Origin of the sequence: Zwartia vadi (assembly GCF_030410375.1) — a bacterium.
Taxonomy (GTDB): Bacteria; Pseudomonadota; Gammaproteobacteria; order Burkholderiales; family Burkholderiaceae_B; genus Zwartia; species Zwartia vadi.
Window position 1 is genome coordinate 57,049 of record NZ_JAUHHE010000011.1, and the last position, 57,671, is coordinate 114,719.

Consider the following 57,671-nt stretch of genomic DNA (forward strand, 5'->3'; position numbering starts at 1 on the left):
AATTTTTATTCAATAAAATCAATCAAAGCATTGAAGCCGGGTAATGAGACAGAGATTCGATTATTTTGCTCACGAACAAGTACTTCGGGGTAGCGTTTTTTAGTCAGCGTGACGCGCGCTCTGACGCGATCGAGATCGTGCGTTTTCAAAGCAATCGCACCAAAAAAACTCTCTCGTTTTCCTTGTTTGGTCTCTTCATTTTTGCAGGCGAGTGCTCCGTAGCATTCGTGATAATCTGAAGGCGTCACAAAAACGAGCTCGTAATGTTGGCCTGCAATACGATACTCCCCACGTTGTCCAGTCTTCAAACGACCGCCAGATGCTGCAAGATACTTTTTTGCTTCTGCGTTTGGATTGTCGGCAACGATCAAAAAACCCGTTGTGCGTATCACGTTGTTTGGGTGTGATTGCCACTGCTTGCGCCAAACAAGCTCGGGTGTCAGGTGTTGGCAGAAATACACTCGACCAGCAGGATATGTCCCCGTAGCAAAACGTGTCGTACGAAAACTGGCAGAGTAGGTCGAGCCATCGAGTTCAACCGGTCGCGAAAAAGCCTGGACAGGCTGAACGGAGAGGTTTTCCTTTTGTAACTTTTTATAGGTTTGATCGGCGTCTTGCGTCTGAAAAACTAAACCATCGATACCGACCGGGCTCTCAAGCACCTCTTGGCGTAAGACCTTTGTGTCGGTTGGTAAGCCGACAATTTCCACATAGTCATCCTGAAGAACAATCAGATGATTGATGGAGCCTAGAGAATGACGTCCGCGGGGTGTGAGTTGAAAACCGAGGGACTCAAAAATGGCTTGGGCGTGATCCATGTCAAAGTGGACATTAATCACGGTATGGTCTAGCGCTAAGGCGAGGGAGGTCGTCATAATCGGTGCGTCTTGACAGTCAGTGGGTTCATATTTTCAAGGTTGCAATCACAGGAGCATGATCGGACGGCTGCTCAAGCGCACGCGGTGCTTTGTCGATGACGCAGGCGGTGCAATGCGGCACTAAAGAGCCTGAAAGCAAAACATGATCGATTCGTAAGCCCGCATTGCGCTTAAAACCATTCATTCTGTAGTCCCACCAACTAAAGGATTTTGGTGCTTGCTCAAAAAGCCTAAACGCATCGTGAAAATCCAGCTTAAACAGAGACTCAAGGGCGGCGCGCTCGGCAGGCGACACCAGAATTTGACCTTCCCATTTCGCCGGATCGTGAACATCTTCGTCCGCGGGAGCGATGTTGTAGTCGCCTAAAACAGTGACATATTCGTATTGCGTTTTTTCTTGCGCCAACCACTGCTCAAACGCTTTAAACCATGAGAGCTTATAGGCATATTTTTCACTCCCTACAGCCTGTCCATTTGGGCAGTAGGCACACACAACGCGGATATGCTTTTCACCAAAGGGTAAGGTGACAGCTACCACACGCTGTTGAGGATCCTCAAAACCAGGTATGTTGCGAATGACTTGATCGCCAGGTTGGCGAGAAATCACGGCCACACCGTTGTAGGTTTTTTGTCCGGCCCATGCGGCGTGGTAGCCAATCTCGGTAAAAGCATCTAGCGGAAACTTGTCGTGATCGAGTTTGAGTTCCTGCAAACAAAGCGCGTCGACTGGATTGCTGGATAGCCAGTCAAGTACGTGAGGCAAACGAACTTTAAGGGAATTAACGTTCCAGGTAGCGAGTTGCATGGCACAGTCTAGTAAGGCTAAAACCCGATGAGCCAGATTCTAAACTGCTATTGCCCCGTATAGACGCGTTGAACGCGTTTTACATTGCAGAGCAGTTCGTAAGCAATCGTATTCGCACGTTGAGCGACTTGATTGATGTCGACTTGTCTGCCCCAGAGTTCAACCGTGCTACCAATCCCACTTGTCGGGAGGTCTGTTAAATCGACCGTGAGCATATCCATGGAGACTCGACCAATGATTCTGGAGGCCTGACCGTCTACGGTGAGTGGCGTGCCGGTTGTTGCACCACGAGGATAGCCATCCGCATAGCCAATTGCCACAAGTCCAACGCGAGTGGGTCGATCAGCGACAAATGTGCCACCATAGCCCAGCGCCTCACCGGGCTGGATCATTCTGACCGCAAATACCTCGCTCTGTAGCGTCATGACTGGGGTGAGGTTTTGTTCCGGATGCTGTGCCACGTATGAGTCTGGTAAAGGATTGGCACCATACAAGAGCACACCGGGCCGGGACCAATCCCGCCAGGCAGTTGGCCATGCCAATACGCCCGCAGAGTTGCAGAGACTACGCTCGCCTGGCAGATGATGAGTGGCCTGTTCGAAAGCCTCTATTTGTTGGCGAGTCGCCTGTTCTGCAGGTTCGTCCGCACGGGCAAAATGCGACATCAATGTCACGGATGAAACAGCAGGGCATGCTGATAATCTTTTATGGGCCTCGGAGACATCACCCAGCGCGAATCCAGCGCGATGCATGCCTGAGTCCACTTTTAACCAAGCATGGATACTTGCCAAAGGTAGCTTGCAAGACATCAGCATGTCGATTTGGGAGGTTTGGTGCACGGCTACCCAAATTTGATGTGTTTGTGCATCGAGGAGTTCTTGCTCATCAAAACAGCCCTCCAGCACCAGGATAGGAAGTGTGATGCCTGCAAGTCTTAACTCAAGGGCTTCTTGCATGACGGCCACCGCAAAGCCATCCGCAGTGTTGGAAAGGGCTTGTGCGCAGGTCACTGCTCCGTGCCCATATGCATTTGCTTTAACGACAGCCAAAGCACGCCCTCCGTGAAGGTTGCGTGCTGTCAGGTAGTTTTGGCGTAACGCCGCGAGATCGATTAAAGCTTTTGAGGGTCTGGTCATGCGTCTGCCATATTTACGAAATAAGTGTGTGCGGCTCCTATGCGGGTAGTGCGATGGCGCGCGCAGCAAATCCAGAGTGTGCTGCAAGATAACGACTCACCGCAAGACCTTCGGTGCTGATTTCTGGACTTTTGCCAGTCATGATGTCCGCAATCAACTTGCCCGATCCACAGGCCATCGTCCAGCCGAGCGTGCCGTGTCCAGTGTTGATAAAGAGGTTGCGAAGGTGACTGCCGCCGATGATAGGCGTGCTGTCTGGCGTCATAGGGCGCAAGCCAGTCCAGAACGAGGCTTTCTTGACATCTCCGCCGGGGAACAGGTCGGTAACGACTTTTTCGAGTGTTGCACGTCGCTTTGGGTTGAGCCTGAGATCAAAGCCGCTTAATTCAGCCATGCCACCCACACGAATACGGTTATCAAAACGTGTCACGGCAACTTTGTAGGACTCGTCAAGCACCGTGGATTGAGGCGCAAGCGTTTCATCAACCAAGGGTACTGTAAGCGAATAGCCTTTGACAGGATAGACAGGAAGATCGATTTTCAGTGGGCTGAGCAAATCACGTGAATAGCTGCCCATGGCCACAACATATCGATCTGCGACAAGCGTTTCCTGGCCGACTCGCACACCTGAGACCTCGTCGTTCGTACTCAGCAGTTGATGAATATCTTTGCCGAAGCGGAATTTCACGCCCAAGGACTCTGCCATTGCAGCGAGTTGGGTTGTGAAAAGATTGCAGTCGCCTGTTTCGTCATTTGGGAGCCTTAAGCCGCCGACCAATAAATCTGTTGAATTTTTTAAGCCTGGTTCAACGGCAACGAGTTCGTGTTTTTTGAGTAGCTCGTACGGGACGCCACATTCTTTTAAAACCTCGATGTCGCGATCGGCCGCTTCAAATTGGGCCTGAGTTCGAAACAGTTGCAATGTGCCCGCGGTGCGCTGTTCATATTGGATGCCTGTTTCTGCACGCAGCGCATCCAGGCAGTGACGACTGTACTCTGCCACGCGCATCATGCGCTCTTTGTTGATGACATAGCGTTGAGCTGTGCATTGACGCAGCATGCTGGCCATCCACTTAAGTTGCCAAAGACTGCCATCCAGACGAATCGCCAGAGGTGCATGTTCCTCGAACATCCACTTGAGTGCTTTCAGAGGAATGCCTGGTGCGGCCCAGGGAGAGGAGTATCCAGGCGAAACCTGACCTGCATTGGCAAAGCTCGTTTCATTGGCGGGGCAGGGCTGGCGATCCACAACAGTCACCTCAGCACCCGCCTTAGCCAGGTAGTACGCAGTAGTTGTGCCGATAACACCAGCGCCTAAAACGATTACTTTCATGGTCAGGACCTCGTTGTTCAGTGAATAACGAAAGTTTAGTGATACCTTGGTAGTGTTTTTTTTTGATTTTTTTTAAAAAAATTAAATAAATCACTTTTTTTGTTGCTTTTTTTCCAATTGACTAGAGAAAAACGACAATTTGAGCGATTTGTTGTTCTGCTTACATGAAAAGTTTGACTAAGCCCTGTTTCGCACGTAAACTCAACTGGCAAGATTCTCAAGCGACGCGGTTTTTGTACCTAGGCTGTCGCCCTTAATGGTAAGCAGTGGTGTCTATCCCTTCCTTGATCATCTAGCACGTTGGGCGTTTTTGCCCGTTTTTATATTTATCAAGGAAGTTCGAAATGGCAACTGGTGTCGTGAAGTGGTTCAATGCCGAAAAGGGTTACGGTTTTATTATGCCTGACGGCGGCGGCAAAGATTTGTTCGCTCACTACTCTGAAATTCGCTCGAGCGGTTACAAGACCCTCGAAGAAAACCAGAAAGTCAGCTTTGAAATTGGTCAGGGCGCTAAAGGCCCAAGCGCGACTAACATTCAAGTGCTGTAATCTGTTCTGACCGCGTCTGTTGACTCAGACGCTTGTCTATAAGCCCTGTATCGCGAAAGTGGTGCAGGGTTTTTTTAAGAGTTAAAAAAATGTCTGTTGAAGCACTTCAATTCCTCACCTCGCGTCGCTCACAAAAACTCGTTCACGCACCTGGCCCAAGTCCTGAGCAGCTTCAACAACTGCTAGCGGCCGCTGTTTGTGCCCCAGATCACTCAGCTTTGCGAGCCTGGCGGTTTGCAGTGATCGAGCAAAAGAATATCCCCGCTTTCACTGATTTGGCCATCGATGCGACGCGTCGCTCAGGTCGCGAGATTACTGAGCAAAAAGAGCAAAACACCCGGAAGTGGTTGTCTTCTGTGCCTTTGCTGATTGGGTTGGCGTATAAAATTTCTCACGACAATGATAAGGTTCCTGAGATTGAGCAAACGCTCTCAATGGGTGCCGCTGTCATGAATATCCAAAATGCTGCGCATATGATGGGTTTTTCGACCTATTGGAGTACGGGCTTAGGTACCTATACAGACGAAGTACCCGAGGCGCTTGGTTTTGACGCGTTGGACTATCGTTTTGTTGGTTTTCTGGCAATCGGTACGCCAAGCGTGAAACTTCCCCCTGCGCAACGTCCAGATCCTGTCGCGTTCACGACAACCTGGCAACCTTGATCCTGTTGCGAGCAGGGGGCTTTTTTACCTAACTCGCTGCTTGAACGCGCTTAAGTCTGAGCGCGTTCATAACAACAAACACACTCGAACAGGCCATCGCGCCTGCAGCAAAAACCGGCGATAACAAAATACCGAATGCGGGATAGAGTACGCCTGCTGCCACAGGTACGAGTGCCACGTTGTAGGCGAAGGCCCAAAATAGGTTTTGATGAATGTTCTTAAGTGTGCTGCGCGAGATTTTGACTGCTGTGGCGACACCCATCAAATTATCTGACATCAAGACAACGGATGCGGCTTCTATCGCGACATCTGTACCCGTTCCAATCGCAATGCCGACATCCGCGGTGGCCAGAGCAGGTGCATCGTTGATGCCATCGCCCACAAATGCAATGATTTGTTTTTGAGCGCGCAGTTCAAGTAATTGATTAACTTTGCCCTCAGGCAAAACTTGAGCGTGCACTTCATCAATACCAAGCTGGTTTGCGACCGCCTGAGCCGTGCGTGGATGATCGCCTGTAATCATCACGGTACGCAGCCCAAGTGTTTTGAGCGCTTTGATGGCCAGGACAGCACTAGGTTTTATTGGGTCAGAAACGGCCATCATCGCGGTCAGTTTGCCATCGACTGCAAGGAAAATAGGGGTCTTGCCTTGCGCAGCCCATTGCTCGGTCAGCGCCACTTGCGACTCTGTGCTGATGCCATGTGCGTGCATGAAATGTTGCGCGCCTGACAAAAGCGCTTTGTTCGCGACGGTTGCAGCAACTCCAGCGCCGCTCGTAGCGATAAAGTCCCTTGCAGCTGGCAAGGGCAGTCTCTCTGTACTGGCCGCTGAAACTATCGCTTGCGCGATTGGATGCTCAGAATGAAGCTGCATCGCAGCGGTCCAAGCGAGCACGGAGGCTCTATCGTGATGCGGGTCGAGGACAACAAGGTCTGTCAAACTGGGTTTGCCTTGTGTCAAGGTCCCTGTTTTGTCAAAGGCGATGACTGTGACATCGCGCAGTCTTTGCAAGGCATCACCCTGACGAAATAAAACGCCCAACTCCGCCGCGCGTCCTGTGCCGACCATGATCGAAGTCGGTGTGGCCAGTCCCATCGCGCAAGGACAGGCGATGATGAGGACCGCTACAGCATTGACCAGAGCGTAGCCTAAGCTCGGGGTCGGGCCAAACATAAGCCAGACCAGAAAGGTGAGCAAGGCGCAAAGCATAATTGCAGGGACGAATCGCGCAGTGACGCGATCAACAACTGCCTGGATGGGAAGCTTCGCGCCTTGGGCGTTTTCTACCATCTTAATAATTCGCGCCAATACTGTTTGAGCGCCTGTGTGTGTGGTGCGATAGGTAAAACTGCTGCTTGTATTCAGTGTGCCGGCAGTGACTCGGTCGCCTACATGCTTGTTGACAGGAATGGGTTCGCCCGTGATCATGGACTCGTCGAGGTAAGGCTGTCCCTCGGTAATATCTCCGTCCGTGGCGACTTTTTCACCCGGCCGTACCAGTATTAAATCTCCGGGTTTGACTTGGTCGATGTCAACATCGGTCGCAACGCCATCGCGCATGACACGCGCTTGTCTGGGTTGTAAGCCAATCAAATGTTTGATGGCTGTGCCGGTTTTGCCCCGCGCACGCATTTCCAAGACGCGTCCTAACAAAATCAGAGTCACAATCACTGCGGCCGCTTCAAAATAAACGTGGCGGGTCCCCTCTGGTAGCCAGCTTGGTGTAAAAGTCGACACCATTGAGTACAGCCAGGCACTTGATGCTCCAAGAGCAACCAGTGAGTTCATATCAGGACCCAGCCGCCAAAGCGCAGGAAATCCTTTTGTAAAAAAACCTCGTCCAGGGCCAAGCAGAATCAGAGTCGTGAGCGCGGCTTGCAGCCACCAACTCATTTGCGTGCCAAGCGTGTCGTGGATCAAGTGGTGGATCCACGCTGACATGTGAGAGCCCATCTCCAGGATAAATACGGGCAGCGTCAGGATAAGCGCTAAAACAAATGACTGATTCAGGGAACTGGATTCAAGTTTTTGCTCTTCGGCAAGTGCTTGTTCGGTCGCTTGTCCCCCATCAATCAGGGTAGAGGTATAGCCGGCTTTTTCAGTTGCTAAAACAAGCGCCGGTACTAAAGCCTGCGGATCGCTGACAGATGGTGTAAAACTAAGGGATGCACGGTGCGTGGCGAGGTTGACACTGGCTTTTGCCACGCCTTGAACGCCAGCGAGCGCTTTTTCAACGCGGAGTACGCACGAAGCACAAGTCATGCCTTTAATCGAAAGCTCAATATTGCGATCGATCGTTCCAGTTGATTTTTGCTCTAGCATAGTGTGCGTACTGCTAGGCTTTCTAAGCGTCTTTGATAGTAATCTATTCTAAGGAAATTTATCATGACATCGTTCCAAGTTGTTGATATGACTTGCAATCATTGCGTTAAGAGTATTACCTCTAGTGTACACAGCGTGGCGCCTGACGCGGCTGTTTTATGCGAAGTCTCCACACATACTGTGACAGTAAGTGGTGATCATGATCCAAAGCGTGTTGAGCAGGCAATCAAAGAGGCGGGCTACACACCTATCAAACAATCATAGATTCAAATTTAAATCATAAACAATATCTAATGATTTATTTCTAACAATATTAAAAAACTATCAATAGTTTTAATAAATACAATTATACAAATCAATAGTAGATATTTATCATTTGCGCATGTCAACTCATCAACCGGTGAGGACGCAATTTTTAAAGGAAATTAGACATGTTGCAAAATCGTGAAGGCCAGAGAGTACCCGATGTGACTTTGCCTGTTCGTGTGGGCAATGAGTGGAAACAACTGACGACAGAGGATTTGTTCAAAGGAAAGACTGTCGTTGTTTTTTCTTTGCCAGGCGCATTTACACCTACTTGCTCTTCCACTCATTTGCCACGCTATAACGAATTAGCTCCAACCATGGCAACCTTGGGCGTGGACACAGTGATTTGTCTTTCGGTCAATGACACCTTTGTGATGAATGAATGGGCGCGTGATCAAGATGCGGACAATATCGTTCTGCTTCCTGATGGGAACGCTGAATTCACTCGGGGGATGGGCATGCTTGTTGATAAATCCAATCTTGGATTTGGACAACGCAGTTGGCGCTACTCGATGCTGGTGAAAGACGGTGTCATTGAAAAAATGTTTATCGAACCTGAAAAAGAGGGTGATCCCTTCGAAGTCTCAGACGCCGATACGATGTTGAAATATATTGATCCGAATGCCAAGGCTCCCGATCAAGTGGTTGTTTTTTCCAAGCCAGGCTGCCCGTTTTGTATTGAGGCAAAGGCATTATTGGTTGCGCGTGGTTACGACCCGGTCGAGATACCGCTTGAAAACAAGATTCGGGGTCGCGTGACTGGGGCATTGGCTGGTCAAGGCACTGTGCCGCAAATATTTATGAATGGCCAGCATGTTGGTGGACTTGAAGCCTTGAGAGAGCGCTTCAAAAAGGCGGCCTGAGTAATACTCGCTCTAAAAACAGTATGAAGTTAAGGAACAGAGATGCAAACGCTTAAGACAGATGTTGTGATTATTGGAGCTGGGACTGCCGGTTTGGCGGCTTACCGTGCAGCGGTCTCCGCTGGAAAAAAGGCGCTGCTCGTCGAGGGTGGTGCGTACGGCACCACCTGCGCCAGAGTGGGCTGTATGCCCTCCAAGCTATTGATCGCGGCAGCCGAAGCAGCCCACGCGGCTCAGCATACTGCAGCCTTTGGCGTGCATGTCGATGGAACCGTGCGAATCAACGGCCGAGAAGTCATGGATCGCGTCAAACGCGAACGCGATCGTTTTGTTGGGTTTGTGCTCGAGGGTGTGGAAAACATTCCTGCCGAGCACAAACTCAGAGGTTATGCGAAATTTATCGCTCCAGGCGTTTTGGCTGTTGATCAACATACTGAAGTTCATGCTGCGAGTGTCGTGATCGCGACGGGTTCAAGCCCCTCGATCCCACCACCTTTCAGAGGATTGGGGGATCGTCTGGTCATCAACGATGATGTATTTTCCTGGGATGATTTACCCAGGCGTGTGGCTGTCTTCGGTCCTGGTGTCATTGGTCTTGAACTGGGGCAGGCGCTCGCCCGCTTGGGCGTAGTCGTTCGCGTGTTTGGTGTCAGCGGCTCTCTGGCTGGCATTACGGATCCGGTTGTGCGCCAGACTGCAAAGAAGATCTTTCAACAGGAGTTTTATCTTGATCCTGATGCTCGCGTAATTGAAACCAAGCGAGTGGGTGATGAAGTTGAAATTCGCTATGTTGCTTTAGACAATACTGAGAAAACTGAGCGGTTTGATTTTGCGCTGATTGCAACTGGACGTAAACCAAACCTCGAATCTCTTGCCCTAGAACGGGCAGGTGTCAGCCTCGGTGCACACGGCATGCCTGTATTTGATCGTGAAACCATGCAAATCGGGAATCTGCCAATTTTCATCGCAGGTGATGTGAATGGTGATGTTCCGCTCTTGCATGAAGCCGCCGATGAAGGAAAAATTGCTGGGTCCAATGCAGCTCACTACCCCGAGGTCAAACCAGGCTTGCGCCGAGCAGGATTGGGTGTCGTATTTTCGGATCCACAAATTGCTTTGATCGGACAGTCTTACAGCAAGCTTGTCCCAGGATCTTTTGTGACAGGTCAGGTTGACTTTACGGGGCAAGGTCGATCGCGTGTCATGCTGAAAAACAAAGGGCTGCTGCATGTTTACGCAGATAAAGCCACGCGCCGGTTTATTGGAGCGGAAATGATTGGACCCAGTGCGGAGCACATTGGGCATTTGTTGGCTTGGGCAGTTCAACAATCATTGACAGTTGATCGAATGCTCGAGATGCCTTTTTACCATCCGGTTATTGAGGAAGGCTTACGTACCGCACTGCGAGATGCTAGTCATCAACTCGACTTGGCAAAACACGCAGCAGCTTGAGTGATTGAACATCAGGATTTTTTTGCCCGCGTCAGCTCGAGAAGCTGGCGTAAATCCTGAGTGACGACATCTACTTTTTCAGTGTCGGGGGCCAAGAGACGCGCGCGGCCCGTTTTGTCAAAAATGAATACACCACGACTGTGCGTTACATCGTATATTTTTGCGTCATCACCGGGCTTGGGTTTTTCGATCTGATAGGCGACGCGATAACGTCGAGCCAGATCAGCGACTTGTTTCTCATTTCCTGTTAGACCAATGGCATTTTTATTAAACGCATTCACATACGCTTGCAAAACGTCGGGTGTGTCACGATGCGGATCGACACTCACAAAGACTATTCGTACATCTTTGGCATCCTCTCCTAGATTTTCCAATACCTCGGTCAGTTGAGCCATGGTTGTTGGGCAAATATCCGGACAACTCGCATAGCCAAAAAACATCAGAACAGTTTTGTTTTTCAAATCATTCTGTGTGATGATTTTGTTTCCTTCCCCAAGTAAAGAAAAGCGCAAGTCAGGTAAATGGCCTGAAACATCATAGAGTGACCATTTTTGGGTTGGGTCTGAGCACGCCGTTAAAAAAACAACGCTTAGCATCACAAGACCTGTTGACGCGCGTGCCAGAAAAGAGTCGAAGTGTTGCTTGATCGTGTGAAACATGATGCTGCCTGAGAAAACGCTGTTGTCTAAGTCATTAAAACCAACGCGTTGAAGTCTGTAAAACATTAAGTCCGGAGGGGGACGGCCTCGTCCAGCATTCCACTGTGGCGCAGTAGAGCGTCCATTTTAGGCGGCCGTCCTCGGAATGCGCGAAACGAATCGGCTGCAGGTCGTATTCCCCCAACAGCCAATACCTCTTTACGAAATTTCATGCCTGTTTCAGCGTCTAGTGTGCCGAGAGTGCTTGCTGCTTGATGCGCGGAGATGGCGCTCCGAGCAGCAGCTTCTTCAAACGCCTCAAACGCATCTGCCGACAGAACTTCAGCCCATTTGTAACTGTAGTAACCAGCTCCATAGCCCCCAGCGAATAAATGAGAAAAGCTGTGTGGAAAACGATGCCAGCTAGGTGGTCGAATCACTGCCACCTCTTCGCGTACTTGATCAAGTTGCGTGAGGACTTCTGCGATAGAAAGACCTTGCGTGCGGTTATGGAGTTGAATATCAAACAAGGCAAACTCAATCTGTCGAACGGTTTGCATGCCGCTCTGAAAATTGCGCGCAGCTTTCATACGTTCGTACAGTTCTTTTGGTAGAGGCTCTTGCGTATCGATATGCGCAGTCAAACGCTGTAAGACTTGCCATTCCCAGCAAAAGTTTTCCATAAACTGAGAGGGGAGTTCGATCGCATCCCATTCAACTGCTGCAAAGGCTGAAACGCCGGGTTCATCCACTTCTGAGAGCAACGCATGGAGGGCATGCCCACTTTCGTGGAACAGCGTAATCACATCATCGTGTGTCAGCAAGGCAGGGCGGTCTCCCTGGGGGCGTGCGAAGTTACATGTCAAGTAGATGACAGGGGTTTGTATAGTTGATAACCGCTTGCGACGACTCCTTTCACTATCAACCCAGGCGCCACCTTGCTTGCCAGAGCGAGCATAGAGATCCAGGATCAAATACCCCAGAATTTCACCCGAGTGATTTTGAACCGCGGCAGCTCGTACATCTTGGTGCCAACCTTTTACCTCATAGGGTGTGAGACGAACGCCGAACAAGGTTTCAACGACTTCAAACAAACCGCTTAATACGCGTGGTTCTGTAAAGTACTGTTTAACCTCATCTTCAGAGTAAGCGTAGCGCATCTCGCGCAGGCGCTCAGAAGCATAAGGCACATCCCAGGGCTGTAGATCTGTTAATCCCAACTCGTTTTTAGCAAACTCTTTGAGTTCGGTCAGGTCGCGTTCAGCAAAGGGTTTGGCGCGTTTAGCCAACTGACGCAAAAAATCCAGAACCTCTTCGGCGCTATCTGCCATTCTTGTTTGCAAGCGCAAGTCCGCAAAATGCTGGAAGCCCAGAAGCTGGGATTCTTCGGCGCGCAGGGCGAGTGCTTCCTCAATGAGCGGAGAGTTATCGAGCGCGACGTCGCCCTGATCGGAGGCACGAGTAGCATAGGCGTGATAGATTGTTCGGCGCAGCTCTCTATCATGCGCATATTGAATGACGGGCAGATAGCAGGGCATCTTAAGATTGAGTGTCCATCGCTCTGCCGAAGGATCTTTCAAGGATGCGAGGGTATCTTCGGGAATGCCATCCAGGCGTTTGATGTCCTCAATGATCAACGACCATCGATCAGTAGCGTCCAGCACGTTTTCAGAAAATTTTTGGGAAACTTGCGACTGTCGATCAGAATTTGATGCATAACGCTCTCTAGCCTGACCCTCCAATTCGACGCCGCTCAGCTTGAAGTCCCGAAGCGCAAGCTCAATGACTCGACGCTTTGCAGGCGTCCATTTCGAAAACTCAGCGGATTCGCGCAGGCGCTGATACTGTCTGTAAAGACCTTCGTGCAGCCCGACCCAGGTTGAAAACTCGCTGATTGGACCAAGCATCTTGTTGTATACATCTCTGAGCTCAGGTGTGTTGACAACGGCGTTCAGGTGTCCAGCAATTGACCAGGCGCGCCATAGCGGTTCTGACGCATCGTCCAGAGGAGTCACCACCGCGTCCCATGTAGGTGCCAAGGCGGGATCGGCAGCAACATCGATGGCGGCACGTGCTTGTGCAAGCAGTTTTTCTATTGCTTCGCTGACGTGTTCGGGTGTGATCGACGCGTAGTCGACCAAGGTATCCATCGGGACGAGTAGTGGGTTCATGTTTAAGCCTGCCTGTGTAGAGCGCGTTCTGCCGCTTCGACAGTATTGACGAGCAGCATTGCAATCGTCATAGGACCGACACCGCCTGGCACGGGAGTGATAGCACCTGCGACAGTTTTAACGCTATCGAAGTCCACATCACCGCAGAGTTTGCCATCGGAACCACGGTTGATTCCGACATCAATCACGATTGCGCCAGCCTTGACCATGCTTGCATCAATCATTTTAGGCCGGCCAGTGGCAACAACAAGAATATCCGCGTGGCGTGTGTGCCAACCCAGATCTTTAGTTTTGGAATTACATATTGTGACAGTGGCCCCAGCACTTTGTAACAACAGGGCCATCGGTTTGCCAACAATATTGCTTGCGCCAATGACAACGGCTACGGCACCTCTTAAGGGCACCTGTTCCGACTCGAGCATTTTCATGACACCATAAGGTGTGCAAGGCCTGAATAAAGGCTTGCCCGTCATTAACAAACCAGCGTTGCTCACATGAAAGCCATCGACATCCTTGTGCGCGGCGATGGTTTCAATCACAAGATGCGAGTCGATATGTGCAGGCAAGGGTAATTGCACCAAAATACCATGAATGCTTGGGTCGCTATTCAACATTCGAACGCGCTCCAAAAGCGCCTCTTGCGACATGTCAGCGTCGTATTGCTCGAGAACTGAATGCAAACCTGCCTTTTCACATGCCGCGACTTTGTTGCGAACATAGACTTGAGATGCCGGATCACTACCGACCAAAATGACAGCCAGGCCGGGTGTGGTTCCGGCCGCTGTGAGTGCCGCAGCTCGACGCGCCACGTCCTCGCGAATAGTGGCTGCAAGTTTCACGCCGTCAATCACACGTGCTGTCATGTGGAAATCTCAGGTTTCGTCAAGGCGACCTTCATCAGGTCTGCCACGGTGGTCACTTGCAGCTTTTCCATAATGTTGGCTCGATGTGCCTCAACTGTTTTAATACTGATCCCCAAGTCATCGGCGATCTGCTTGTTGAGGCGTCCTGCGACAATCCGTTCGAGTACTTGTTGCTCACGTGCTGTCAGGCGAGCCAGCATGGCTTCGTGTTCGCGTTGGGCTTGAGCTTGAGACAGCCGTTCGTTTGCTTGTTCAAACATGCGGCCGACAATTTCGCGCAGATCGGTTTCGTCAAATGGCTTTTCAAGAAAGTCTATCGCGCCCTTTTTAATGGTGGAAACCGCCATCGGTACGTCGCCATGTCCCGTAATAAAGACGATAGGCATTGAGGACTTGCGGGCAATGAGTTGCTCTTGCAATTCCAGACCACTCATGCCAGGCATGCGAACATCAACAATCAGCACGCCTGGCCGTTTTTCATCATATTCAGCCAAAAAGCTTTCCCCACTCGGAAAGGCTCGTACGCGATAGTTGTTGGCCTCAAGTAGCCAGCGCAAGGAGTCCCGAACGGCTTCGTCATCATCAACGATGTAAACGGTGCTCGCGGTTTGGGGTGTATTCATGTAGGTAACTCCTCGGACTGAAGATGCTTCTGCGCCTCAAGATTTGAGACGCAGGGCAATGTGAAGCGGAAAGTTGTTCCGCCCTCTGGATTGCTGACCGCCCAAAGGCGACCATGATGGGATTCGATGATCGTTCGGCATATGTTTAAACCCATGCCTAGACCCTCGGACTTGGTACTGAAAAAAGGTTCGAACAGTCGCTCTGGATCTGATAGACCATGTCCGCGATCGGTCACAGCCACCTCTATTTGATTGTCATGCATTGTCACATTGACAAGCAGAGTTTCCACTGCACTTTGCTCCATGGATTCCAAGCCGTTTTTGAGCAAGTTCAGCAAAACTTGTTCAATCAGAATCGGATCGGCAAAGACGTCCGGCAAGTGATCTGGAACGTTGCAATTAATGGCGACTTGACGCTTGCGGGAGTGAATCTCGGCAAGACTGATCGCATTATCGACCACGGTTTGAATTTGTATTGCCTGACGACGCGGTTCGCTTCGTTTAACAAAGTCACGAATACGACTAATGATTTTACCTGCGCGCTGCGCCTGAGCCGCTGCTTTTTCAAGTGCGGGCAACAAGGCTTCCATATTGGTGTTACCCGACTTGACCATTGCGACGGCACCCATGCTGTAGTTGGCAATCGCAGTCAGCGGCTGATTTAATTCATGTGCCAATGAGGAGGCCATTTCACCCATCGTAGTCAATCGACTGGTGAGTTGAATTTTTTCCTGTTGAATCCTGGACGCTTCTTCGTGTTGTCGGCGCTCAGTGATGTCGCGGGCAACTTGCAACCTCACGCGTCTGCCATCCGTCCAAGCAAGCATGCGGTGTTGAACCTCAAACCATCTCTGTACGGATGCTGAAAAAATCTCAACGGATTCATCTGTGTAACGTCCTCGACGGCCAGCGAGCAGCTCGTCGTGTCCGTTTGTCTGTGCGCCAAACAAACGACGATACGTTCTGTTTGCGAAGAGGAGTTCCAGGCCCTCATTCGTGTCGGCTGTCACCGAGATCGCGTCATCCAGCCCTTCCAATACTGTCATGAAGCGTTCGTGCGCGGCGGTGAGGGCTTCTCTGATGCGCTTGGGCTCGGTAATGTCAGTCATCGAGGTCATCCAGCCGATCTGATTACCCTGAGGATCAAGCAGCGGGGAGACATACATCCGGGCATTGAAGCGCGAGCCATCACGTCGTTGCGCTTCAAGCTCAAGTCCGCTGCTTGGTGCTTTGCCTGTTAAGACCGTCTCTAATGTCTGAAGATGAGTGTCGTGCATGCCGGGTACCCAATAGGGAAAGGGTGGCATGCGGCCGATCAGATCCGCTTCGTTCCAACCAATCATGCGACAAAACGCTGGATTGACGTATGCGATTCTTCCCTCGAGATCCAATACTCTCATGCCTGTTGACATGGAGTTCTCCATGGCGCGCCTAAAGCCTGTTTCAGCAATGAGCGCTGCTTCCGCCTCAGAGCGATAGCGCGTGTAGCGCCACAGGATCAAGAGCGCGATCACAATCACGACTGAAAGTGCGATGACCACCCAGATGAGCCGGTGCTGTCTCATCTCCTGATCGATCGTGATAAACATCACGCTGCCGTCTTGAATGCGTTGCAACCAAAAGAAGGCACCCATGACGCACGCATAGAGAATCAGAATCAGCATAGGCGTGAGCCAATACCAGCGACGCCTGCGAAGGCGAGCCTGGTCTAAAAAAGGCGTAGCAATGACTGACTTTGGGGGAGCGGACATATTTCGAGTTTATTTACAGATCGTGCATTTTAGTCAGGTTATGGTGTGAGATCACCGTCTTGCTTTTCATAATACGAAAATACGTCCCGCCTTATGAAATTTTTGTTGCTCCCATTAATAGATGTACATAGAATGCGGCAAATACCCAAAAAACAGGTAGGCTCTTATATAAACAAGAACCTACGTACCAGGAGATTCACATGGCACCTCAAGCTGCCGCTTTCAATGCCGCGAACGATGTTGACTCGCAAGAAACGCAAGAATGGCTAGATGCTTTGGCAGCGGTGCTGGACCGTGAGGGTCCGGACCGTGCGCATTACTTGTTGGAACGACTGACAGATTTGGCACGTCGCTCCGGCGCACACATTCCTTTTTCTCCCAATACGGCTTATCTCAACACCATACCTGTTGGGCATGAACCCGCTCATCCGGGCAATCTCGAGCTTGAAGCTCGTATTCGCAGCATCATTCGCTGGAATGCGATGGCGATGGTTGTAAAAGCCAACAAGCACAATCCCCCTGATGGCGGCGATCTTGGCGGTCACATCGCCTCTTTTGCCTCACTGGCCACAATGATCGGTTGCGGACAAAATCACTTTTGGCATGCAGATACGCCAGAGCGTGGTGGAGATCTTGTTTACTTCCAAGGTCATTCATCCCCGGGTGTGTATGGGCGTGCTTACCTTGAGGGTCGCCTGACAGAGGAACAGCTTGACCATTTTCGCCAAGAAGTCGATGGTAAAGGGCTATCTTCATATCCCCACCCCAAGCTCATGCCCGAGTTCTGGCAGTTTCCGACAGTGTCCATGGGACTCGGTCCTCTGATGGCGATTTATCAGGCGAGATTTCTTAAATATTTGCACGCCCGCGGCATTGCCGATACGAGCCAGCGCAAAGTCTGGGTGTTCTGCGGTGACGGTGAAATGGATGAGCCCGAGTCACTTGGTGCGATCAGTTTGGCTGCCCGTGAAAAGCTTGATAATTTGATCTTTGTGATCAATTGCAACCTTCAGCGACTTGACGGTCCTGTCCGCGGCAACGGCAAAATTATCCAAGAACTTGAAGGTGATTTCCGCGGCAGCGGCTGGAATGTCATCAAGATGATTTGGGGCGGTTACTGGGATCCTTTGCTGGCAAGCGACAAGGAAGGCATCCTGCGTCAGATCATGGAAGAAACCGTGGATGGCGAATATCAGGCTTACAAGGCCAATGATGGCAAGTTTGTTCGTGAACATTTCTTTGGCAAGCATCCCAAATTGCTTGAAATGGTTTCACGCATGAGTGACGAAGATGTTTGGCGCCTAAATCGTGGCGGTCATGATCCCCACAAGGTTTACGCTGCGTTTTCAGCAGCAACCAAACATGTTGGACAGCCGACTGTCATCTTGGCTAAAACGATCAAGGGTTACGGTGTCGGCCATCTTGTTCAAGCCAAAAATCCTTCGCATCAACAGAAAAAACTTGATACGGATACGATCCGTGAGTTCCGTGATCGCTACAACATTCCTATCCCAGATAGCAAGATCGAAGAAGTCCCTTATTTCAAGCCTGCAGAAGACTCACCTGAGATGGTTTATCTGCATGAGCGTCGTAAAGCTCTTGGTGGATATCTGCCTAAGCGACGCACACACGCTGATGAAAAACTTAAAGCTCCTGAGCTTGAGGTCTTCCGCCCCGTACTCGATCCAACAGCCGAGGGGCGTGAAATTTCAACCACGCAAGCATTTGTTCGCGTGTTGAATCAAGTCTTGCGCGACAAGGATCTTGGCCCAAGAGTAGTCCCTATATTGGCTGATGAGTCCCGTACCTTTGGTATGGAAGGACTGTTCCGTCAAATTGGTATTTATGCACCAGAAGGTCAAAAATACACACCTGTAGATAAAGATCAGGTGATGTATTACCGTGAGTCCTCTGACGGACAGCTGCTGCAAGAGGGAATCAACGAAGCAGGGGCCTTTAGTTCATGGATTGCTGCGGCGACTTCGTACTCGACGAACAACCGCATCATGATTCCTTTTTACATCTACTACTCGATGTTTGGTTTCCAGCGGATTGGAGATTTGGCCTGGGCAGCAGGAGACATGCAGGCGCGTGGCTTTTTGCTAGGCGGCACTGCGGGACGCACAACACTGAATGGTGAGGGATTGCAGCACGAGGATGGTCACAGCCATATATTCTCCTCCACGATCCCGAATTGCGTATCCTATGACCCGACTTTTGCGCATGAGCTCGCTGTCATTATTCAGCACGGTCTCAAGCGAATGGTTGAAAATCAGGAAAACGTGTTCTTCTACCTGACGGTCATGAATGAAAACTACGCCCAACCTGGTCTGAATAAGGGCGACGAAGAGGGCATCATTCGCGGCATGTATCGTCTGAAGAAAGGCGGGAAAAACAAGTTGCGCGCCCAATTGCTTGGCTCCGGAACGATCTTGCGCGAAGTGATCGCCGCTGCCGAACTTCTTGAAAATGACTGGGGTGTTTCAGCCGATATCTGGAGCGTGACGAGCTTCACTGAACTGCGTCGCGATGGTTTGGACTGCGAGCGTCACAATATGTTGCATCCCACCGGTAAATCTAAAACGCCTTATGTGACCAGCCTGCTTGAAAAAACAGAAGGTCCAATCATCGCTTCGACTGATTACATGAAGCTGTTTGCCGATCAGGTCCGTCCCTTCATGCCTCGTGGTCGTGACTATAAGGTTCTAGGAACGGATGGCTTTGGACGATCAGACTTCCGCTCCAAGTTACGCGAGCATTTCGAAGTGGATCGACATTTCGTTGTACTGGCTACGTTGCGTGCTTTGGCTGATGAAGGCGTCGTTCCGGTGAGTCAAGTTGCGGCCGCCATCAAGAAATACGGCATTAATCCTAACAAAGCCAATCCTCAATACGCTTGATAGAGAGACCCGATATGAGTAACGTCACCGCAATACAAGTTCCGGACATCGGGGATTTCGATACCGTAGAGGTCATCGAGGTTCTGGTGAAGGTTGGAGACACTGTTAAAGCTGAACAAAGTTTAATTACGGTTGAGTCAGACAAAGCTTCGATGGAAATCCCTACTTCCATCGGTGGTGTGGTCAAGTCTATCGAAGTCAAGGTGGGAGACAAGGTCAAGCAGGGGAGTGTCATGATGCATGTGGATGCAGTCGCATCCGCCGCCCCAGCGCCCGCCGCGGCTGTTGCCCCAACTCCCTCTGTTTCTGCTCCAGCTTCACCAGCACCAGCACCAGCACCAGCACCAGCGTCCGTGCCAGCAGCAGCCATCCCCGCTGCATCAGCGAGCGTTGCGCCTGCTGGGTTGTCAGCGCCCCCGGCCGGCAAGCTCGAGCTACCGCTCTCCACGGCCGGTATGGCGCATGCTTCGCCTTCCGTGCGCAAGTTTGCCCGTGAGCTTGGCGTTGATCTTGCGCTTGTTACCGGCACAGGACCTAAGCACCGCATTTTGCAAGAAGACGTTCAAAACTTTGTCAAACAAGCCTTGTCGGGTGGAGCAGGCTCTTCTGCGGGTGTTGCAGCAGGCGGCTCTCTGGGCGGATTGGAATTATTGCCATGGCCAAAGATTGATTTCACTAAATTTGGCGAGGTGACACCGAAACCTCTTTCGCGTATCAAGAAAATTTCCGGTGCCAATTTGCATCGCAATTGGGTAATGATCCCGCATGTCACGAATAATGACGAAGCTGATATTACTGATCTTGAAGCTTTGCGTGTGACGCTCAACAAAGAAAACGAAAAGTCAGGCGTCAAAGTCACTATGCTTGCGTTTCTAATTAAGGCATGTGTGGCAGCCCTGAAAAAGTTTCCTGATTTCAATGCATCGATTGATGGCGATCAGCTGATCATGAAACAGTATTTCCATATAGGATTTGCTGCCGACACACCTAACGGTCTCGTTGTTCCCGTTATTCGTGATGCGGATAAAAAGGGCATTCTTGAGTTGGCCACTGAAAGTAGCGAGCTTGCCAAAAAAGCACGTGATGGAAAACTGTCTCCTGCTGAAATGCAAGGCGGATGTTTTTCGATCTCCTCGCTTGGCGGTATAGGCGGTACGCATTTCACGCCGATTATCAATGCTCCTGAATTGGCGATCCTTGGCGTGTCGCGCTCCTACATGAAGCCGGTTTGGGATGGTAAAGCCTTTGTTCCACAGCTGACCCTGCCTCTTTCGCTGTCTTATGACCATCGCGTCATTGATGGCGCTGCGGCTGCACGCTTCAATGCCTATCTTGGCAGTCTCCTGGCGGACTTCCGCCGTATTGCACTTTAAGGAGTTGCCATGAGCAATCCAATCGATGTAATCGTGCCAGATATCGGAGACTTTGACACAGTTGAAGTCATTGAGGTGTTAGTTAAAGCAGGGGATACTGTCCGGGCCGATCAAGGTTTGATCACGGTTGAGTCGGATAAAGCCTCCATGGAAATTCCCAGCGCACAAGCGGGCGTGATCAAAAGTATTGCTGTCAAAGTTGGTGACAAGGTCAAACAAGGCTCAGTCATTATGAAGATGGATGCAAGTTCCACGTCTTCGAGTGCCTCAGCTCCTGTTGCAACTCCTATTACATCCGCAGCGGTTGCTGCCCCCCCAGCATCTCCCGCTCCTTCGGTGTCCGCATCATCAAGCACGCCTATCGCGCAGCAAGCGCCCGCTAGTTTCGCCGGTAAAGTTGATAGTCAGTGTGATTTGCTCGTGCTCGGTGCGGGCCCTGGTGGCTATTCTGCAGCGTTTCGTGCCGCAGATCTTGGCTTGAACGTTATCCTCGTTGAGCGTTATGCGACGCTGGGTGGTGTTTGCTTGAATGTAGGGTGTATTCCCTCAAAGGCCTTGCTTCATACGGCTGCAGTGCTTGAAGAAGCCCAGGCGCTTGAGGCGCACGGTATTTCCTTTGCGAAACCCAAAATTGACCTCGACAAGCTGCGAGCGTTTAAAGATGGTGTCATCGGGAAGTTGACTGGCGGTTTAGCCGGTATGGCTCGAGCGCGTAAAGTGACGGTGATCCAAGGCGTGGGTGAGTTTCTGACTGCCAATCACCTTAGCGTCAAGACAGACAAGGGCGTGCATACCATTTCTTTTAGCCAAGCCATCATTGCCGCAGGTAGTCAGTCTGTCAAATTACCCTTTATGCCTAACGATGAGCGAGTGGTTGACTCGACCGGAGCGCTTCTTTTACGAAGTATTCCCAAGAAAATGTTGATCGTGGGTGGCGGCATTATCGGACTGGAGATGGGAACAGTGTATTCCGCACTGGGATCGCGATTGGATGTCGTTGAGATGCAAGATGGCTTGATGCAGGGTGCAGATCGCGATTTGGTGAAGGTCTGGCAAAAGATGAATAGCAATCGTTTCGATCATTTGATGCTAAAGACCAAAACGATTGGAGCCGAAGCCAAGAAAGATGGTATTTACGTCACGTTCGAGGGCGAGGGTGCCCCCAAAGAGGCTCAGCGTTACGATTTAGTGCTGCAAGCAGTAGGTCGCACACCCAATGGTAAGAAAATTGCCGCCGAGCGTGCAGGTGTCGCTGTGACAGAGCGCGGCTTCATAGAAGTCGATCGTCAAATGCGTACCAATGTCCCCAATATTTTTGCGATTGGTGACATAGTCGGTCAGCCAATGCTCGCTCATAAAGCCGTACACGAAGGACATGTGGCAGCCGAGGCTGCTGCCGGACATAAGAGCTTTTTCGATGCAAGGGTGATTCCATCCGTTGCCTACACCGATCCCGAAATTGCCTGGGTTGGACTGACAGAAGACCAGGCCAAGCAAGAGGGTATCTCGGTGACAAAGGGTGTGTTCCCATGGGCAGCTTCGGGCCGCGCGATTGCAAACGGCCGCGACGAGGGGTTTACCAAACTTTTATTTGATGCAACCACCCACAAAATTTTAGGTGGTGGGATTGTCGGAACGCATGCAGGCGATCTGATTGGTGAGGTGGCTCTTGCGATTGAGATGGGTGCTGATGCAGTCGACATTGGTAAAACCATCCACCCGCACCCAACGCTTGGCGAGTCGATTGGCTTAGCTGCAGAAGCAGCGGAAGGTCACTGTACGGATTTACCGCCAGTACGTAAAAAGTAAATCACAATAGTCTTTAGCAAGTTAAAGAGGGTGTCAATTATTTGACACCCTTTTTTTATAACGCGACAGTTGAAAACCAGGGCACGGCCGCAATGAGCACAAGACCAGCAATCAGTGCAAGGATATAGGGCCAAATTGCGCCCATCACTTCATCAGGTGAGGTGTTGCCAATTCGGCACGCAACAAAAAAGCCTATGCCAATAGGCGGCATCATCAATCCAATATTCATTGCAGTAACAACCACCATTGAGTAGTGAATGTCATGGATGCCAAGTTTTCTTGCAATGGGAAACATGATGGGTGCAAGAATTAAAATCGCGGGTAAGCCTTCCAGCAAGCAACCTAATATCAAAAAGATCAAAATGGTCACAAGCATGAAGGTGAATACACCACCAGGTAGTGTGGTCAGAAAATTTGAGAGACTTTGTACGACACCACTTTGCGTGATTGCCCATGCCATGGCGGACGCAGTACCCAAAATCAATAGAATCGCTCCGCTTAAAGCGGCGGTTTCTACCAGCATGCTGTAAATTTTCCTCCAGCCCAGTCCGCCGTATAAGACTTGCCCAATAATCATGGCATAAAGAACCGCGATGGTAGAGACTTCGGTAGCGGTTGCTACGCCACCGCCTACGGCGCTTCGAATGAGAAAGGGTAATACGAGAGCGGGTGCGGCAATGATTAGGGTCCGTCCAATGATCGAAGAACTCGATCGTTTAACTTGATCCATGATTTCGTGACGAGCCTTCCAGCGCGCAAGAATCGCAAGCGCTAGAAGGAGTACCATCGCGATGATGACGCCGCTTTGAAAAAGCCCTGCGATCGAAACACCCGCGACAGAGCCCAGGACAATTAATACGATGCTTGGCGGAACGGTATCCGCCATTGCCGCGCCCGTAGCAAGCAAGGCAATCATCTCCTTTGGTTGATGGCCGCGGCGTTTCATTTCAGGAAAAAGTGCGGGTGCGATCGTTGCCATGTCAGAAACTTTCGATCCAGATATCCCAGAAACGATAAAGAGCGATCCTAGCAGCACATAGGACATACCCGCTTTGATGTGACCGAGTAGAGAGGCCAGAAAATCAACAATGGCTTTTCCCATGCCCGTTGCATCAAGAATGCAACCTAACAGTACGAATATAGGCACAGAGACCAGAATCAAGCTCGACATGCCTTCGTCCATGCGCCCGATGACCACCATCAAGGGCACACTTGTCGCAAATGCTAAATAGCTGAGCGCACCAATTCCAAAGCAAAAGGCGATTGGAACCCCGGCGATCAGACAAAGTGAAACGAGAATCACAAGAAAAAATATGATGTTGTAGAGACCAAGCTCAGTTAAGGCAGAGGATCCTATCCAACATGCGCCAACAAACAGGCAGGCGACAACAATTGCAGCGAATAAATCTCGTCCGCGAACGGTTTTAGTTGCATAAGAGATGAGTATCGCAAGCATTGCCAGAATGCCAAAGGACAGGGCTGAGACGCGGTAGGTATTGGGTATGTTGAGTGCTGGAGACTTAACAAACCACTCTTCCTGGGCATAAATAAGTGCTGGATGGATCAGTGCCAATAGGAAAACAACAATGGCGACAAGCGCGAGAGCGTGAACAAAACCTCGGACCTTCTGGGGCATCATGTCTAAAAACAAGCTCAGTCTCAAATGCTCATTGCGATGCATCGCAATCGCGGTTCCAAGCATCGCAAGCCATAGAAAGGACAAAGAGACCACTTCATCGACCCAAACGATGGGAAGCGAAAAAATATAACGTGCCACAACGCCGATAAAAAGCAGGACGATGATGACAACCATCAAGGCTGCGCTGAGGAATTCGAGTGGTTTGAGAAACCTTGAAATCATTGGCGCTGATTGGGTCGCTGCTTGGGAAGTCATAAATGCTCCGGGTCGTGCTGGATATCTTAAAACTGTGTCAGGAAAAACTTGGGCGCCCGTTGGTGGGCGCCCGAGTTTGTGGTGCTTGATCCAAGTGAATGGACCTTCTGTCGAGCTTGGACCTTTTAGGCTAATTTGCCACTGTAACGTTCAAGCATTGACCATGCCTCATTGCCAAGCTTGGTTTTCCATTCAGCATAGAATCCGCCTGTGCGCAAACGGTCACGGAAAGAATCCGGTGTTGTTTGGTTAAATATCATGCCTTTTTCGGTCAGGCCTTTTTGAAGCGTCGCATTCATGCCGGCAACATCCTCTCGCTCTTTCATGCCCGCAGCATTGATATTTTTAGCCACGATGACACGCAGATTTTCAGGCAAACGCTCCCAGGCGCGACGGTTTGCCAAGAACCAGAAACCATCCCACATGTGATTGGTCAGTGAGCAGTATTTCTGTACCTCATTTAGCTTTGCCGTATCGATAATAGCGAGAGGGTTTTCTTGACCGTCGACAATCTTGGTCTGAAGCGCGCTGTAGACTTCGTTGAAATTGATCGAGGCGGGTGCGGAGTCAAAGGCCTTAAACATCGAGGTCCAAAGCGGGGAGACAGGCACCCGAATCTTGAAGCCTTTGAGGTCGGCGGCTGTTTGGATGGGTTTCGTTGACGACGTGATCTGACGGAAACCGTTATCCCATATTTTGTCCATTACAACCAAATTCGCTTTATTGATTTCTTTACGAACGTGCGCGCCCAAATCGCCGTCTAAAGCTTTCCAGACTTCGTTGTAGTTGGCAAAAGCAAAACCAATACCCGTGATCGAGGATGCCGGTACAAGTGTTGCCAAAATAAGACCGGACAATGTGAAAAACTCAACGCCGCCGCTACGAACCTGACTGAGCATGTCGGTGTCTGAACCGAGCTGGCTGCTTGGGAAAATACGAATTTCAACGCGGCCTTGTGTTTCTTTCTGAATGGCTTCAGCCATTTCCTTGGCCCGAATGTTCATCGGGTGTGTCAGGGGCAGGTTGTTTGCATATTTATAAGAGAATTCCGCCTTGGATTGCGCCCATGCACTATTGAGCGGTGAAGCCAGAGTAATGACTCCGGCACCCATGCCGGTCAGTAGGTTGCGACGAGAAATGGACATTATTTGTCTCCTTGGTGAATAAATCTTAAATCAATCATAGCAACGAAAGGCGGGTCTTCGCCCCTAAATGCGGCTCAGGACGCTAAAATGCGTGTTTTCCCCTACGATGCCTCCTGGTCGCCAACGTGTCACACATTCTGCATATTTCCGGCTCCTCTGTTCTTTCAAGTTTTCGCCAAGAACGCCTGCTTTCCAGCCTGCGTGCTTTGGGTTTGCCCATCGCGGGCGTGAGCGCACGGTACGAGCACTTTGTGTGGTGTGATGAGGCCCCGGATGCTCAAACGCAGTCGCGTATTGAACAATTACTGGACTACGGTGTGGCTTATCAGCTACCTGCCGAATCTGCAGAGGCTATTTTGTTGCGTGTCATTCCCAGGCTGGGAACGATTTCTTCCTGGGCAAGTAAAGCCACGGATATCGCCCACAACTGTGGGTTAAACACCGTCCGACGTATCGAGCGAGGGATCGAGTACCGACTCACCCCCGAACGCGGATGGCTGAAGACTAAACGTCTAGATGCTGAGATGCTCTCCCAGGCGGCGAGCTGCTTGCATGACAGAATGACCGAGACCGTTGTGGATGCAGGTTTCGATCCAGAGGTTTTATTTCGCTCTCTGCCAGGCAAACCGATGCAGACTGTCGCCGTTACGACGCATGGCAAGTCGGCTTTGCTGGATGCCAACTCCAAATTAGGTCTGGCTTTGTCGGAGGATGAGATCGATTATCTGACGCAAGCTTTTACTGAGCTGGGTCGTGATCCTACGGATGTCGAGCTCATGATGTTTGCGCAGGCCAACAGTGAGCACTGTCGCCATAAAATTTTTAATGCTCAGTGGGTGATTGACGGGCAGACCGAGTCCAAGACCTTGTTTGGCATGATTCGGGAAACGCATGCAGCACAGCCTCTTGGCACCGTGGTTGCTTACTCTGACAATGCCGCCATTATGGAAGGTGCACAAGCTCAGCGTTTTCAGGCTACACCTGTCAAAGAGGGCCAAGCAGCGATCTATGGAACGGAGCGCAAGACTGTCCATACGGTGATGAAGGTCGAAACGCACAATCATCCAACTGCGATTGCGCCATTTGAGGGGGCATCAACTGGTGCGGGTGGTGAAATTCGCGACGAGGGCGCCACGGGCCGAGGATCCAAGCCTAAAGCCGGCCTTGCTGGATTTACTGTCTCTCACCTCAGGTTTCAGGATGCGCTTAGAAGCTGGGAGTCCGATCATCACGGCGCTCCCGATCGTATTGCCTCACCTCTGTCCATCATGATCGAGGGGCCCCTGGGAGCCGCGGCATTTAATAATGAATTTGGTCGTCCTAACTTGTTAGGTTATTTCCGCAGCTACGAGCAGACCGCCGGACAAACGCGCTGGGGCTATCACAAGCCCATCATGATCGCAGGAGGACTGGGTAGTATTGACGAGGGTGCAACGAAAAAGGACAGGATTGAACCTGGTGCTTTGTTGATACAGCTAGGTGGTCCAGGTCTAAGGATTGGCATGGGTGGTAGTGCAGCCTCCAGTATGGCGGTAGGTACCAACACTGCGGCGCTGGATTTCGATTCAGTTCAACGCGGCAATCCAGAGATCGAGCGTCGTTGCCAGGAGGTCATTGACCGCTGCTGGCAACAGGGTGAAAACAACCCGATTGTCGCGATTCATGATGTTGGGGCAGGCGGCTTATCGAATGCTTTTCCCGAATTGGTCAATGATGCTGGACGAGGCGCCACCTTTGATTTGACACGTGTGCATCTCGAAGAGTCCGGCATGTCTCCTGCAGAAATCTGGAGCAATGAATCACAAGAACGTTATGTTCTGTCAGTATTGCCAAAGGATTTGCCGCGCTTCCAAAAGATTGCGGAGCGCGAACGCTGTCCGTTTGCAGTGATTGGTGTGGCAACCTCAGAACGCCAGTTACGGGTCGTTCAAGGAGAAGGCTTGCCCGGACTTGATACGCTGACACCCCAGCAGGGATTGCGCCCCGTTGATGTGCCGATTGATGTGATTTTGGGTAAACCTCCGCGCATGACCCGCGAGGTTAAACGTTTGAACCCCGAGACAGCGCCACTTGACTTAACTGTTATATCGCTTGAAGACGCAACCACCCGTGTCTTGCAACATCCAACGGTCGCCAATAAGAGCTTTTTGATCACGATTGGCGACCGCACAGTAGGCGGTTTATCTAGTCGAGATCAACTTGTCGGTCCCTGGCAGGTGGCTGTTGCAGACTGCGCTGTCACCTTATCTGATCATGACGGCACCCGCGGCGAGGCGATGGCCATGGGTGAGCGCACCCCGATTGCCGCGATTGACGCGCCAGCCTCTGGAAGAATGGCTGTAGCTGAGGCCCTGACTAATCTCGCTGCTGCGGATGTTGCCCGCATCGAGGACATCAAACTCTCTGCCAACTGGATGGCTGCATGTGGCGCCCCCGGTCAGGATGCCGCATTGTTCGATACGGTCGCAGCAGTTAGTGCGTTGTGTCAGCGTGTCGGACTTTCAATTCCCGTTGGGAAAGACTCTCTTTCGATGCAGACGAGTTGGACCCAAGAGGATCAAAAGCGTCAGGTGATCTCTCCAGTGTCCTTGATTGTCACTGCTTTTGCTCCCGTTCAGGATGTGCGCCAAACGCTCACCCCACAACTGCGAACGGATGTCGGGCCCTCAGCCTTGATTCTGATCGATCTTGGATTGGGTAAGCAAAGAATGGGCGGCTCCATTCTCGCGCAGGTGTGTAATCAAATCGGTGAGCAAACACCTGATGCCGATGATGCCGAGGTGTTGCGTACGTTCTTTGTAACGATTCGTGCCTTGGCGGAGTCGGGTGTCGTGCTGGCCTATCACGATCGTTCTGACGGCGGGTTGTTTGCGACAGTTTGTGAAATGGCTTTTGCCGGACACACGGGTGTCTCGCTCAATCTTGATATGTTGACCATCGATGCCTACGCCGCAGACTGGGGTGATTATAAAATTCGTCCTGAACAGGTTGCTGTTCAGCGTGATGAACTGACACTCAAAGCGCTCTTTAATGAAGAGCTTGGTGCCGTGCTTCAAGTGCCAGCCACTGAACGCGATGCGGTGATGCAAGTCTTGCGTGCTGCAGGCTTATCCGCACATTCTCATGTGATTGGTTCGCTCAATCCAACAGATGAAATCGAAGTGTTCCGTGATGGCAAAAAGATCTGGGGTAAACCTCGTGCCGAATTAGGAAAAATCTGGAGTGATGTCAGCTACCGAATTTCTTCATTGCGTGATAACCCTGCTTGCGCCTTGTCCGAATTTGAAACCTGGTCTGATACAACCGATCCGGGCATGCAGCCAATCGTAGGTTTCGATCCACAAGAAAATATTGCAGCACCGTTTATTCTCAGCGGTGCTCGTCCGCGTGTGGCAATTTTGCGTGAACAGGGCTGTAATAGCCAGGTTGAAATGGCTTGGGCTTTTGATCGATCGGGATTCGAGGCTTGGGACGTCCATATGACTGATCTTCAATCCGGGTCGACTGATCTCTCCAGTTTTCAAGGTCTGGTTGCAGTAGGTGGATTTAGTTACGGTGACGTCTTGGGAGCAGGTGAGGGCTGGGCGCGCAGTATTTTGTTTAACACTCAGCTATCCGATCAGTTCGCCCAGTATTTTGCTCGCTCAGACACGTTTGCGTTAGGCGTTTGTAATGGTTGTCAAATGATGGCTGCTTTGGCGACCATGATCCCCGGCGCACAAGACTGGCCAAGGTTTACCCGTAATATTTCTGAAAAATACGAAGCACGATTTTCAATGGTTGAGGTGCTTGAATCGCCTTCTTTATTCTTTAAAGGCATGGCTGGTGCGCAGATCCCTGTCGCAGTTGCGCATGGTGAGGGATTTGCCAATTTTTCTCGTCAAGGTGATCCAGGCAAAGCCCTCGCCGCGTTGCGCTACGTTGACCATCGCGGGCATGCGACCGAAGCGTATCCGTTCAATCCTAACGGCAGTCCTGGTGGTTTGACATCAGTGACAACAGCCGATGGTCGTTTTACTGTCATGATGCCTCACCCTGAGCGTGTGACGCGTAATGTCATGATGTCTTGGGCCCCTGAAGCTTGGGGCCCTCAGGATAGCAAAGGCGCCTATTCTCCATGGATGCGGTTTTTTCAAAATGCACGCGTGGCGTTGGGGTAGAACCTCTATCAGGTAGGCTTGACGTCTAAAATCATGCAGGTCGTTGTGGCGAAAGCATGAAGCTTGCCGTCGGGCCCCAATATTTTTCCCTCTGCCGTTGCAACTTGTCTTCCTACCTGGATGACTGTTCCAACGGCTCTGACTCGCCCAACACTTGGACTGAGCGCCCGAGTCATTTTGACACTCAAATCAAGCGTGGCATAACCTTTTCCAGCTGGTAGCATGGAGTGAATCGCATTTCCTACAGCGCCATCTAGAATGCTGGCAAACCACCCGCCATGAACGGAACCTTGAACGTTCAGAACATCGTGTGTGGGGTGCCCCTGTAGAACAACACGACCCGGCTCAACTTCCATCAACATATAGTTCATGGTGATCGCCATCGGGCCGCTTGGTAGTTCGCCCCGCCTAACAGCTTGCATAATCTCCAAACCAGTCATGCTCGATATTTGACCAGGCGTCAGAAAACCAGATTTGCGGCCGTTTTTCATGCTTGCCAGCAGGTTTTTTTCTTCTTCTATCCAACGTGCCAGAGTGTCGCTTGTGCTCATATTTTGGATTGCACCGAATAAAATTTTTTAAGGATTCTGTCTTTTAGCATCAGTTTGAGCTCGAAAGTAGTGGTTTACCCATCGTATAATCACGCTTTGCGCCCGGAGCTATTTATGCGTCTTATCCAAACTGCGCTCACCTTCGACGATGTTTTGCTGGTTCCTGCCTTTTCGCAGGTTCTTCCCAGAGACACTTCGCTGGTCACACGCCTGACACGTAACATTTCCCTGAATATCCCTTTGGTATCTGCCGCAATGGATACTGTCACCGAATCCCGCCTCGCGATTGCGATGGCCCAGGAGGGGGGTATTGGGATCATTCACAAAAATTTGACAGCAGATCAACAGGCACAAGAGGTTGCTCGCGTCAAAAGACACGAATTCGGTATTGTGATCGATCCGATTACAGTCACGCCCGACATGAAAGTTCGAGATGCGATCGCACTGCAGCGCAAACACGGTATATCCGGTTTGCCTGTTGTCCAGGGTGGTAAGGTTGTTGGCATTGTCACCAACAGGGATTTGCGTTTTGAGGACAGGCTCGACGCCTTGATCGCTACGGTCATGACACCCCAGGAACGTTTGGTCACGATGAAAGAGGGCACCACCCTCTCAGAGGCCCAGACATTGATGCATAAACATCGCTTGGAGCGTGTCCTGATCGTCAATGATGCGTTTCAGTTGCGCGGCTTGGCTACAGTCAAAGACATTGTTAAAAACACGGAGCATCCTGCTGCAAGCAAAGATATCCATGGTCAGCTTAGGGTGGGTGCCGCAGTGGGTGTGGGCGACGGAACCGAGGAGCGGGTTGAGAAACTCGTTGCCGCCGGTGTGGACGTCATTGTGGTTGATACCGCTCATGGTCACTCGGCCGGTGTGATTGAACGCGTGCGTTGGGTGAAAACCAACTTCCCCAAAGTAGAGGTGATCGGCGGCAACATCGCGACTGGCGACGCTGCGCGTGCATTACTCAATGCTGGTGCCGATGCAGTCAAGGTCGGGATTGGTCCAGGTTCGATCTGTACAACGCGCGTGGTTGCCGGTGTTGGCGTTCCACAAATCACAGCTATTTCAGATGTATCCAAGGCGCTGGAGGGCACGGGAGTCCCTCTGATCGCTGATGGCGGTGTCCGCTTCTCCGGAGATGTCGCCAAAGCGATTGCGGCGGGTGCCTCGTCAGTCATGATGGGCGGTATGTTCGCAGGCACTGAAGAGGCGCCAGGCGAGGTTGTATTGTTCCAGGGACGATCCTACAAGTCTTATCGCGGTATGGGTAGCCTGGGCGCAATGACAGATGGTTCTGCTGATCGCTATTTTCAGGATCCTGCCAATAATGCCGACAAACTCGTTCCAGAGGGCATAGAAGGACGTGTTCCCTATAAAGGCAGTGTATTAGCGATTATTTTCCAACTCGTTGGGGGCATTCGTGCTTCGATGGGCTATTGCGGCTGTGCTTCGATCGAAGAAATGCGCACCAAGCCCCAATTCGTGCAAATCACCGCAGCAGGTATGCGTGAGTCGCACGTACACGATGTTCAAATCACAAAAGAAGCGCCTAATTACCGGGCCGAATAGTTTCACCTACAGGTTTTCATCTCATGCATCAGCGCATTCTCATCCTTGATTATGGTTCACAAGTAACCCAGCTCATCGCGCGTCGCGTGCGAGAGGCTGGGGTGTACTGCGAATTGCACCCCGGCGATGTTGATGCCTCATTTTTGAAAAATCAAATTTCACAAGGCCTCAAGGGCATCATTTTGTCCGGAAGTCATGCATCGGTGTATGACGAAGATTCCCTGAAAGTCCCACATGCTGTCTTTGAAGCTGGCGTACCCGTACTGGGCATCTGCTACGGTATGCAAGCAATGGCTCAGCAATTGGGTGGTGAAGTTAATTATTCTGATCACCGAGAGTTTGGCTATGCAGAGGTTCGTGCGCGCGGTCATACTCGCTTATTGAAAGATATCGAGGACTTCACGACGCCCGAAGGGCACGGCATGCTCAAAGTATGGATGAGTCATGGTGATCAGGTGACTCGGTTGCCTGAGGGTTTTAAAGTCATGGCTTCAACGCCATCTTGCCCAATCGCCGGCATGGCAGACGAGTCGCGTGGTTTCTATGCGGTTCAGTTTCATCCCGAAGTGACGCACACAATCAAAGGTCAGGATCTACTCAACCGCTTTGTTCATGATATCTGCGGCTGTGTTGGCGACTGGACGATGCCAACTTATGTTGACGAGGCTGTTGCCCGCATTAGAGAGCAGGTCGGTGATGACGAGGTGATCCTTGGCTTGTCTGGTGGCGTCGACTCTTCGGTAGCCGCCGCACTGATTCACAAGGCGATCGGAGATCGGCTGACCTGTGTGTTTGTCGATCATGGTTTGTTGCGCCTTGACGAAGGCAAGCAGGTTATGGAGACTTTTGCTCAAAACATGGGTGTGCGCATCATCCATGTGGATGCGACAGAGCAATTCATGGGCAAGCTTTCGGGCGTATCGGATCCTGAGGCAAAACGTAAAATTATCGGTCGTGAGTTTGTCGAGGTGTTTCAGGCTGAAGCCGGCAAGCTCAAGCAAGCAAAATGGCTTGCTCAAGGCACGATTTATCCGGATGTGATTGAGTCTGCCGGTGCTAAAACAGGTAAGGCTGTTGCCATCAAGTCACACCATAATGTGGGTGGTTTACCCGATACCCTGAACCTTAAGTTACTCGAACCTTTGCGTGAGTTGTTCAAAGACGAAGTACGCAAGCTTGGTGTGGCACTGGGCTTGCCACATGGCATGGTTTATCGCCATCCTTTTCCAGGTCCCGGTCTGGGTGTGCGTATTTTGGGCGCTGTGAATACTGAGTTTGCCAACCTGTTGCGCCGAGCCGATGCAATTTTTATTGAAGAGCTTCGCAATACCATTGATCCAGAAACAAAACAGTCTTGGTACGATTTGACATCGCAAGCTTTTGCCGTTTTCCTACCGGTCAAATCGGTTGGCGTGATGGGCGATGGTCGTACCTACGATTATGTGGTTGCCCTGCGAGCCGTCCAGACCTCAGATTTCATGACTGCCGATTGGGCGCCGCTACCATATCCCTTGCTCGCAAAAGTCTCCTCTCGGATCATTAATGAAGTGCGCGGTATTAATCGTGTCGTGTACGACGTATCGAGCAAGCCGCCTGCAACGATTGAGTGGGAATAAATTCAGTCAATCCTTACTTCTTAACTGCCGGTGTCAAATCTTCCGCAATCATTTCGCGTGACATCGGTATGTACTGAATTGCCTGACTCCCAAAATCCACTTTGTTTAAATTTACCTGTCGGATGTTCAAATTTCCGTATGTTCGAAAGTAGGCGATCTTGTTAGTCAAATCGTAGACTGTGACCCACTGAGTTTGCTCATAAGCGAGCTTTTCTTTGCCATCACTTCTCGACAGAGTTTTCTCCGCCACGGCACCAATCGGGATGTCCACGGCATTTAAAATATGAAAGGCAAGATTCGCTGCACCCTTCGCATTTTCTGCAGGCACAGATGAATAAGCGAGTGCCGTCGCTCTCAAAAATCTGGCTGGTGGAGTGTAATCCCCTGGTAAACCTATTAGACCCGTGCCCTGTCCAATGGGAGGAAGTGTGATCGAACCCAGTCTCAAGCCATCCACATTGATATTGGTGAGATTGATATGGTTACGCAGGTTGGTCATGTGCCAATCAAAATTTGGCGCATTGGTGAGCACACCGATTGGATTGTCATGGATAACGAGCTGACCTTTGACGTACTCTATGACGATTGAGCCACCTTTAGCATCGCGTATTGCCCAATGCAGAGGTTGAACGCCTGCCTTTGGTACGTCCAACCCGTAAACAGTGACCTTACCCAAGGCTTCACGAACCTGATCAACGGTTTCAAATTGACTCAACGTCCAGTTGACCAGATCAGTATTAGCAATGACGTTTTTACCATCGGCTGGAAATGTCTGATACTCAAAAAAACCAGGAATGTATAAGGCGTGGGCGGACAAACCAACCTCATTCATGCCATCAGTGGCCACGCCAAGATTAAAAGTATTAATTCCTAAAAAAGCATATTTGCTCGTCCATCCCATTCCTGCCTTCATCCCTGGCAGCATCGCAGTCAACGCAAATTGACGTGGTACTAGCATCACATTGCTCTCAAGGTCCAAGCCTAGTTCCATTGACCGGCCTACTACCCAGGCAGCATCTTTGGATTGCAAGCGAAAAGTTGTGCAGGCGTTTGCTGGTGCAGCGATCAGTAAAGCCACTGCACAAGACAAAATTTTAGTGACAACTGGTTGAATGGTTTGTGTGAACATGGTTATTTTTGATCCATTTCTTTCAATAAACTGTCAAAGGTCTTTGTATCTCTAATGATTTCTGCACTCAGTGCATCAGGCCCTTTGGGATCAAGTGCATATCCATTCTCTGCAAACTTTTTAAACTCTGGACTGTTTACGATTTCCATTGAGACTTGACTGAGTTTATTCAGAACATCCGATGGCATTCCCTTTGGCCCAATAATATAAAAAGAAGCTGCTAAAGTCGTGCTGTAGCCGGCATCGATTGTAGATTGCGCCTCTGGAACAGGTCCGTAAGTACCTTTGTCGAATACAGCTAGTACACGCACTTTTCCTGCCTGGACATGGCTTGGTATGCCGACGGCTCCGGTAAAAAGTGTCGCTTCAACGCGATTCCCTAAAAGGGCGACCAGAGCTTCGCCACTTCCGCCAGTGAAGGGGACTGTACGTAATTTTGTACCAGCAGTTCTGTTGAATTCTTGAGCAACTAAGTCTGGTACGGTACGAAGTCCTGAAACAGAAGCACGAACTTTGCTTGGATTCTCTTTTACATGCCGGACAAAATCTGAAAAATTATTCCACGGAGCATCTGACCGAACAACCAAAATAACCGGCATCGAGCCAAGTTTGATAATGGGTTGATAGTGCTCTGGTGATTTAAAAGAAAGACCTGTATTGACCAAGGGCTGGTAGGCAAGAATACTGTTTGTTGCCAGACCGAGCGTATATCCGTCAGGCTTTGAACGCACGACCATGCCAGTGCCGATCGTACCCGATCCCCCTGGTTTGTTTTCGATCGTCACATCCACACCGAGAACTTTTTGTAGTTGCGATGCATATTGTCGGGCAACTGGATCTGTTGATCCACCGGGGCTATACGGAACCACAAGAGTGATAGGGCGGCTCGGATAAGTTTGCGCATATACGCCTGTTAAAACGAACGTAAGACTCAAACCAAGAGCAATAAAAAAGCGTCGGGCACACAATCTTCGAAAGCTCATTATTCTTCCTTTGATAGGGTGAAAAATCCACGGCTGATCGCTCAGCGAGGCTAAACGCTCCAAATATTTAGGGTGGATTATTTGCTCGCTTTGGACGAGCTTAGTACACAATCTTTCAGAGGAAAAGAGTCTTTACAGGATTTAAGGATTTACCCGGAATAAAGTGACACTAATTTCCATATATGGAAAAAGCTATAAGTTATACGAGATATTTTTTGATCTCGTGCACTTTGTTTAATGTCATGAGAACCGCCTTGGCTCTGGGCACGAAGGAATCGATTTCAGTATATTCATCAGGGGTATGAAATTTCCCTCCGATGGGGCCTGTTGCGCAAAGCGTGATGGCCCCGAGGCTAGAGGTCACACCTGAGTCTGCACAGCCGCCGCTAAACTCCTGATCAGTCTTGTGCCCGAGGCTAGCGAGCGTATCTTGATATAGCCTAAACAAAGCCTGAGAGTCTTCCGAGGGGACGAAGGGTTTGAACTCTCCTATCACGTCGAGTTTTGAGAGGGTTCCCGTTATGAAATTTTTATTGCATATGCAACGGATTCGACTCATGATTTGTTCGCGTTGTTCAAGGTCTTTCACACGAACATCGATGGAGGCTTTTGCAGAGGGCGCTGAAGTATTGACAGATTGACCGCCGGATATCAAGCCAACACTAACGGTCAAGCCCTCATCGATATCAGTTAGCTTGTCGAGTTCAACGATTTTATTGGCGATTTCTGAAATCGCATTGATTCCTTCGCTGAAATTTGCGCCTGAATGTGCGGCTTTACCCTGCACATCCATTTCAAGAAAAATCCCGCCTTTCCGACCTGTTACGACATTTCCTGATGGGCGTCCGGGCTCGGAGTTAAATACAAAAGCCGATTTTTTTGCAAATTTTTCAATAACACTTTTGCTTAAAGGCGAACCGATTTCTTCGTCGCAAGTAAAAAGAGCAGTGACTTCAGGTGATGTCACCCCAGTATGTGCAAGCGATGCGATGATAAAAGCGTTCATCACCACACCCGCTTTCATATCAGCGACACCAGGGCCATAGGCACGATTGCCTTCGATACGAAAAGGGCGTTTTTCCACTTCGCCTTTTGGAAAAACGGTGTCACAGTGCCCCATCAACAAAATAGGTCGATTACTACTCGAGCCCGAATTGACTGTTACGGATAAAGCTGCTTCTATGCCATCTACAAAGTGTGATTCAGTTGTTAAACCATGGCTTTCGAAAAAAACTTGAAGGCGTCTAAATACTTTCGCGACACCCTCTTTGTAATAGCTGTGCGAATCAATGCTGACCAAGTCTTTTAGAAGGTCAAGCATGGCATGTTGTTGGGTCTCGATCCAATAGGCGGGGCTAGTTTGCATGAATGATTGACCTTAAGATGTATTTGCTAAATAAAGCTTTATATAATGTCGATTTAAGTATAATTTGAAACTGACCAAAATTTTTATAATTATGAGGAGCCCATCATGAAGGTTCTGTTATCAGCGCTGTTTTGCAGCGTATTTGTCTCGCATGTTGCAAGCGCTCAACCTTCGCCATCCTCCTTAAGTCACTCATCGGGGCCGTCATCTGATCAATGGCGCTTTTCAGTCACCCCCTACGCTTGGGCAATCGGTATCACCGGCTCCGTCTCACACAACGGATCAAGCTTGGGGCAAGTCAAATTGACGCCTGGTGATGTATTGTCCAACCTGAAAATGGCAGCGATGCTCGTCGCAGAAGCTCGTCGCGGTCCCTATGGCATCTATCTTGACGGCATGTACGGTAATTTAGGTTCTTCTTCATCGAGGGTCGTTGGCCGTGCTGATTTGTCATCAAGTACTAATATGACCATGACAATTGCAACCCTTGCACCGACTTACAACTTTATTAGCTCACCATCGCTGCAGCTTGATGGTTTAGTTGGAGCGAGAGTGTTGTGGCAAAACGCACGCACCTCTATCTATGCTCCGCAGATTGATCGGTCGTTTTCTGAAAGTAGCAATCTTCAGCTCGCGGCAGGTATTGCTGGCGTGAAAGGGCGTTATAACTTCGACAATTCAAAGTATTTTGTCCCTTTTTATGTTGACGTGGGTGCGGGACAGTCCTCGAGTTTTACTTCTCAAGCCTATCTTGGCATCGGCCGTGCTTTTGATTGGGGGGATGTTTCCCTGGTAGCTAAAAATGTCTACTATCAGTTCAAGCCCAATCAAAACACGATAGATCTCAATCTATTCGGCGCTGCCATCGCAGCAACCTTTAGATTCTAATTAGCGACCAATCGTTGAAGGGTGGGTGCACAGCGCTGTGACATGAATGTCCATGTACGGAAAAAGAGGCAGCCCGCTCAGCAATCCGTGCAGCTCCTCGTTGCTTTCGACGTCAAAAATGCTGACGTTTTTATATTCCCCGACCACGCGCCAGATATGCGCCCACTTACCCTTTTGTTGTAGATCTTGTGAGTAGGCCTTTTCTCGGGCCTTGATTTCATTGGCAACTTCCGCAGGCATATCCAGCGGAATATTGACGGTCATTTGAACCATGAAAAGCATGATGCTTCCTTGTGGGTGATAAAAGGGTCAGTCTACCGAAATACCTGTTTCAGAAATAATTTTCTGCCATTTCGCTGTTTCTTCACCCAAATATTTTTTCAGCTCTTGTGGACTACTACCAATGTATTCAGCACCAATCGAGGCAAAGGTTTTCTGTACTTGATCTGTATTCATCGCTTGAATCATAGCGCGATTGAGTTTTTGAATAATTTCCGCTGGCGTGCCTGCCGGCGCAAAAGTCGCAAACCAAGGTGTGAGTTCATAACCGGCCATTCCGCTTTCAGCCACGGTTGGTAGATTTGGGAGCGTGGACGAACGCTTAGGCGTCGTGACTGCCAAGGCCTTTAGTTTGCCGGATTCGATATGCGGTTTTGCTGAGGTAATGCTGTCGAACATGTAATCGACTTGACCGCTAATTAGATCCGTGACAGCGGGACCACTCCCTTTGTAAGGGACATGGAGCATGTCGAGTTTACCCATGTAAGTGAAAAGTGCGCCGGCAAGATGAATGGAGGTGCCAACGCCCGCGGATGCATAGCTATATCGACCCGGTTTATTTTTTACTTGAGCAATCACATCGTTTAGCGAATTGACATCCGAGCGACTAGCCTGAGTGACGAGAATATTAGGGACTGCGGCAAGTAGCGAAATGGGTTCAAAATCTTTAATTGGGTCATAGCTCATTTTGCGATACAGAGATGGGTTGACGGCCATCCCGTTCGCAACAATCATAATGGTGTAACCATCAGGTTTTGCTTTCGCGACATAGCTTGCGCCAATATTGCCTCCAGCCCCTGGCTTGTTCTCTATGACAATACTCTGCCCAAGTTCCTGGCTCATCGTTCTTCCCAAGACACGGGCGATGGCATCCATTGCGCCGCCTGGTGGAAACGGTACCACCCACGTAATGGCTCTATCCGGATAGTTGTCTGCAGGGCTCTTGGCTAAACTCGGATTGCTATGCATCGCCAATGATAAACCTGCAGCAACGATTCCTAGCCTGAGGAGCCGGGTGTATTGACCGAGGGCAAATGCTTGATCTTTGATGAGGTGGCCAAGTTTCAAAGTGAACTCCTGTTTTTCGGTGTCAATGTGATGGCGCAGCTGCGGCACCTTGCTGATTTATATTGATTATCGGGTTGCGGTTCTGGCTTGTCTAAGACTATATTTATTACGACTCATACTTTATAGGTATAAAAGATGGAGCTCAGGCAAATCCGATATTTCCAGCGTGTTGCGACCGAATTGAGCTTCACCCGTGCGGCTAGATCTTTACATATGGCTCAGCCACCTCTGAGTCGTCAGATCAAGTTGCTGGAGGAGGAAATAGGCGTCGAACTCTTCGAAAGAGTAGGGCGTGGGATTCGACTGACAGAGGCGGGCCGTTATTTTTTAGATCAAACTGATTTAATGATCCAAAAATTATCTGAGACGATTCATGCTACGCAGCGGATTGGTAAAGGGGAAAAACGTCGGGTTGGACTTGGTTTTGTTCCCTCCGCCTTGTACGGCTATATGCCCGGCTTTATTAGACAACTGCGAGGAATAGATTCAAATATTGATATCAGTTTGCTCGAAATGATTACCTTGCAGCAGTTTGAAGCTTTAAAAACAGGTCGCATTGATATCGGAGTCGGGAGGATTCTGCTCTCGGATCCAGAGATTGATCGACTGGTTTTATGGGAAGAGCAACTGATGGTTGCTTTGCCTAAAGAGCATGCTTTGGCTGACTCCTCAGTGCTCAGCATTAAAAAAATTCTCTCGGAGCATGTAATTTTATATCCGGCACGCCCGAGGCCTAGCTACGCAGACCACGTGCTCGACATTTTCAGGCGAAATGGGGATCTTCCGGCGAGTATGCAAGAGGTCAATGAGCTCCAGACTGCCCTGGGGCTTGTGGCAGCAGGTGTCGGCATGGCGATTGTTCCTGAGTCCGTGCAAGGATTATTCGCCAGGGAGGTGAAGTACATCCGCCTAAGTGATTCGGGATGTACCTCTCCAATTATGCTGAGTTGGCGTAAAAACGATCAGTCTGACTTTCTCAAGTCGGCGTTGGCACTCGCCAAAAAGGCCATGGCAAAATAATCATGCGCTGATGCACTGCGCATTGACCTCAATGTTTTCGGGAATAGTGACGGACTTTCTCTTCGTCGAGCACAATACCCAAGCCTGGGCCGTCAGGGATCTTAAGCGTAAAGTTGCTGTAGTCCAGAGGCTCGGCCAAGATGCTATCTTTCATCAACAATGGCCCGAATATTTCAGATCCCCAATCAAGATGATTGACTGTGCCAAAAAGGTGAGCGGATGCGATGGTTGAAATTGGTCCTTCCAGCATGGTGCCACCGTAAATTTCAATGCCAGCTGCCTGTGCAATGCCGATGAGATCTTGAGCGGCTCGCAGACCGCCAGCTTGTTCAATTTTGATCGCGAAAATATTTGCGCAGCGATTTGCCGCCAGTGCGTAACCATCTTCACGTCCCTTGAGTGCCTCATCCGCCATGATTGGCAGAACCCCCAAATTTGCAAGGCGTGCCATGCCCTGGTGGTTTTTTTCATGGAGTGGTTGTTCAATCAGATCGATACCCGCATCTGCGAGGGGTCGCAACATTTGAATCGCTTGACTCTCAGTCCATCCCTGATTGACATCGATTCGAACGCTGATGTCTTGTCCCAGCGCCCGCTTAATAGCCGATATATGTCGCAGATCATCTTTTGTAGAACGCAGCCCCACTTTTAATTTGAAAAAATTATGGCGTTTTAAATCAAGCATCATTTGTGCTTCGTCAATGTCACGCTGAGTATCTCCGCTGGCAAGCGTCCAGGCCACACCAATTTCTTTATGGATATTTCCACCCAGCAATGTCCCAATAGAGACACCTAATTTTTTTCCCAAGGCATCGTATATGGCTGTTTCGATCGCACTTTTTGCGAATCGATTTCCTTTAATCGCTTTTTTAATGCGCGCCATGATTGCAGAGGGACTCTTGACTGTCTGACCAATCAACAGGGGCGTAAAGTAATGATCGATGTTTGCCTTGATGCTCTCCGGGCTTTCTCCGCCGTAATTTAAACCACCGATGGTCGTGGCCTCACCGATTCCTTCTATTCCTTCAGCGGTTCTCACCCGCACAAGAACCATGCTCTGATGCTCCATCACGGAAACCGATAATTTATGGGGTCGAATGGTTGGTATGTCTAGAATGTGGGTTGAGACTTCTGTGATGGCAGCTTGCATAAGTTTTGAGTCCAGCTTCAATATGTGAATTCACTTGTTTGAGTATAGGAATTTGGTTGCTCCGGGTCTAATACGATTAAAGTCCTAATCCATACTTTAAAAGTCTGACTATCTAGTGGGGGTGCTCGTGTTTAAACCGATGTCGATGCCATGCGTTTCTAAAATAGCGTCTCTTATTCTGTTACTGGCGCTAGTGCCATTCGCGGCCGTTGATGCGCAATCTCAATCTGTTTCCCGCGCCTCTCCTGTCACCATTGAATCCGAAAAGCAGTCTTTTAGGGTGTTCACATTGGTACAGGGTTTGGAAAACCCCTGGTCGATGGCTTTTTTACCCGACGGACGTGTGCTGGTCACCGAACGCTCCGGACGGATGCGTCTGATCACCAAAAAATTTGAGTTGGATCCAATCCCCATTTCCGGATTGCCGGAAATCGAGTCGCGCGGTCAGGGCGGGCTGTTCGATGTGGTTTTGCATCCAGACTATGAAAAAAATGGCTGGGTCTATTGGGCATACAACGCACCGGGGGCTGGAGGCTGGGGGACCGCTTTGGCGAGAGGGCGGCTGCAAGATCATCGTATGACAGATGTGCAAGTGTTGTTCAGCATGGAGCCTAAGACGCGCAGCGGACAGCATTTTGGTGGCAGGATCGCTTTTGATCAGGCAGGCATGCTTTATTTGACGTTGGGAGACAGAGGGGACAAAGAAAGAGCGCAAGCGCAAAATGATCATGCCGGTTCTGTCATTCGTCTGCACGACGATGGTCGTCTGCCAAGCGACAACCCCTTCATTCATCTAAATAGTGTCAAGCCAGAGAAGTGGACTTTAGGGAATCGCAACATTCAGGGCATCTCCATACATCCGCAAACCCAGGAGGTTTGGACGCACGAGCATGGTCCCCAGGGGGGAGATGAAATCAATGTCGTACGCGCTGGTCGAAATTATGGATGGCCTGTGATCACGCATGGTGTGAATTATGGATTGGGGACGAAGATTGGCGAAGGAAAAATAAAAGACGGAATGGAGCAACCCGTTTATGTGTGGGTACCCTCAATCGCGCCGTCCGGGATGGTTTTTGTGAAAGGTCAACACTTTGCCAATTGGAACGGTGATCTGTTGATTGGGGCCTTGCGTGACCAGAGTTTGATCCGGTTGGAGTTAAAGGGCAATAGGATTGTTCACGAAGAACGTTTATTAAAGGGACAGGTGGGACGCATTCGCGATGTAAGAATGGGTCCTGATGGCTTGATCTACCTGTTGACCGATTCCACAGACGGTGCGCTGCTCAGGCTCGAGCCCAGTTCTCTTTGATTGGTCAGTCGCTGGACATCAATGCCTGACGTGTGTGCGAATGCTCAAGTTTTCCCAGCCACCATTGGAGCGCCCGACCACGCGCATTTGTCGCAGTTTTTCTCCAGGCATAGCTTGCGTGGATTTGTCTTTCAGGTCGTTCGACTCGTTTAGCCACAAGACGGCCTGTTTCAACGTAGGGCTGTGCAAGTCCTTCAGGTAAGAATCCACAACCTAATCCCCTTAGCTGCGCGTCGAGCTTGCTATGCATTGTTGAGACAGTAAACACATCCTGCCCCGCAATTAAACCTATTGATATGCCTTCGCCTCGCTGTACAGAGTCAGCCGCAGCGACCAGACGGTACTGCCTGATCAGATCGTCACTCAAGGGTTCGGCCTGTTTTGCCAAAGGGTGATGGGGGGCTACAGCAAATACAAAACGTTGAATACCAAGAGGTTTTATCTGTAAGCCCGTTGTGGCCCCAGCTTCCGCGACGACACCTAGAGACAAATCTGCCTGACCAGAGGTCAAGGCCTCAAGTGTTCCTGATAGGGTCTCGGTCCGGATCCGTAGGCGAGTAGGTGGTTCAAGCGCCAGAAACTCAGCGCATAGCTCCATGACAGTTCCATGATGAATGATGCTGTCAATGGCAATTGTGAACTGAGGCTCCCAACCGGTAGCGACTCGCTTGACTCGATTGGCGACGGCATCGACATCATTCAGTACTCGCTGTCCTTCTCTGATCAGTTCAGTGCCAGCTTCTGTCAGTCGGGCCTGTCTTGACTTGCGGTCAAACAGTAGAACGTCCAGCGCCTCTTCAATCTGTCGAACACGATAGGTCAGTGCACTCGGGACCATCCCGGATGCGCGTGCAGCCGAGGCAAAACTGCCAGACTCGGCTATGCGGATCAGCATTTCAAGCGCCTCAGGGGTGAGTACTTGACGCGCAGTGGGTTTATTTTGTTTTTTCATCATTTGACCATTCAATATTTTTGAATGATGCCATCAAATGACATTGATCGTAAATAGGCTTTTAAAAACTAAAGTTTTGTTTATTCCGTTGGCGCTTCAAATACATGATTCGCCGAAACACTTTAATTTAGGAGCCCAGAGCATGTTAATTCTTCGCACTTCGCAAGAACGCGGCTACGCCGATCACGGCTGGCTCAAAAGCCACCATTCTTTTTCATTCGCCGGTTATTACGATCCCGAGCAGATGGGCTGGGGAAATTTGCGTGTGATCAATGAGGATCGCATCGCCCCTGGCACCGGGTTTGGTAGCCACGGGCACAGGGATATGGAAATTATTAGTTACGTACTCTCAGGCTCACTCGCGCACAAGGACAGTATTGGCAATGGTACCTCCATCCCGCCTGGCGACGTTCAGCGCATGAGTGCAGGTCGAGGTGTGGTGCATAGCGAATTCAATCATGCGCCAGACGACGTGACACATTTTTTTCAGATCTGGATTGAACCTAATCAGAAAGGTATCGAACCCGGGTATGAGCAAAAAACATTCGGTGAGAGTGAAAAAAGGGGCGCCCTGAGGCTAGTTGCTTCGCCAGATGGTGCGAATGGTTCACTAAAAATCCATGCGGATGCCTCGATGTATGCCGGTTTAATGAGCGGTCAGGAGTCCATCAGCATGGCACTTGATCCCAGCCGGAAAGCATACGTTCATCTGGTGCGCGGCCACCTCTTGGTCAACGGTCAACCTTTACATGCAGGCGATGCTGTAAAGATATCAGACGAGAGTGAGTTAACGCTGACCGAGGGTGTCGATGCAGAGGTTTTAGTTTTTGATCTTAGCGCTTAACAAATTAGCACAATCAATTATTACTCAATGTTTATTAAGAAATTTTATTTCAGGAATTCACCAATATGAAGATTTTACAAGTCAATAGTGCAGCCCGATCAGTGGGCGCAAATTCAACACAAATCGCGAATGCAGTCACAGCTCGTCTCGTGACCAAGCACCCTGAAGCAATCGTAGAGGTGCTTGATTTGGCCATTACGCCTCATCCGGCGCTTGACCAAGAGGCCCTTGGTGCACTCTTTACAGCTTCCGAAGAGCGAACTCAAGCCCAGCAATCACGCATCGATTTAGATAACGCTTTGATTGCGCAAGTTCAAGCAGCAGATATGTTGGTAATTGGCGTGCCAATGTATAACTTTACGATTTCCAGTCAGCTAAAAAACTGGATTGATGCCATTGCAAAGGCAGGCGTGACGTTTCGCTACACCGACACTGGTCCAGAGGGGCTGTTAACCGGCAAAAAAGTATATGTCGCTCTTGCCCGTGGCGGTATTTATCGCGACACACCTAACGATCATCAAGTTCCTTATTTGAAAATGATTTTGGGTTTTCTTGGGATGACAGATGTTTCGTTCATCTATGCGGAGGGTTTTGCCATGGGTGCCGAACATACAGAGCAAGCATTGTCTTCGGCCCATGCGCAAATTCATGCGTTGCTTGGCTAGGATCAGATCTTGAACGCTTCGGCAGCGATATACTGCCAAGGCGTTTAAGATTTTTTTGAGCCGGGTGGGCAATGAGTAGACTCAATGAATGTATCAATCGCTATGGCAACAATCAGTATGTGCAGTTTGAAGAAACACAAAACGGTATCGTTCTTTTAAAGATTGATCATCCATTAGCGTCCGCAACCATCAGTATCGATGGTGGGCAGGTTTTATCATGGCATCCCAAGTCACAACAAGTACCGGTGCTATGGGGAACGCAGACTCAACACTGGCTCAAAGGTCGTGCAATACGAGCGGGTGTACCCGTCTGCTGGCCTTGGTTCGGTGCCCATCCGACTGACAATACGTTGCCATCGCACGGCTATGCCAGACTATGTCCATGGGAACTGACAGACATTTCAACAAATTCTTCGGATACGCTCGAAATCTATTTGAGCATGCTTCCCGTGCATGAGTTTGCGTTGTCTCTCCCGTTCGCTGCTAGTCTGACTGCCCAAATCACTGTTGGCGAATCTTTATCGATCTCGCTTATGACTGAAAACACTGGTGAGCAATCCATCAAGTTGACTGAAGCGCTCCACGCTTATTTTTTTGTGAGCGATATTGCCTCTATCCAAATTGAGGGTTTGGAGGGTTGCGAATATATTGATTTGATTGATCACAATCGGTCTAAAACACAACAAGGTTTAGTTTCTTTCTCAGGCGAAACAGGTCGGGTCTATCAAAATACGACAAATGATTGCCTGATCCGCGACATGGCTTTAAACAGATCAATCAGAATCCAAAAAAACGGCAGCCTAAGTACGGTGGTATGGAACCCTTGGCTCGAGACAGCTAAAAAAATGGACGACCTTGGTCCTTCGGCTTGGAGAGAAATGGTGTGTCTTGAAAGTGCAAATGCATTGGATTGTGCGATGACGCTCGAAGCAGGGGCACAACATACCCTTGCAGTCAGATACTCGGTTGAAGCATGAAAGCCCTCCTCCAAAGAGTGTCTGAGGCGAGTGTGACGGTCGATCAAGTTGTTGTGGGCCAGATTTCAAAGGGCTTACTCTTGTTGATCTGCGCCGAACAAGGCGACACAAGTCACACTGCCTCTCGTATGCTGCAGAAAATTTTAAAACTCCGAATCTTTCCTGACGATTCAGGCAAGATGAATCTTTCTGTGCAAGATATTCAGGGCTCTTTGCTGATTGTTTCCCAGTTCACCTTGGCGGCTGATACAACCAAGGGCACACGACCAAGCTTTGCACATGCTGCCCCTGCGGAGCAAGCGAAGCGGCTATATGACGAGTTTGTGGACTTGGCACGCGAGAGTGGCCTCCCGATTCAGACCGGCATTTTTGCTGCAGATATGAAAGTCTCCTTAGTCAATGACGGGCCCGTCACCATCCCTATGTGCATCACTTAGCAACGATAAGCATTTCGACTGGTAACATTTGATTTCCTCGAGGGAGTGAAAGCAAATGCAACCAATCAAAAAAATTCAAGCAGGTGTTTTAGAGATATCCTATTCAGAGTTTGGTGTTTCTGACGGAAAGCCTGTTTTTCTGATGCATGGTTTTCCCTATGATATCCATGCCTACGCAGATGTTGCCCCTCTCTTGGCACAAGCAGGTTGTCGAGTAATCGTTCCCTACCTGCGCGGCTATGGACCAACAAGATTTTTAAGTAAAACGACTCCGCGCTCGGGCGAACAGGCTGCGCTGGGCGCTGATTTGCTCGCGCTGATGGATGCGCTACAGATTCAACAGGCCTTTCTCGCTGGTTATGACTGGGGAGGTCGTGCGGCCTGTGTGGTTGCGGCGCTTTGGCCAGAGCGCTGCGCAGGACTGGTCTCTTTCAATAGCTACAATATTCAAAACATTGCACAAGCATTGGTGCCGGATTTGCCTGAAAACGAGCACAGACTCTGGTATCAGTACTACTTTCATAGTGACCGGGGTCGAGCCGGACTTGAAAAGGATCGCCGCGCTCTGACGCATCTCCTCTGGAAGCTTTGGTCTCCGACTTGGCACTTTAGCGAGGAAGCATTTGCCAAGTCTGCCTCGGCCTTCGATAACCCTGACTTTGTTGATGTTGTGATTCATTCCTATCGACACCGTTTTGGGCTTGTTAAAGGCGACCCGGCTTATGCAGACATCGAGTCACGTTTGGCTAAACTACCTCCTATTACTGTGCCCTGCATTACTTTTGATGGTGGGGATGATGGCGTGCGAAAACCCTCGGTGAACGCACCCCATGCGCAACGTTTTACGGGGCCTCGTTCGCATCGTGTTGTTCCAGGCGTAGGACACAATATGCCTCAAGAAGTCCCTGAAATTTTTGCTCAGGCAGTATTGGAGCTCATGGAATCTGTCAGGAAATAGTCATGTCAAAGCATAATATTTTTCTAAGAGATAGTCTTGACATCGATTGCATGGCCATTCAATTGATATACGCCCACCATGTTTTGCACGGAACGGCATCCTTTGAAATTTCACCTCCCACCGTTGAGGAAATTCGACAACGCAGAGTAGCTGTAGTGGAAAAAGGTTTGCCATATATTGTGGCGGAAAGGGAAGGTGAGGTATTAGGTTATGCCTACGCGACGATGTATCGCGCGAGGCCGGCTTATCGCTTTACTGTCGAAAACTCAGTCTATGTTAAAGAGGGATTCGCGGGTGAGGGTATCGGTAGCAAGTTATTGGTTGAGTTGATCCACCGCTGTGAGAGTGCAGGTTACCGTCAAATGATTGCTGTGATCGGAGATAGCAGTGCGCCCTCTGTTGCGCTACACAAGCGACACGGCTTTAAAGAGGTAGGTCTGTTTCGCTCTGTTGGTTTCAAGGCTGGCGCTTGGCGTGATACGGCAATGCTGCAGCTTGAATTAGGTGCTGGTAATCGTCTACCACCTGAAGGAGAATGACGGTATGACTACTTATAAGCCGATCGATCTTTTTGGTGTTCCGGATGATTTAAATGAATCATCTAGTACGTCTCCTAAAAAAAAGAGTCGTAAAGTTCAACGAGAAGGGAAAATTGGAGAATCTTCAGGCAAAAATAAAAATATTCGCTCCTCATCAAAGAGCCCATCCGCATTAATTTCAGGGCTACCTGGACAGGCTTTTTTGCCAGGGTTGTCTAGACGCGGTCGTCCCCGGCTAGACAAACCAATATCAGCCGTCGAACGTACTGCAGAGCACCGTCGCAAGCGCATCGCGAATGGCGCCAAGCGTGTTGAAATTATTTTAGACAGTGATGTCGCACAAGCTTTAGATCGTTTGGCCCATCATCATCAAGAACCAAGAAGCGACGTCATTGCAGACTTAATACGCAAAGCCGCCGCTCGACTGAAGGTGACAGTCAAAGTCTAACGAGGTGCTTTAGCGAACCCCGGGGCGGTTGACTGGCGTCCCCAGATTGGGACCAGCTCCCGGACCCGCTGCGCCAACCCCTGGGGCAACACCAACGCCCGGCGCACCCGCTCCAACTCCTGGTACAACACCCACTCCTGGTGCGCCAGCGCCTGGTGCACCGACGCCTGGAGCAGCACCAATACCAGGGGCAACACCAACGCCAGGGGCTCCAACGCCCGCGCCTGGTAAAACACCGACTCCTGGTGCGCCTCGGTCAATTGGTGTGTCGACACATCCGACAGGAACGCCAGGTGCCGTGCAGACTACTCTTGCGTGGATCGTCGTTCCAGAAAAAGTCATTGTGCAAAGCGTTGTAAATAGGGCGAGTTTAAGAGTGTTTTTCATATATATGCCAAGGTAGAGTGAACGTTCTCAGTTTGCTTGATCATGAAGAGTCTTCAGGATCGGACAAACAACTTGTTTATGCAATATAGCTTCTAACAGACATGAGCGTTTGTTGATTGACAGTCATTGCGAGCGTTTACCGTCTTGTACTTTGATATCTCTGCGCATATTTCCAGCCGATATCTGCGAGAGGTCTCGCTTTACTGCCAGTTTCCTTTGCATCCGGCGCTGAGGCTGTGCCATCAGCCGCGCGTTTAGCAATGCCTTGCAAAATAGCAGCCATTCTGAAAAGGTTATAGGCGATATAAAAATCCCAGTGTTCTTCGCCTTCTAGGCCCGTCGCGTCTGTGTACAGTTTGACGTACTCTTTTTCGCTCGGAATGCCGAGTGCAACAAGATCAAGGCCAGCAATACCTCGCCACAAACTTGCTGGGATATGCCAGCTCATACAGTGATAGGCAAAGTCTGCCATGGGGTGTCCAAGTGTGGCCAGTTCCCAATCCAACAAACCAATCGCACGAGGCTCTGTAGGGTGGAACACAAGATTATCCAAGCGATAGTCGCCATGAACGATCGAGGTTTGATCGCCATTGGGAATGTTTTGTGGGAGCCATTCAATCAGCGCATGCAAAGATTCGATGTTTTCAGTGTTGGCTTCAAGGTATTGTCGACTCCAACGTGCAATTTGTCGCTGAAAATAATTACCGGGCTTGCCAAACGTTTCGAGTCCAACCGAGGCGGGTTCGATACGATGAAGCCCTGCAATCACGCGATTCATTTCTTTGTAGATTGCGGTGCGCTCTGCCGTGCCAAGTCCTGGCAGAGACTGGTCAACAAGCACGCGGCCTTTTAAAAACTCCATAATGTAAAAAGGCGTGCCAACTATATTCGGATCGTCGCTATAGACATAAAGTTTGGGTACGGGCACTTCGCTGTGTTGAAGTGCCTGCATCACGCGAAACTCACGGTCAACGGCATGCGCTGAGGGCATGAGTAACCCTGGTGGCTTTTTGCGCAGCACAAGCTGTTGTGAACCGCAACCGAGCAAAAAAGTAGGGTTGGATTGGCCTCCAGTTAACGGTTGACAGGTAAGCGAGAGGCTGTCAGTGATCCCTTGTGAGCGTAACCAGCTTGCCAATACGTCAAGTTTGAATTGACCGACAGTACCGTCATTTTCCGAATGATTGAGTTCAATTTGACTCATAGAGAACTCACCAGATGTCCCCAGTCAACAGGAATGGCCGAACCTGTCATGGCCTGTCCAGCATTCGAGGCGAGCAGTAGAAGTGGCCCATCTAGATCTTCCATCTGACAAAATCGGCGGAAGGGCACGCGTGACTCAAGTTTTTTTCCAGCTTCGCTTGAAAGGAAATCGCTATTCAGATCGGTCACTACATAGCCTGGTAAAAGCGCGTTGACACGAATGCCGTAACGGGCGAATTCAAGAGCCAGAGCCTTTGTGAACTGAATCACGCCCGCCTTGGAGGTCACATAGCCAACGACAGCGCCAGCTACGCGTTCACCCAGTATTGAAGAAATGTTGATAATGCTGCCTTTCAACTTATGCTTGACCAGTCTGCGTGCAGCTTCTGTGTCAACCATCCAGCAGCCCTTCAAATTCGTGTCGATCACTGCATCCCAGTCTGCTTCGGTCTGATCCAGCGCAGGTTTTGCAACAGTCGTCCCAGCATTGCTGATAATAATGTCAGCGATCAAACCTGATGCTTCGATTTGATCGAAACAGACTTTGATACTGTCAGCATCTGTCACGTCCAGAGAAACGGCGGTCGCTTGTCCACCTGTAGATTGAATCTCCTTGACGAGCTCCTGTAACTTGTCAATCCGACGAGCCGCCACAATCACATGGGCACCCGCTTGCGAGAGGGTTTTAGCCATATGATGACCGATCCCGCTCGAAGCGCCCGTAACAAGCGCAGTATGACCAACTAGGCTAAAGATACCGTGGTCTTTGACTGTTAGGCTCATGCTTGCGCTCCAGCTCGTTTCTCGGCGGCATCAATGATTTTGCGTGCCATGCTCCAGCGATGTACTTCACTTGGGCCGTCATAAATTCTAAATGCGCGCATATCCATAAAAATCCGCATCACAATCGTTTCACCCGTCACACCTTGACCGCCCAGTATTTGCACGCATCGATCCACTACGCGCCACTCGGCTTCAGAGCAGGTTACTTTGGCGCGGCTGGATTCAAAATTACAAGTTTGCCCCTGATCCAAGAGCCATGCTGTGTGAGCGATGTGGAGACGCGAAGTCTGGATGTCCATATCGTTATCGGCGAGCATGAAACCAACACCCTCGTGTTTGCCCAGAGCTCGACCAAATGCTTGACGTGTGCGTGCGTAGTCTGTGGCGATATCGTGCGCACGTCTCGCCTGACCAAGCCAGCGCATGCAATGTGTGAGACGGGCAGGAGCTAGTCGCACTTGCGCGTATTTAAAGCCGCGTCCAAGCTCGCCCAACACATCTGTCTCTGGAATCCTGACATTCTTGAATTCCATCACGCAGTGCCCACCTGTAAAACAGCTGTCCATTGCATCCATTTGCCGCGTGACAGTAATGCCCTCGCGACTCATGTCTGACAGGAACATGGTTGCCGAGCCGTCCTCCATTTTGGCCATGATAATGACGTAGCTCGCGCCCAGCGCCCCAGTGATGAACCATTTCGTGCCATTTATGACATAGTGATCGCCGTCTTTGACCGCTGTGGTCAGCATCATTGAGGGATCCGCGCCTGCACCTGGGTGGGGTTCTGTCATGGCAAAACACGATCGCGTCAGACCTTGTACTTGAGGACGCAACCAGCGCTCCTTTTGCTCTTCGGTGGCGACCATTTCCATTAAATGAATATTGCCTTCATCAGGTGCGTGAATATTCATGGCTGTTGGACCAAGTGTTGAATAACCCGCCTCTTCAAAAACAATCGCCTTATCTGTATGACTCAACCCCAGGCCGCCCATCTCAATTGAGGCATGGGGAGTCAGGAGACCCGCTTCGCGGGCGAGTCCAACGAGTTGAGTGCGTAATTCTTCATTGGGTCCATGACTGGTGACGCGTGGATCATTTTCTAGCGGAATAATCTTCTCGGCGATAAAACGACGAGTGCGCTCTTGGAGCTCAAGCTGAGCCGGGGTCAGTGAAAAATCCATGTTACGAGTCCTGTTTGCAGAGTAAGGCGATGCGGGTACAGACTGACATAAACTTTAATATTACCCAATCAACAACATCTCGTACGCTCACTCTAATAATCGCTATGATCATGAAATAGTCATTTTCCATGATCCCAAATAAACATGCGTAGCATTCATCATCCTGGAACGCCATCCCCCAAGCGCCTACAATCGGTTGCTGCGGGCGCAATGCCGATTGATGTCGAGTTATCCTCTGGCCTGACTTTGCTTGACTCAGTGACGTGTGCGCTGGAGCCATTAGGAATAGAAAGCGGTGCGTTCGCGTTAGATGGTGGCTCTTTCGCATCATTTAGCTACGTAATGCCGGCGCTTTCAAAATCGCCCGATCATGCGGTTTACTTTAGCGAGACTTTCAAAGTCGATGGACGGATTGTGCTCGAACGAGCCGCTGTGACTGTCGGTATTCGAGACGGCCGACCGTGGTTGCATTGTCATGCACTTTGGATGGAGCCGAATGGGCGCCGTCATTGCGGCCATTTATTACCTGATCAAATTGTTGTGGCTTCGCCTATTCACATGACCGGTATGGGATTAGAAGGCGCCGCATTTACCGTTTGTCCGGATACAGAAACCAATTTTTCTTTATTCAAGCCTTTACTCTCGACCTCGCAGGAAAAGAAAACCAAGCAAACCCAGCCTGCCTATGCCTTGAGAATTGGGCCAAATGAAGATTTGTGCACCGCACTCGAGTCATTTTGCCGTGAACACAACATTCAACAAGCGATGATCGCTGGCGGTGTCGGCAGCACTGTCGGGGCGACTTTTCAAGATGGACGTATCGTGGAGCCTTTTGTGACAGAACTGCTGATCCGCTCAGGTCGAATTATCCGAGGCGAGGATGGACAAGAACAGGCGTTCATCGATATAGCGATCGTAGACTACCTGGGAGGATTGGCCGAGGGTAGACTTGCCCGGGGCGCCAATCCCGTTCTCGTGACTGCCGAGATGATTTTGTATCCATATTGAACAAGGGCCTAAGTTTGACCCGACTGATTGATATTCTGACTTGAATGATTACGCTGTGCAAAAAATCATAGAGGAGTGATCTTGCAAACCGCACTAACAAAAAAACTTGGTATTGAACATCCCATCATTCAAGGTGGAATGCAGTGGATTGGTCGGGCTGAACTTGTCGCTGCCGTTTCAAACGCGGGAGCCTTAGGCACGCTAACAGCGTTGACCCAACCCTCGCCAGAAGCGTTGAGAGACGAAATTGCCCGGCTTCGAACCATGACAGATCGTCCGTTTGCCGTCAACTTAACCTTTTTACCGACGCTCAAGCCAGTTCCATACGAGGCATATCGTGATGTGATTATTGATTGCGGCGTCAAAATTGTTGAAACAGCCGGCAACAATCCTGCTGCCCATATGCCTGCGTTCAAGGCTGCCGGTATTACAGTCATTCACAAATGTACAACTGCGCGCCATGCCCTTAAAGCCCAACAAATCGGCGTCGACATGGTGAGTATCGACGGGTTTGAGTGCGCGGGACATACTGGTGAAGAGGATATTCCCGGACTCATTCTGATTCCATCAGCGGTGGCTAAATTGAGTATCCCTGTCATTGCATCCGGCGGTTTTAGCGATGGCAAAGGCTTGGTTGCTGCGCTGGCGCTCGGTGCCGAGGGAATCAATATGGGTACTCGTTTTATGTGTACTCAAGAATCACCCGCGCATCTCAATATCAAACAAGCGATTGTGAATAATTCCGAAACGGATACCGCACTGATTTTGCGAAGTTTGCGTAACAGCAGCAGAGTCGCTCGAACGCAACTCGCAACAAGCATTATCGATATGGAAAAAGCAGGTGCGACCATCGAGGAAATCGGACCCAAAGTCGCTGGTGCCAAGGGCCGCCGAGTGTACGAGGAAGGTGACATTGAAGGCGGCATTTGGACTGTTGGCATGGTGCAAGGCCTCATCAACGACATTCCAACTTGTGCCGAGTTGGTCCAACGCATCGCCGACGAAGCTAAAACCATCATCCAAAAGCGTCTCATGGCATTAACAGGTTGAAAGACGGCATCAATATGACTAAGCATCATTTGGATAACCATCCTATTTTTAAAAAGGCCTGTCGAGCAATCGCCTTGAATCGCACGCCAGGCTATCATTTTTGCGGTAATTTTTTTGATTTTGTTTACGATCAAGCCAGTTCGCAGCACTCGGTCGTTCATATCGACCCAGAGGCACAAAACATCGATCGCGACAGCAGTATCCATCTTGTTTTGTTGGCGATCCTCGCGGACATGGGACTGGCGACCGGAATTCGCTACGGACTGGATGATCGAACTAGACTTGCAACAGTTTCACTCAGTCTTCAGCTAACCGGAGCGCGCCCAGCGGGTCGTGTTGAAGCTTTCACCGACACCCAAGGACACTTACTAGGTGCCAAGGGTCGTCAAGGCGTGAGTCTGACACATATCAAGTCTGGTGAAACTTTAATAGCCGTGGGGTATGGAGCTTTTATGGTTTTGCCAGTCCCTCATGGTGGTTCATTGCCAGCAGTTCCTTGGGTAGAAAAAAAAGCCCCGATAGATCCACCTCTTGATTTGGAGTCATTAACTGAGGACGAAAAGTGGATCCTCGCACGTGTCAAACAAAGCATCGAGCATTGTGAGCTAACAGGTGAGGATTTTGCGACCTATTTTTTAAATTTCCATCCCTTTCAACAGGAGCGTGGCGCTTACTGTGAGGTGCTGAATGGTCCCCATGTGGCAAATCGCGTGGGTCATGTTCAGGGCGGTGTGATTCTTGCGTTGGGGATGGTGACCGCAAATGCGGCGCTTGGGTCTGAGTGGATGCTTTCGGGTGTGACAGCGAACTACATTAGCCCGGGCGAGGGCGAAGCGATCCACGCGCAGTCCAAAATCATCCACCAAGGGCGGATGACAGCGGTCGTACAGACATCAATCTACAACAAGACAGGTCGACAAGCACTTGAAGTTCTAAGTACACATGCACGAAGAGAAGAGTTTTAGACTCTACGAGCGACCTTATTTTTTCTGTGTGGTGGTTGACGCTCGAAGCCCTTTGGATTTGGGAGCCTTGTAGCGGTTGTAGCCCCACAGATACTGCTCTGGCATCTTGCGAATCATTTCTTCCATTTCAGCATTGATGATCGCAGCTGCCTGTTCAAGATCATCAGGCAATGGTTCAACAATTTCTTTGTATCTCAGGGTGTAGTCTTTTCCAATGCCATTTCGCTGGGCAGCCACGACAAATATTGGGGCTCCCGTCAGCTTTTGCAGTCGCTGTACAAGTGTCATCGTGTAAGCAGGTTTGCCAAAAAATGGCGCCCAGACACCCTCGCCATCGGGTGGAACTTGATCAGGTAGCAATCCGACAGACTCTCCGCGCAATAGCGTCTTGACTAATGCCCGGACACCTTTTAGGTTGGCAGGAGCCATCTTGAGTTGTGGACGAGAGCGCATTTCCACAATCCATTCTTGTAGCCAGATTTTTCTTGGAGGTCTGTATAAAACTGTGGTTTGGAAGTTGCTGCTGTACACAGGTGCCAATAATTCAAAACAACCCGCGTGAGGTGTCAGAAAAATGACACCTTTTCCTTTAGCGAGGGCTAACCGGAACTGATCCCAGTTGTCGCAGTGAAGCTTTGTATTGATAAACGGATCGTTTCTGCGCGTCCACCAAAAAGGCATTTCGAACATCAATTGACCATTGCTAAGCATTACTGAGCGTAGCATGGTTCTTGTAGCATCAGGAAATGCTTGGCGTAGATTTGCCCAGGCTCGCTCTTTGTATCGGCTAGGCAGCATCCAAGCTATCCAGCCTGCAAACATTCCCATACTTTGAAGAACGGCTAACGGCAAGAGTCCGAGGGTTTTAAATATTGCAGAAAGTAGACGTGGTGCGATTTTTTTCAACATTCAATCAAGGCAAATAAAAAGCATCAATTGGCGCAGAGAGATAGAATAACCTTTCTGCAAATGAACAGCCACATTATGAAAATCTCAGAACTTTCTACACCTGCTGCGTTGATCGATATATCACGCATGGAGCGCAACATCGAGCGGATGCAAGCTCGAATGGATAGTTTAGGCGTGAGTTTTCGACCACATGTCAAAACATCCAAGTGCATCGAGGTCACGCAGGCTCAGATACGTGCAGGTGCCAAGGGCATTACCGTTTCCACCCTCAAAGAAGCAGAACAGTTTTTTGAGGCGGGTATCACGGATATTTTGTATGCAGTTGGCATCACGGCTAACAAGTTCTCGCAGGCACTTTCCCTAATCCGAAAAGGGTGCGATCTCAAAGTTTTGACCGATAGCGTCGTTTCCGCCACTGCCATCTCCAAATTCGGCATCGAGAACAATCTGTCTTTCAAGGTGTTGATTGAAATTGATACAGATGATCATCGCTCCGGGATCAAACCTGAGAGTCCTCAACTGCTTGAAGTTGCTCAGGCTCTCGCTGCTGGTGGTACCGAGTTGTATGGTGTGATGACTCATGCAGGGTCGAGTTACGATCTCAACACGCCCGAAGCACTCGCTGAAATGGCTGAGCAGGAGCGTGCCGGCTGTGTACGTGCCGCACAGCGTTTGCGAGAAGCCGGATTTAACTGTCCGGTCGTGAGTGTCGGCTCAACACCAACCGCTTTATCAGCATGTAAGCTTGAAGGCGTGACAGAGGTTCGGGCAGGTGTTTATGTATTTTTCGATTTAGTGATGCACAACGTTGGTGTATGTCAAACTGACGATATTGCCTTAAGTGTGTTGTCAACCGTGATTGGTCACCAAGAAGAAAAAGGCTGGATCATTGTCGATGCGGGTTGGATGGCGATGAGCCGCGATCGTGGCACTCAAAAACAGGCAACTGACTTTGGTTACGGTCAAGTTTGTGATGCAGAGGGGAAGCCTTTAACGGGTTACATCATGACCGGTGCCAACCAAGAGCATGGCATTATTTCCCGGCAAGGGGAGGTCGACCCATCGATTGTGCATCGTTTTCCAGTCGGAACCCAACTTCGCATCCTGCCCAATCATGCATGCGCAACAGCCGCCCAGTTTCCCGAGTATCAGGTATTGACTGCTCAGCAAAATATTCAAACCTGGCGAAGATTTTACGGCTGGTAAAAATAGCCGCAATGGCTGGATAATTATTGCCATTGCGGGAGTTGCGAATTGAGACTGTTTTCAACAAGTCGCACACTATGCCTCTTTCAATTTTCAAGGGGCAGATGTGCGTGCTGTCACAAATCATTCGAAACAATTATTTTCAAACACTGAGGCCACTCTTCGGTCCGACCGTTTAGTTCGACATCAGCGCGGTCAGGGAATGACCGAATACATCATCATCGTTGCACTCGTCGCAGTGGCTGCGATCGCCGTGTATCAATATCTTGGCCAAGTGCTTCGCTCGCAGACTGCTGCGGTTGCAAGGGAGCTGGCCGGTGAGGATGGTACACAGCAATCTCGCAGTGCTAAAACTGCGGCTCAGGGTGCCAAAGATCAAACAAAGGCAAAGTCCCTCAAGAGCTTCACTGGCAACGCCGGTGCAGCTAAACGGTAATGTCGCTCGTTTGCCTCTTCCAAGGCGACGTCGTCAGTCATCACGCACTAAGCTGCCTTGAAACAAACTCAAAACAGTCCATGCACCATCGATTGCAGGGTGGTCAGGTCATGTTCCTGGGATTGATCTTGATCGGTATTGGGGTTGTTGCGTGGA

General features: G+C 50.1%; 52 protein-coding genes (1 of these 52 running past the window's edge). 27 read left to right on the forward strand and 25 right to left on the reverse strand.

The genetic code is table 11. The features are described from left to right. Window positions 1-5: 5 nt before the first annotated feature. The 4 genes from QWY27_RS10695 to QWY27_RS10710 are packed head-to-tail and all read right to left on the reverse strand — an operon-like array spanning window position 6 to window position 4,152. Window positions 6-875 carry a VOC family protein gene (locus QWY27_RS10695; RefSeq protein WP_290197509.1) on the reverse strand — a complete coding sequence of 290 codons (870 nt, stop codon included), beginning with the start codon at window positions 873-875 and terminating at the stop codon, window positions 6-8. 28 nt (window positions 876-903) lie between these two features. After that, window positions 904-1,683 carry an exodeoxyribonuclease III gene (gene xth / locus QWY27_RS10700; protein ID WP_290197511.1) on the reverse strand — a complete coding sequence of 260 codons (780 nt, stop codon included), beginning with the start codon at window positions 1,681-1,683 and terminating at the stop codon, window positions 904-906. A 47-nt stretch (window positions 1,684-1,730) separates the two neighbouring features. After that, on the reverse strand, window positions 1,731-2,819 hold the full coding sequence (gene alr, locus QWY27_RS10705) for an alanine racemase (protein WP_290197513.1): 1,089 nt from the start codon (window positions 2,817-2,819) through the stop codon (window positions 1,731-1,733). A 37-nt stretch (window positions 2,820-2,856) separates the two neighbouring features. After that, complete coding sequence (locus QWY27_RS10710) at window positions 2,857-4,152, reverse strand: D-amino acid dehydrogenase (RefSeq protein ID WP_290197515.1); 1,296 nt, start codon at window positions 4,150-4,152, stop codon at window positions 2,857-2,859. Window positions 4,153-4,496: 344 nt separating this feature from the next. On the opposite strand from QWY27_RS10710, the gene QWY27_RS10715 reads away from it, so the two are divergent. Beyond that, window positions 4,497-4,700 (forward strand): cold-shock protein, encoded by a 204-nt coding sequence (locus QWY27_RS10715; protein WP_028816786.1) that lies wholly within the window; start codon window positions 4,497-4,499, stop codon window positions 4,698-4,700. Between the two features lie 89 nt (window positions 4,701-4,789). Further along, window positions 4,790-5,362 carry a nitroreductase family protein gene (locus tag QWY27_RS10720; RefSeq protein ID WP_290197519.1) on the forward strand — a complete coding sequence of 191 codons (573 nt, stop codon included), beginning with the start codon at window positions 4,790-4,792 and terminating at the stop codon, window positions 5,360-5,362. Between the two features lie 28 nt (window positions 5,363-5,390). Here QWY27_RS10720 and QWY27_RS10725 read toward each other — a convergent pair whose 3' ends face one another. Then, window positions 5,391-7,685: a heavy metal translocating P-type ATPase gene (locus QWY27_RS10725; RefSeq protein WP_290197522.1), complete on the reverse strand. Its 2,295-nt coding sequence runs from the start codon at window positions 7,683-7,685 to the stop codon at window positions 5,391-5,393. Between the two features lie 63 nt (window positions 7,686-7,748). Between QWY27_RS10725 and QWY27_RS10730 the strand changes: the two genes are divergently transcribed. From QWY27_RS10730 to QWY27_RS10740, 3 genes are all read left to right on the forward strand, one after another. Then, on the forward strand, window positions 7,749-7,949 hold the full coding sequence (locus QWY27_RS10730; protein WP_353958772.1) for a heavy-metal-associated domain-containing protein: 201 nt from the start codon (window positions 7,749-7,751) through the stop codon (window positions 7,947-7,949). A 167-nt stretch (window positions 7,950-8,116) separates the two neighbouring features. Next, window positions 8,117-8,854: a glutathione peroxidase gene (locus tag QWY27_RS10735; protein ID WP_290197524.1), complete on the forward strand. Its 738-nt coding sequence runs from the start codon at window positions 8,117-8,119 to the stop codon at window positions 8,852-8,854. Window positions 8,855-8,896: 42 nt separating this feature from the next. After that, window positions 8,897-10,306: a dihydrolipoyl dehydrogenase gene (locus QWY27_RS10740; RefSeq protein WP_290197526.1), complete on the forward strand. Its 1,410-nt coding sequence runs from the start codon at window positions 8,897-8,899 to the stop codon at window positions 10,304-10,306. 11 nt (window positions 10,307-10,317) lie between these two features. Here the strand turns inward: QWY27_RS10740 and QWY27_RS10745 are convergent, their stop codons facing one another. The 5 genes from QWY27_RS10745 to QWY27_RS10765 all read right to left on the reverse strand — a co-directional run bounded on the left by QWY27_RS10745 (window position 10,318) and on the right by QWY27_RS10765 (window position 16,352). Next, the gene (locus tag QWY27_RS10745; protein ID WP_435433476.1) at window positions 10,318-10,902 is read right to left on the reverse strand and encodes an SCO family protein; all 585 of its coding nucleotides are present in this window, start codon (window positions 10,900-10,902) and stop codon (window positions 10,318-10,320) included. Window positions 10,903-11,030: 128 nt separating this feature from the next. Then, window positions 11,031-13,115 (reverse strand): M3 family metallopeptidase, encoded by a 2,085-nt coding sequence (locus QWY27_RS10750; protein WP_290197530.1) that lies wholly within the window; start codon window positions 13,113-13,115, stop codon window positions 11,031-11,033. A 2-nt stretch (window positions 13,116-13,117) separates the two neighbouring features. Continuing rightward, on the reverse strand, window positions 13,118-13,978 hold the full coding sequence (gene folD / locus QWY27_RS10755) for a bifunctional methylenetetrahydrofolate dehydrogenase/methenyltetrahydrofolate cyclohydrolase FolD (protein ID WP_290197532.1): 861 nt from the start codon (window positions 13,976-13,978) through the stop codon (window positions 13,118-13,120). After that, entirely contained in the window at window positions 13,975-14,601 is a 627-nt protein-coding gene (locus QWY27_RS10760; protein WP_290197534.1) for a response regulator transcription factor, read from the reverse strand. Before QWY27_RS10760 ends, folD begins: the two co-directional genes overlap by 4 nt. After that, entirely contained in the window at window positions 14,598-16,352 is a 1,755-nt protein-coding gene (locus QWY27_RS10765; protein WP_290197535.1) for a PAS domain-containing sensor histidine kinase, read from the reverse strand. The genes QWY27_RS10760 and QWY27_RS10765 overlap by 4 nt, the downstream gene beginning before the upstream one ends. Before the next feature lie 200 nt (window positions 16,353-16,552). Here QWY27_RS10765 and aceE point away from each other — a divergent pair, with 200 nt between their 5' ends. From aceE to lpdA, 3 genes are read left to right on the forward strand one after another with little or no spacing between them, the layout of a single operon-like run. Continuing rightward, window positions 16,553-19,252 (forward strand): pyruvate dehydrogenase (acetyl-transferring), homodimeric type, encoded by a 2,700-nt coding sequence (aceE, locus tag QWY27_RS10770; RefSeq protein ID WP_290197537.1) that lies wholly within the window; start codon window positions 16,553-16,555, stop codon window positions 19,250-19,252. A gap of 14 nt (window positions 19,253-19,266) precedes the next feature. Continuing rightward, window positions 19,267-20,625 carry a dihydrolipoyllysine-residue acetyltransferase gene (aceF, locus tag QWY27_RS10775; protein ID WP_290197539.1) on the forward strand — a complete coding sequence of 453 codons (1,359 nt, stop codon included), beginning with the start codon at window positions 19,267-19,269 and terminating at the stop codon, window positions 20,623-20,625. A 9-nt stretch (window positions 20,626-20,634) separates the two neighbouring features. After that, a complete protein-coding gene (lpdA, locus tag QWY27_RS10780) occupies window positions 20,635-22,434 on the forward strand; it encodes a dihydrolipoyl dehydrogenase (protein ID WP_290197540.1) in 1,800 nt (599 codons plus the stop codon). Between the two features lie 55 nt (window positions 22,435-22,489). On the opposite strand, the gene QWY27_RS10785 is transcribed toward lpdA, so the two are convergent. Together QWY27_RS10785 and QWY27_RS10790 are read right to left on the reverse strand one after the other, a co-directional pair. After that, the gene (locus QWY27_RS10785) at window positions 22,490-24,328 is read right to left on the reverse strand and encodes a TRAP transporter large permease (protein WP_290197542.1); all 1,839 of its coding nucleotides are present in this window, start codon (window positions 24,326-24,328) and stop codon (window positions 22,490-22,492) included. A gap of 125 nt (window positions 24,329-24,453) precedes the next feature. Further along, window positions 24,454-25,473 (reverse strand): TRAP transporter substrate-binding protein, encoded by a 1,020-nt coding sequence (locus QWY27_RS10790; RefSeq protein WP_290197544.1) that lies wholly within the window; start codon window positions 25,471-25,473, stop codon window positions 24,454-24,456. Between the two features lie 125 nt (window positions 25,474-25,598). Here QWY27_RS10790 and purL point away from each other — a divergent pair, with 125 nt between their 5' ends. Beyond that, the gene (purL, locus tag QWY27_RS10795) at window positions 25,599-29,633 is read left to right on the forward strand and encodes a phosphoribosylformylglycinamidine synthase (RefSeq protein ID WP_290197546.1); all 4,035 of its coding nucleotides are present in this window, start codon (window positions 25,599-25,601) and stop codon (window positions 29,631-29,633) included. Between the two features lie 8 nt (window positions 29,634-29,641). Here purL and QWY27_RS10800 read toward each other — a convergent pair whose 3' ends face one another. Continuing rightward, entirely contained in the window at window positions 29,642-30,184 is a 543-nt protein-coding gene (locus tag QWY27_RS10800) for a PaaI family thioesterase (RefSeq protein ID WP_290197548.1), read from the reverse strand. A 114-nt stretch (window positions 30,185-30,298) separates the two neighbouring features. On the opposite strand from QWY27_RS10800, the gene guaB reads away from it, so the two are divergent. Both guaB and guaA read left to right on the forward strand, forming a co-directional pair. Next, on the forward strand, window positions 30,299-31,759 hold the full coding sequence (gene guaB, locus QWY27_RS10805; protein ID WP_290197550.1) for an IMP dehydrogenase: 1,461 nt from the start codon (window positions 30,299-30,301) through the stop codon (window positions 31,757-31,759). 23 nt (window positions 31,760-31,782) lie between these two features. Then, window positions 31,783-33,375, forward strand: coding sequence for a glutamine-hydrolyzing GMP synthase (gene guaA / locus QWY27_RS10810; RefSeq protein WP_290197552.1), 1,593 nt, complete (start codon window positions 31,783-31,785; stop codon window positions 33,373-33,375). Window positions 33,376-33,388: 13 nt separating this feature from the next. Here guaA and QWY27_RS10815 read toward each other — a convergent pair whose 3' ends face one another. The 3 genes from QWY27_RS10815 to QWY27_RS10825 all read right to left on the reverse strand — a co-directional run bounded on the left by QWY27_RS10815 (window position 33,389) and on the right by QWY27_RS10825 (window position 36,853). Then, window positions 33,389-34,504 (reverse strand): linear amide C-N hydrolase, encoded by a 1,116-nt coding sequence (locus QWY27_RS10815; protein ID WP_290197554.1) that lies wholly within the window; start codon window positions 34,502-34,504, stop codon window positions 33,389-33,391. Between the two features lie 2 nt (window positions 34,505-34,506). Then, on the reverse strand, window positions 34,507-35,550 hold the full coding sequence (locus QWY27_RS10820) for a Bug family tripartite tricarboxylate transporter substrate binding protein (RefSeq protein WP_290197556.1): 1,044 nt from the start codon (window positions 35,548-35,550) through the stop codon (window positions 34,507-34,509). 136 nt (window positions 35,551-35,686) lie between these two features. Beyond that, on the reverse strand, window positions 35,687-36,853 hold the full coding sequence (locus tag QWY27_RS10825) for a M20 family metallopeptidase (protein ID WP_290197558.1): 1,167 nt from the start codon (window positions 36,851-36,853) through the stop codon (window positions 35,687-35,689). A 105-nt stretch (window positions 36,854-36,958) separates the two neighbouring features. Between QWY27_RS10825 and QWY27_RS10830 the strand changes: the two genes are divergently transcribed. Beyond that, the gene (locus QWY27_RS10830) at window positions 36,959-37,741 is read left to right on the forward strand and encodes a hypothetical protein (protein WP_290197560.1); all 783 of its coding nucleotides are present in this window, start codon (window positions 36,959-36,961) and stop codon (window positions 37,739-37,741) included. Here QWY27_RS10830 and catC read toward each other — a convergent pair whose 3' ends face one another. Together catC and QWY27_RS10840 are read right to left on the reverse strand one after the other, a co-directional pair. Continuing rightward, a complete protein-coding gene (catC, locus tag QWY27_RS10835) occupies window positions 37,742-38,023 on the reverse strand; it encodes a muconolactone Delta-isomerase (protein WP_290197561.1) in 282 nt (93 codons plus the stop codon). It lies immediately after the preceding gene. 27 nt (window positions 38,024-38,050) lie between these two features. Continuing rightward, on the reverse strand, window positions 38,051-38,989 hold the full coding sequence (locus tag QWY27_RS10840) for a Bug family tripartite tricarboxylate transporter substrate binding protein (protein WP_290197648.1): 939 nt from the start codon (window positions 38,987-38,989) through the stop codon (window positions 38,051-38,053). A 234-nt stretch (window positions 38,990-39,223) separates the two neighbouring features. On the opposite strand from QWY27_RS10840, the gene QWY27_RS10845 reads away from it, so the two are divergent. Beyond that, complete coding sequence (locus QWY27_RS10845; RefSeq protein WP_290197563.1) at window positions 39,224-40,108, forward strand: LysR family transcriptional regulator; 885 nt, start codon at window positions 39,224-39,226, stop codon at window positions 40,106-40,108. Window positions 40,109-40,136: 28 nt separating this feature from the next. Here QWY27_RS10845 and QWY27_RS10850 read toward each other — a convergent pair whose 3' ends face one another. Next, complete coding sequence (locus tag QWY27_RS10850) at window positions 40,137-41,258, reverse strand: muconate/chloromuconate family cycloisomerase (RefSeq protein WP_290197564.1); 1,122 nt, start codon at window positions 41,256-41,258, stop codon at window positions 40,137-40,139. Window positions 41,259-41,538: 280 nt separating this feature from the next. Between QWY27_RS10850 and QWY27_RS10855 the strand changes: the two genes are divergently transcribed. Then, on the forward strand, window positions 41,539-42,567 hold the full coding sequence (locus QWY27_RS10855) for a PQQ-dependent sugar dehydrogenase (protein WP_290197566.1): 1,029 nt from the start codon (window positions 41,539-41,541) through the stop codon (window positions 42,565-42,567). Window positions 42,568-42,571: 4 nt separating this feature from the next. Here the strand turns inward: QWY27_RS10855 and QWY27_RS10860 are convergent, their stop codons facing one another. Next, window positions 42,572-43,519, reverse strand: coding sequence for a LysR family transcriptional regulator (locus QWY27_RS10860; RefSeq protein WP_290197650.1), 948 nt, complete (start codon window positions 43,517-43,519; stop codon window positions 42,572-42,574). A gap of 142 nt (window positions 43,520-43,661) precedes the next feature. Between QWY27_RS10860 and QWY27_RS10865 the strand changes: the two genes are divergently transcribed. The 7 genes from QWY27_RS10865 (at window position 43,662) to QWY27_RS10895 (ending at window position 48,387) form a co-directional block, all read left to right on the forward strand. Then, window positions 43,662-44,363 carry a pirin family protein gene (locus tag QWY27_RS10865; RefSeq protein WP_290197568.1) on the forward strand — a complete coding sequence of 234 codons (702 nt, stop codon included), beginning with the start codon at window positions 43,662-43,664 and terminating at the stop codon, window positions 44,361-44,363. Between the two features lie 65 nt (window positions 44,364-44,428). After that, window positions 44,429-45,028: an FMN-dependent NADH-azoreductase gene (locus tag QWY27_RS10870; RefSeq protein WP_290197570.1), complete on the forward strand. Its 600-nt coding sequence runs from the start codon at window positions 44,429-44,431 to the stop codon at window positions 45,026-45,028. Between the two features lie 71 nt (window positions 45,029-45,099). Beyond that, window positions 45,100-46,005, forward strand: coding sequence for a D-hexose-6-phosphate mutarotase (locus tag QWY27_RS10875; protein ID WP_290197572.1), 906 nt, complete (start codon window positions 45,100-45,102; stop codon window positions 46,003-46,005). Continuing rightward, window positions 46,002-46,442 (forward strand): D-aminoacyl-tRNA deacylase, encoded by a 441-nt coding sequence (gene dtd / locus QWY27_RS10880; RefSeq protein ID WP_290197574.1) that lies wholly within the window; start codon window positions 46,002-46,004, stop codon window positions 46,440-46,442. The genes QWY27_RS10875 and dtd overlap by 4 nt, the downstream gene beginning before the upstream one ends. A gap of 55 nt (window positions 46,443-46,497) precedes the next feature. Further along, window positions 46,498-47,400: an alpha/beta fold hydrolase gene (locus QWY27_RS10885; protein ID WP_290197576.1), complete on the forward strand. Its 903-nt coding sequence runs from the start codon at window positions 46,498-46,500 to the stop codon at window positions 47,398-47,400. Between the two features lie 2 nt (window positions 47,401-47,402). Then, complete coding sequence (locus QWY27_RS10890) at window positions 47,403-47,939, forward strand: GNAT family N-acetyltransferase (protein WP_290197578.1); 537 nt, start codon at window positions 47,403-47,405, stop codon at window positions 47,937-47,939. A gap of 4 nt (window positions 47,940-47,943) precedes the next feature. Beyond that, window positions 47,944-48,387 (forward strand): hypothetical protein, encoded by a 444-nt coding sequence (locus tag QWY27_RS10895; protein ID WP_290197580.1) that lies wholly within the window; start codon window positions 47,944-47,946, stop codon window positions 48,385-48,387. Between the two features lie 9 nt (window positions 48,388-48,396). Here QWY27_RS10895 and QWY27_RS10900 read toward each other — a convergent pair whose 3' ends face one another. The 4 genes from QWY27_RS10900 to QWY27_RS10915 all read right to left on the reverse strand — a co-directional run bounded on the left by QWY27_RS10900 (window position 48,397) and on the right by QWY27_RS10915 (window position 51,941). Next, window positions 48,397-48,774 (reverse strand): hypothetical protein, encoded by a 378-nt coding sequence (locus QWY27_RS10900; protein ID WP_290197581.1) that lies wholly within the window; start codon window positions 48,772-48,774, stop codon window positions 48,397-48,399. 136 nt (window positions 48,775-48,910) lie between these two features. Beyond that, a complete protein-coding gene (locus QWY27_RS10905; protein WP_290197583.1) occupies window positions 48,911-49,978 on the reverse strand; it encodes a phosphotransferase in 1,068 nt (355 codons plus the stop codon). Next, window positions 49,975-50,760, reverse strand: a complete 786-nt coding sequence (locus tag QWY27_RS10910) for an SDR family NAD(P)-dependent oxidoreductase (protein ID WP_290197585.1) — start codon at window positions 50,758-50,760, stop codon at window positions 49,975-49,977. Before QWY27_RS10910 ends, QWY27_RS10905 begins: the two co-directional genes overlap by 4 nt. After that, a complete protein-coding gene (locus tag QWY27_RS10915) occupies window positions 50,757-51,941 on the reverse strand; it encodes an acyl-CoA dehydrogenase family protein (RefSeq protein ID WP_290197587.1) in 1,185 nt (394 codons plus the stop codon). The genes QWY27_RS10910 and QWY27_RS10915 overlap by 4 nt, the downstream gene beginning before the upstream one ends. A gap of 144 nt (window positions 51,942-52,085) precedes the next feature. Between QWY27_RS10915 and QWY27_RS10920 the strand changes: the two genes are divergently transcribed. From QWY27_RS10920 to QWY27_RS10930, 3 genes are all read left to right on the forward strand, one after another. Continuing rightward, a complete protein-coding gene (locus QWY27_RS10920; RefSeq protein WP_290197589.1) occupies window positions 52,086-52,949 on the forward strand; it encodes a PCC domain-containing protein in 864 nt (287 codons plus the stop codon). 81 nt (window positions 52,950-53,030) lie between these two features. Further along, window positions 53,031-53,999, forward strand: a complete 969-nt coding sequence (locus tag QWY27_RS10925) for an NAD(P)H-dependent flavin oxidoreductase (RefSeq protein ID WP_290197591.1) — start codon at window positions 53,031-53,033, stop codon at window positions 53,997-53,999. A 14-nt stretch (window positions 54,000-54,013) separates the two neighbouring features. Continuing rightward, on the forward strand, window positions 54,014-54,964 hold the full coding sequence (locus QWY27_RS10930) for a PaaI family thioesterase (protein WP_290197593.1): 951 nt from the start codon (window positions 54,014-54,016) through the stop codon (window positions 54,962-54,964). A gap of 15 nt (window positions 54,965-54,979) precedes the next feature. Here the strand turns inward: QWY27_RS10930 and QWY27_RS10935 are convergent, their stop codons facing one another. Then, window positions 54,980-55,873 (reverse strand): lysophospholipid acyltransferase family protein, encoded by an 894-nt coding sequence (locus tag QWY27_RS10935; protein ID WP_290197596.1) that lies wholly within the window; start codon window positions 55,871-55,873, stop codon window positions 54,980-54,982. 75 nt (window positions 55,874-55,948) lie between these two features. Between QWY27_RS10935 and QWY27_RS10940 the strand changes: the two genes are divergently transcribed. The 3 genes from QWY27_RS10940 to QWY27_RS10950 form a co-directional block, all read left to right on the forward strand. Beyond that, the gene (locus QWY27_RS10940; RefSeq protein ID WP_290197598.1) at window positions 55,949-57,079 is read left to right on the forward strand and encodes a DSD1 family PLP-dependent enzyme; all 1,131 of its coding nucleotides are present in this window, start codon (window positions 55,949-55,951) and stop codon (window positions 57,077-57,079) included. A gap of 202 nt (window positions 57,080-57,281) precedes the next feature. Continuing rightward, window positions 57,282-57,515: a hypothetical protein gene (locus QWY27_RS10945; protein ID WP_290197651.1), complete on the forward strand. Its 234-nt coding sequence runs from the start codon at window positions 57,282-57,284 to the stop codon at window positions 57,513-57,515. Beyond that, window positions 57,515-57,671 carry the 5' end (the start) of a hypothetical protein gene (locus tag QWY27_RS10950; RefSeq protein ID WP_290197600.1) on the forward strand. 1,229 nt of this gene lie beyond the right edge of the window, so the window shows 157 of its 1,386 coding nt (coding positions 1-157); the start codon lies at window positions 57,515-57,517; its stop codon lies beyond the right edge, outside the window. Before QWY27_RS10945 ends, QWY27_RS10950 begins: the two co-directional genes overlap by 1 nt.

Bases quoted from the DNA above. Each gene is read 5' to 3' on its own strand.
- QWY27_RS10825 (WP_290197558.1), bottom strand. From the start codon at position 36,853: ATGCAAACTAGCCCCGCCTATTGGATCGAGACCCAACAACATGCCATG.
- guaA (WP_290197552.1), top strand. From the start codon at position 31,783: ATGCATCAGCGCATTCTCATCCTTGATTATGGTTCACAAGTAACCCAG.
- QWY27_RS10870 (WP_290197570.1), top strand. From the start codon at position 44,429: ATGAAGATTTTACAAGTCAATAGTGCAGCCCGATCAGTGGGCGCAAAT.
- QWY27_RS10745 (WP_435433476.1), bottom strand. From the start codon at position 10,902: ATGCTAAGCGTTGTTTTTTTAACGGCGTGCTCAGACCCAACCCAAAAA.
- QWY27_RS10885 (WP_290197576.1), top strand. From the start codon at position 46,498: ATGCAACCAATCAAAAAAATTCAAGCAGGTGTTTTAGAGATATCCTAT.
- QWY27_RS10710 (WP_290197515.1), bottom strand. From the start codon at position 4,152: ATGAAAGTAATCGTTTTAGGCGCTGGTGTTATCGGCACAACTACTGCG.
- QWY27_RS10720 (WP_290197519.1), top strand. From the start codon at position 4,790: ATGTCTGTTGAAGCACTTCAATTCCTCACCTCGCGTCGCTCACAAAAA.
- QWY27_RS10920 (WP_290197589.1), top strand. From the start codon at position 52,086: ATGCGTAGCATTCATCATCCTGGAACGCCATCCCCCAAGCGCCTACAA.
- QWY27_RS10875 (WP_290197572.1), top strand. From the start codon at position 45,100: ATGAGTAGACTCAATGAATGTATCAATCGCTATGGCAACAATCAGTAT.
- QWY27_RS10785 (WP_290197542.1), bottom strand. From the start codon at position 24,328: ATGACTTCCCAAGCAGCGACCCAATCAGCGCCAATGATTTCAAGGTTT.
- QWY27_RS10730 (WP_353958772.1), top strand. From the start codon at position 7,749: ATGACATCGTTCCAAGTTGTTGATATGACTTGCAATCATTGCGTTAAG.
- QWY27_RS10800 (WP_290197548.1), bottom strand. From the start codon at position 30,184: ATGAGCACAAGCGACACTCTGGCACGTTGGATAGAAGAAGAAAAAAAC.
- QWY27_RS10840 (WP_290197648.1), bottom strand. From the start codon at position 38,989: ATGCATAGCAATCCGAGTTTAGCCAAGAGCCCTGCAGACAACTATCCG.
- QWY27_RS10765 (WP_290197535.1), bottom strand. From the start codon at position 16,352: ATGTCCGCTCCCCCAAAGTCAGTCATTGCTACGCCTTTTTTAGACCAG.
- QWY27_RS10830 (WP_290197560.1), top strand. From the start codon at position 36,959: ATGAAGGTTCTGTTATCAGCGCTGTTTTGCAGCGTATTTGTCTCGCAT.
- alr (WP_290197513.1), bottom strand. From the start codon at position 2,819: ATGACCAGACCCTCAAAAGCTTTAATCGATCTCGCGGCGTTACGCCAA.
- xth (WP_290197511.1), bottom strand. From the start codon at position 1,683: ATGCAACTCGCTACCTGGAACGTTAATTCCCTTAAAGTTCGTTTGCCT.
- QWY27_RS10860 (WP_290197650.1), bottom strand. From the start codon at position 43,519: ATGAAAAAACAAAATAAACCCACTGCGCGTCAAGTACTCACCCCTGAG.
- QWY27_RS10915 (WP_290197587.1), bottom strand. From the start codon at position 51,941: ATGGATTTTTCACTGACCCCGGCTCAGCTTGAGCTCCAAGAGCGCACT.
- QWY27_RS10735 (WP_290197524.1), top strand. From the start codon at position 8,117: ATGTTGCAAAATCGTGAAGGCCAGAGAGTACCCGATGTGACTTTGCCT.
- dtd (WP_290197574.1), top strand. From the start codon at position 46,002: ATGAAAGCCCTCCTCCAAAGAGTGTCTGAGGCGAGTGTGACGGTCGAT.
- QWY27_RS10850 (WP_290197564.1), bottom strand. From the start codon at position 41,258: ATGCAAGCTGCCATCACAGAAGTCTCAACCCACATTCTAGACATACCA.
- QWY27_RS10910 (WP_290197585.1), bottom strand. From the start codon at position 50,760: ATGAGCCTAACAGTCAAAGACCACGGTATCTTTAGCCTAGTTGGTCAT.
- QWY27_RS10930 (WP_290197593.1), top strand. From the start codon at position 54,014: ATGACTAAGCATCATTTGGATAACCATCCTATTTTTAAAAAGGCCTGT.
- QWY27_RS10750 (WP_290197530.1), bottom strand. From the start codon at position 13,115: ATGAACCCACTACTCGTCCCGATGGATACCTTGGTCGACTACGCGTCG.
- QWY27_RS10725 (WP_290197522.1), bottom strand. From the start codon at position 7,685: ATGCTAGAGCAAAAATCAACTGGAACGATCGATCGCAATATTGAGCTT.
- QWY27_RS10790 (WP_290197544.1), bottom strand. From the start codon at position 25,473: ATGTCCATTTCTCGTCGCAACCTACTGACCGGCATGGGTGCCGGAGTC.
- QWY27_RS10890 (WP_290197578.1), top strand. From the start codon at position 47,403: ATGTCAAAGCATAATATTTTTCTAAGAGATAGTCTTGACATCGATTGC.
- guaB (WP_290197550.1), top strand. From the start codon at position 30,299: ATGCGTCTTATCCAAACTGCGCTCACCTTCGACGATGTTTTGCTGGTT.
- QWY27_RS10900 (WP_290197581.1), bottom strand. From the start codon at position 48,774: ATGAAAAACACTCTTAAACTCGCCCTATTTACAACGCTTTGCACAATG.
- QWY27_RS10740 (WP_290197526.1), top strand. From the start codon at position 8,897: ATGCAAACGCTTAAGACAGATGTTGTGATTATTGGAGCTGGGACTGCC.
- QWY27_RS10935 (WP_290197596.1), bottom strand. From the start codon at position 55,873: ATGTTGAAAAAAATCGCACCACGTCTACTTTCTGCAATATTTAAAACC.
- QWY27_RS10895 (WP_290197580.1), top strand. From the start codon at position 47,944: ATGACTACTTATAAGCCGATCGATCTTTTTGGTGTTCCGGATGATTTA.
- QWY27_RS10905 (WP_290197583.1), bottom strand. From the start codon at position 49,978: ATGAGTCAAATTGAACTCAATCATTCGGAAAATGACGGTACTGTCGGT.
- QWY27_RS10940 (WP_290197598.1), top strand. From the start codon at position 55,949: ATGAAAATCTCAGAACTTTCTACACCTGCTGCGTTGATCGATATATCA.
- aceF (WP_290197539.1), top strand. From the start codon at position 19,267: ATGAGTAACGTCACCGCAATACAAGTTCCGGACATCGGGGATTTCGAT.
- QWY27_RS10815 (WP_290197554.1), bottom strand. From the start codon at position 34,504: ATGTTCACACAAACCATTCAACCAGTTGTCACTAAAATTTTGTCTTGT.
- QWY27_RS10760 (WP_290197534.1), bottom strand. From the start codon at position 14,601: ATGAATACACCCCAAACCGCGAGCACCGTTTACATCGTTGATGATGAC.
- aceE (WP_290197537.1), top strand. From the start codon at position 16,553: ATGGCACCTCAAGCTGCCGCTTTCAATGCCGCGAACGATGTTGACTCG.
- QWY27_RS10695 (WP_290197509.1), bottom strand. From the start codon at position 875: ATGACGACCTCCCTCGCCTTAGCGCTAGACCATACCGTGATTAATGTC.
- QWY27_RS10715 (WP_028816786.1), top strand. From the start codon at position 4,497: ATGGCAACTGGTGTCGTGAAGTGGTTCAATGCCGAAAAGGGTTACGGT.
- lpdA (WP_290197540.1), top strand. From the start codon at position 20,635: ATGAGCAATCCAATCGATGTAATCGTGCCAGATATCGGAGACTTTGAC.
- folD (WP_290197532.1), bottom strand. From the start codon at position 13,978: ATGACAGCACGTGTGATTGACGGCGTGAAACTTGCAGCCACTATTCGC.
- QWY27_RS10845 (WP_290197563.1), top strand. From the start codon at position 39,224: ATGGAGCTCAGGCAAATCCGATATTTCCAGCGTGTTGCGACCGAATTG.
- catC (WP_290197561.1), bottom strand. From the start codon at position 38,023: ATGCTTTTCATGGTTCAAATGACCGTCAATATTCCGCTGGATATGCCT.
- QWY27_RS10945 (WP_290197651.1), top strand. From the start codon at position 57,282: ATGACCGAATACATCATCATCGTTGCACTCGTCGCAGTGGCTGCGATC.
- QWY27_RS10865 (WP_290197568.1), top strand. From the start codon at position 43,662: ATGTTAATTCTTCGCACTTCGCAAGAACGCGGCTACGCCGATCACGGC.